The organism is Streptomyces sp. NPDC008121, from assembly GCF_042957155.1.
Taxonomy (GTDB): domain Bacteria; phylum Actinomycetota; class Actinomycetes; order Streptomycetales; family Streptomycetaceae; genus Streptomyces.
Genome location: NZ_JBIBHT010000003.1, coordinates 849,542 through 904,907, shown reverse-complemented (window position 1 = coordinate 904,907; position 55,366 = coordinate 849,542). Strand labels below are relative to the sequence as shown.

General features: G+C 72.8%; 53 protein-coding genes (2 of these 53 cut by a window edge). 34 read left to right on the top strand and 19 right to left on the bottom strand.

Going from position 1 to position 55,366, the window contains the following annotated elements; genetic code table 11:
• The 3 genes from ACFZBD_RS14160 to ACFZBD_RS14150 form a co-directional block, all read left to right on the top strand.
• Positions 1-271 carry the final stretch of a bifunctional methylenetetrahydrofolate dehydrogenase/methenyltetrahydrofolate cyclohydrolase gene (locus ACFZBD_RS14160; RefSeq protein WP_391139614.1) on the top strand. Its footprint begins 590 nt before the window's first position, so 271 of the gene's 861 nt are visible here — the last part of the coding sequence; its start codon lies off the left edge, out of view; it ends in the stop codon at positions 269-271.
• A 2-nt stretch (positions 272-273) separates the two neighbouring features.
• Positions 274-1,098 carry a DUF3017 domain-containing protein gene (locus tag ACFZBD_RS14155; RefSeq protein WP_391139613.1) on the top strand — a complete coding sequence of 275 codons (825 nt, stop codon included), beginning with the start codon at positions 274-276 and terminating at the stop codon, positions 1,096-1,098.
• Positions 1,099-1,508: 410 nt separating this feature from the next.
• Positions 1,509-2,498 carry a malate dehydrogenase gene (locus tag ACFZBD_RS14150; protein ID WP_391139612.1) on the top strand — a complete coding sequence of 330 codons (990 nt, stop codon included), beginning with the start codon at positions 1,509-1,511 and terminating at the stop codon, positions 2,496-2,498.
• Positions 2,499-2,631: 133 nt separating this feature from the next.
• On the opposite strand, the gene ACFZBD_RS14145 is transcribed toward ACFZBD_RS14150, so the two are convergent.
• Positions 2,632-3,147, bottom strand: coding sequence for a carboxymuconolactone decarboxylase family protein (locus ACFZBD_RS14145; protein ID WP_391139611.1), 516 nt, complete (start codon positions 3,145-3,147; stop codon positions 2,632-2,634).
• Between the two features lie 46 nt (positions 3,148-3,193).
• Between ACFZBD_RS14145 and ACFZBD_RS14140 the strand changes: the two genes are divergently transcribed.
• The 3 genes from ACFZBD_RS14140 (at position 3,194) to ACFZBD_RS14130 (ending at position 6,192) form a co-directional block, all read left to right on the top strand.
• Complete coding sequence (locus ACFZBD_RS14140) at positions 3,194-4,618, top strand: aminotransferase class I/II-fold pyridoxal phosphate-dependent enzyme (protein WP_391139610.1); 1,425 nt, start codon at positions 3,194-3,196, stop codon at positions 4,616-4,618.
• Between the two features lie 101 nt (positions 4,619-4,719).
• Positions 4,720-4,998: a hypothetical protein gene (locus ACFZBD_RS14135; RefSeq protein ID WP_391139609.1), complete on the top strand. Its 279-nt coding sequence runs from the start codon at positions 4,720-4,722 to the stop codon at positions 4,996-4,998.
• A gap of 9 nt (positions 4,999-5,007) precedes the next feature.
• Complete coding sequence (locus ACFZBD_RS14130) at positions 5,008-6,192, top strand: glutathionylspermidine synthase family protein (protein WP_391139608.1); 1,185 nt, start codon at positions 5,008-5,010, stop codon at positions 6,190-6,192.
• A 160-nt stretch (positions 6,193-6,352) separates the two neighbouring features.
• On the opposite strand, the gene rocD is transcribed toward ACFZBD_RS14130, so the two are convergent.
• Positions 6,353-7,558, bottom strand: coding sequence for an ornithine--oxo-acid transaminase (rocD, locus tag ACFZBD_RS14125; RefSeq protein ID WP_391139607.1), 1,206 nt, complete (start codon positions 7,556-7,558; stop codon positions 6,353-6,355).
• Positions 7,559-7,828: 270 nt separating this feature from the next.
• On the opposite strand from rocD, the gene glyA reads away from it, so the two are divergent.
• The 3 genes from glyA (at position 7,829) to ACFZBD_RS14110 (ending at position 10,988) form a co-directional block, all read left to right on the top strand.
• Positions 7,829-9,097 carry a serine hydroxymethyltransferase gene (gene glyA, locus ACFZBD_RS14120; RefSeq protein WP_391139606.1) on the top strand — a complete coding sequence of 423 codons (1,269 nt, stop codon included), beginning with the start codon at positions 7,829-7,831 and terminating at the stop codon, positions 9,095-9,097.
• Positions 9,098-9,289: 192 nt separating this feature from the next.
• On the top strand, positions 9,290-10,303 hold the full coding sequence (gene trpS / locus ACFZBD_RS14115) for a tryptophan--tRNA ligase (RefSeq protein WP_391139605.1): 1,014 nt from the start codon (positions 9,290-9,292) through the stop codon (positions 10,301-10,303).
• A gap of 94 nt (positions 10,304-10,397) precedes the next feature.
• Complete coding sequence (locus tag ACFZBD_RS14110; protein ID WP_391139604.1) at positions 10,398-10,988, top strand: 2'-5' RNA ligase family protein; 591 nt, start codon at positions 10,398-10,400, stop codon at positions 10,986-10,988.
• Positions 10,989-11,033: 45 nt separating this feature from the next.
• On the opposite strand, the gene ACFZBD_RS14105 is transcribed toward ACFZBD_RS14110, so the two are convergent.
• Together ACFZBD_RS14105 and ACFZBD_RS14100 are read right to left on the bottom strand one after the other, a co-directional pair.
• Positions 11,034-11,789, bottom strand: a complete 756-nt coding sequence (locus tag ACFZBD_RS14105) for a decaprenylphospho-beta-D-erythro-pentofuranosid-2-ulose 2-reductase (RefSeq protein ID WP_391139603.1) — start codon at positions 11,787-11,789, stop codon at positions 11,034-11,036.
• 14 nt (positions 11,790-11,803) lie between these two features.
• A complete protein-coding gene (locus tag ACFZBD_RS14100) occupies positions 11,804-13,273 on the bottom strand; it encodes an FAD-binding protein (protein WP_391139602.1) in 1,470 nt (489 codons plus the stop codon).
• A 162-nt stretch (positions 13,274-13,435) separates the two neighbouring features.
• On the opposite strand from ACFZBD_RS14100, the gene ACFZBD_RS14095 reads away from it, so the two are divergent.
• From ACFZBD_RS14095 to ACFZBD_RS14085, 3 genes are all read left to right on the top strand, one after another.
• Positions 13,436-13,972 (top strand): phosphatase PAP2 family protein, encoded by a 537-nt coding sequence (locus ACFZBD_RS14095; protein WP_391139601.1) that lies wholly within the window; start codon positions 13,436-13,438, stop codon positions 13,970-13,972.
• Entirely contained in the window at positions 13,969-14,940 is a 972-nt protein-coding gene (locus ACFZBD_RS14090; protein ID WP_391139600.1) for a decaprenyl-phosphate phosphoribosyltransferase, read from the top strand. The genes ACFZBD_RS14095 and ACFZBD_RS14090 overlap by 4 nt, the downstream gene beginning before the upstream one ends.
• Before the next feature lie 98 nt (positions 14,941-15,038).
• Entirely contained in the window at positions 15,039-15,953 is a 915-nt protein-coding gene (locus ACFZBD_RS14085; protein WP_391139599.1) for a YhjD/YihY/BrkB family envelope integrity protein, read from the top strand.
• Here the strand turns inward: ACFZBD_RS14085 and ACFZBD_RS14080 are convergent.
• Positions 15,874-17,172: a D-alanyl-D-alanine carboxypeptidase family protein gene (locus ACFZBD_RS14080; protein WP_391139598.1), complete on the bottom strand. Its 1,299-nt coding sequence runs from the start codon at positions 17,170-17,172 to the stop codon at positions 15,874-15,876. The genes ACFZBD_RS14085 and ACFZBD_RS14080 overlap by 80 nt on opposite strands.
• 109 nt (positions 17,173-17,281) lie before the next feature.
• On the opposite strand from ACFZBD_RS14080, the gene ACFZBD_RS14075 reads away from it, so the two are divergent.
• The 4 genes from ACFZBD_RS14075 (at position 17,282) to ACFZBD_RS14060 (ending at position 21,345) form a co-directional block, all read left to right on the top strand.
• Positions 17,282-17,527 (top strand): SCO4848 family membrane protein, encoded by a 246-nt coding sequence (locus tag ACFZBD_RS14075; RefSeq protein WP_391139597.1) that lies wholly within the window; start codon positions 17,282-17,284, stop codon positions 17,525-17,527.
• Positions 17,528-17,539: 12 nt separating this feature from the next.
• Entirely contained in the window at positions 17,540-18,949 is a 1,410-nt protein-coding gene (locus ACFZBD_RS14070; RefSeq protein WP_391139596.1) for a metallophosphoesterase, read from the top strand.
• Positions 18,950-19,140: 191 nt separating this feature from the next.
• Positions 19,141-20,700, top strand: coding sequence for an ABC transporter substrate-binding protein (locus tag ACFZBD_RS14065; RefSeq protein ID WP_391139595.1), 1,560 nt, complete (start codon positions 19,141-19,143; stop codon positions 20,698-20,700).
• A 9-nt stretch (positions 20,701-20,709) separates the two neighbouring features.
• On the top strand, positions 20,710-21,345 hold the full coding sequence (locus tag ACFZBD_RS14060; RefSeq protein ID WP_391139594.1) for an ATP-binding protein: 636 nt from the start codon (positions 20,710-20,712) through the stop codon (positions 21,343-21,345).
• Between the two features lie 61 nt (positions 21,346-21,406).
• On the opposite strand, the gene ACFZBD_RS14055 is transcribed toward ACFZBD_RS14060, so the two are convergent.
• The 3 genes from ACFZBD_RS14055 to ACFZBD_RS14045 all read right to left on the bottom strand — a co-directional run bounded on the left by ACFZBD_RS14055 (position 21,407) and on the right by ACFZBD_RS14045 (position 23,275).
• Complete coding sequence (locus tag ACFZBD_RS14055; RefSeq protein ID WP_391139697.1) at positions 21,407-22,144, bottom strand: TetR family transcriptional regulator; 738 nt, start codon at positions 22,142-22,144, stop codon at positions 21,407-21,409.
• Between the two features lie 140 nt (positions 22,145-22,284).
• A complete protein-coding gene (locus tag ACFZBD_RS14050) occupies positions 22,285-22,731 on the bottom strand; it encodes a DCC1-like thiol-disulfide oxidoreductase family protein (RefSeq protein WP_391139696.1) in 447 nt (148 codons plus the stop codon).
• Positions 22,732-22,843: 112 nt separating this feature from the next.
• On the bottom strand, positions 22,844-23,275 hold the full coding sequence (locus tag ACFZBD_RS14045) for a hypothetical protein (protein ID WP_391139593.1): 432 nt from the start codon (positions 23,273-23,275) through the stop codon (positions 22,844-22,846).
• A 156-nt stretch (positions 23,276-23,431) separates the two neighbouring features.
• On the opposite strand from ACFZBD_RS14045, the gene ACFZBD_RS14040 reads away from it, so the two are divergent.
• The gene (locus ACFZBD_RS14040; RefSeq protein ID WP_391139592.1) at positions 23,432-24,202 is read left to right on the top strand and encodes an alpha/beta fold hydrolase; all 771 of its coding nucleotides are present in this window, start codon (positions 23,432-23,434) and stop codon (positions 24,200-24,202) included.
• A gap of 181 nt (positions 24,203-24,383) precedes the next feature.
• Here the strand turns inward: ACFZBD_RS14040 and ACFZBD_RS14035 are convergent, their stop codons facing one another.
• Positions 24,384-25,637, bottom strand: coding sequence for an MFS transporter (locus tag ACFZBD_RS14035; RefSeq protein WP_391139591.1), 1,254 nt, complete (start codon positions 25,635-25,637; stop codon positions 24,384-24,386).
• 134 nt (positions 25,638-25,771) lie between these two features.
• Between ACFZBD_RS14035 and ACFZBD_RS14030 the strand changes: the two genes are divergently transcribed.
• The gene (locus ACFZBD_RS14030; RefSeq protein WP_391139590.1) at positions 25,772-26,356 is read left to right on the top strand and encodes a MarR family transcriptional regulator; all 585 of its coding nucleotides are present in this window, start codon (positions 25,772-25,774) and stop codon (positions 26,354-26,356) included.
• 108 nt (positions 26,357-26,464) lie between these two features.
• Here the strand turns inward: ACFZBD_RS14030 and ACFZBD_RS14025 are convergent, their stop codons facing one another.
• The 6 genes from ACFZBD_RS14025 to ACFZBD_RS14000 all read right to left on the bottom strand — a co-directional run bounded on the left by ACFZBD_RS14025 (position 26,465) and on the right by ACFZBD_RS14000 (position 31,097).
• On the bottom strand, positions 26,465-27,001 hold the full coding sequence (locus ACFZBD_RS14025) for a hypothetical protein (RefSeq protein ID WP_391139589.1): 537 nt from the start codon (positions 26,999-27,001) through the stop codon (positions 26,465-26,467).
• Between the two features lie 82 nt (positions 27,002-27,083).
• Entirely contained in the window at positions 27,084-27,842 is a 759-nt protein-coding gene (locus ACFZBD_RS14020) for a succinate dehydrogenase iron-sulfur subunit (protein WP_391139588.1), read from the bottom strand.
• Positions 27,842-29,596 carry a succinate dehydrogenase flavoprotein subunit gene (gene sdhA / locus ACFZBD_RS14015; RefSeq protein ID WP_391139587.1) on the bottom strand — a complete coding sequence of 585 codons (1,755 nt, stop codon included), beginning with the start codon at positions 29,594-29,596 and terminating at the stop codon, positions 27,842-27,844. The genes ACFZBD_RS14020 and sdhA overlap by 1 nt, the downstream gene beginning before the upstream one ends.
• 25 nt (positions 29,597-29,621) lie before the next feature.
• On the bottom strand, positions 29,622-30,098 hold the full coding sequence (locus tag ACFZBD_RS14010; protein ID WP_391139586.1) for a succinate dehydrogenase hydrophobic membrane anchor subunit: 477 nt from the start codon (positions 30,096-30,098) through the stop codon (positions 29,622-29,624).
• A gap of 8 nt (positions 30,099-30,106) precedes the next feature.
• Complete coding sequence (gene sdhC, locus ACFZBD_RS14005) at positions 30,107-30,487, bottom strand: succinate dehydrogenase, cytochrome b556 subunit (RefSeq protein ID WP_391139585.1); 381 nt, start codon at positions 30,485-30,487, stop codon at positions 30,107-30,109.
• A 172-nt stretch (positions 30,488-30,659) separates the two neighbouring features.
• Positions 30,660-31,097 carry a 2-oxo-4-hydroxy-4-carboxy-5-ureidoimidazoline decarboxylase gene (locus tag ACFZBD_RS14000; protein ID WP_391139695.1) on the bottom strand — a complete coding sequence of 146 codons (438 nt, stop codon included), beginning with the start codon at positions 31,095-31,097 and terminating at the stop codon, positions 30,660-30,662.
• A gap of 324 nt (positions 31,098-31,421) precedes the next feature.
• Between ACFZBD_RS14000 and ACFZBD_RS13995 the strand changes: the two genes are divergently transcribed.
• Both ACFZBD_RS13995 and ACFZBD_RS13990 read left to right on the top strand, forming a co-directional pair.
• Entirely contained in the window at positions 31,422-33,053 is a 1,632-nt protein-coding gene (locus tag ACFZBD_RS13995) for a family 20 glycosylhydrolase (RefSeq protein ID WP_391139584.1), read from the top strand.
• Between the two features lie 183 nt (positions 33,054-33,236).
• Complete coding sequence (locus ACFZBD_RS13990; RefSeq protein WP_391139583.1) at positions 33,237-33,785, top strand: hypothetical protein; 549 nt, start codon at positions 33,237-33,239, stop codon at positions 33,783-33,785.
• A gap of 166 nt (positions 33,786-33,951) precedes the next feature.
• Here the strand turns inward: ACFZBD_RS13990 and ACFZBD_RS13985 are convergent, their stop codons facing one another.
• Complete coding sequence (locus ACFZBD_RS13985) at positions 33,952-34,695, bottom strand: Clp protease N-terminal domain-containing protein (protein ID WP_391139582.1); 744 nt, start codon at positions 34,693-34,695, stop codon at positions 33,952-33,954.
• A gap of 455 nt (positions 34,696-35,150) precedes the next feature.
• Here ACFZBD_RS13985 and ACFZBD_RS13980 point away from each other — a divergent pair, with 455 nt between their 5' ends.
• Together ACFZBD_RS13980 and ACFZBD_RS13975 are read left to right on the top strand one after the other, a co-directional pair.
• The gene (locus ACFZBD_RS13980; protein WP_391139694.1) at positions 35,151-35,828 is read left to right on the top strand and encodes a sigma-70 family RNA polymerase sigma factor; all 678 of its coding nucleotides are present in this window, start codon (positions 35,151-35,153) and stop codon (positions 35,826-35,828) included.
• A complete protein-coding gene (locus ACFZBD_RS13975) occupies positions 35,828-37,042 on the top strand; it encodes a hypothetical protein (protein ID WP_391139581.1) in 1,215 nt (404 codons plus the stop codon). The genes ACFZBD_RS13980 and ACFZBD_RS13975 overlap by 1 nt, the downstream gene beginning before the upstream one ends.
• A 176-nt stretch (positions 37,043-37,218) precedes the next feature.
• Here the strand turns inward: ACFZBD_RS13975 and ACFZBD_RS13970 are convergent, their stop codons facing one another.
• Positions 37,219-38,100, bottom strand: a complete 882-nt coding sequence (locus ACFZBD_RS13970; protein ID WP_391139580.1) for a L,D-transpeptidase family protein — start codon at positions 38,098-38,100, stop codon at positions 37,219-37,221.
• 121 nt (positions 38,101-38,221) lie between these two features.
• Between ACFZBD_RS13970 and ACFZBD_RS13965 the strand changes: the two genes are divergently transcribed.
• From ACFZBD_RS13965 to ACFZBD_RS13955, 3 genes are read left to right on the top strand one after another with little or no spacing between them, the layout of a single operon-like run.
• Positions 38,222-39,802: a methylmalonyl-CoA mutase family protein gene (locus ACFZBD_RS13965; protein WP_391139579.1), complete on the top strand. Its 1,581-nt coding sequence runs from the start codon at positions 38,222-38,224 to the stop codon at positions 39,800-39,802.
• A 59-nt stretch (positions 39,803-39,861) separates the two neighbouring features.
• Positions 39,862-40,518, top strand: coding sequence for a leucine efflux protein LeuE (gene leuE, locus ACFZBD_RS13960; RefSeq protein ID WP_391139578.1), 657 nt, complete (start codon positions 39,862-39,864; stop codon positions 40,516-40,518).
• A 37-nt stretch (positions 40,519-40,555) separates the two neighbouring features.
• Positions 40,556-41,380, top strand: coding sequence for a MerR family transcriptional regulator (locus ACFZBD_RS13955; RefSeq protein ID WP_391139577.1), 825 nt, complete (start codon positions 40,556-40,558; stop codon positions 41,378-41,380).
• A gap of 44 nt (positions 41,381-41,424) precedes the next feature.
• Here ACFZBD_RS13955 and ACFZBD_RS13950 read toward each other — a convergent pair whose 3' ends face one another.
• Both ACFZBD_RS13950 and ACFZBD_RS13945 read right to left on the bottom strand, forming a co-directional pair.
• Complete coding sequence (locus ACFZBD_RS13950; protein ID WP_391139576.1) at positions 41,425-42,765, bottom strand: polysialyltransferase family glycosyltransferase; 1,341 nt, start codon at positions 42,763-42,765, stop codon at positions 41,425-41,427.
• Complete coding sequence (locus ACFZBD_RS13945; protein WP_391139575.1) at positions 42,762-43,769, bottom strand: glycosyltransferase; 1,008 nt, start codon at positions 43,767-43,769, stop codon at positions 42,762-42,764. The genes ACFZBD_RS13950 and ACFZBD_RS13945 overlap by 4 nt, the downstream gene beginning before the upstream one ends.
• Before the next feature lie 219 nt (positions 43,770-43,988).
• On the opposite strand from ACFZBD_RS13945, the gene ACFZBD_RS13940 reads away from it, so the two are divergent.
• From ACFZBD_RS13940 to ACFZBD_RS13900, 9 genes are all read left to right on the top strand, one after another.
• Positions 43,989-45,311 (top strand): DUF6716 putative glycosyltransferase, encoded by a 1,323-nt coding sequence (locus ACFZBD_RS13940; RefSeq protein ID WP_391139574.1) that lies wholly within the window; start codon positions 43,989-43,991, stop codon positions 45,309-45,311.
• The gene (locus ACFZBD_RS13935; RefSeq protein ID WP_391139573.1) at positions 45,311-46,840 is read left to right on the top strand and encodes a cytidylyltransferase domain-containing protein; all 1,530 of its coding nucleotides are present in this window, start codon (positions 45,311-45,313) and stop codon (positions 46,838-46,840) included. The genes ACFZBD_RS13940 and ACFZBD_RS13935 overlap by 1 nt, the downstream gene beginning before the upstream one ends.
• A 14-nt stretch (positions 46,841-46,854) precedes the next feature.
• Positions 46,855-47,754 (top strand): N-acetylneuraminate synthase family protein, encoded by a 900-nt coding sequence (locus ACFZBD_RS13930; protein ID WP_391139572.1) that lies wholly within the window; start codon positions 46,855-46,857, stop codon positions 47,752-47,754.
• The gene (locus ACFZBD_RS13925) at positions 47,751-48,929 is read left to right on the top strand and encodes a hypothetical protein (RefSeq protein WP_391139571.1); all 1,179 of its coding nucleotides are present in this window, start codon (positions 47,751-47,753) and stop codon (positions 48,927-48,929) included. The genes ACFZBD_RS13930 and ACFZBD_RS13925 overlap by 4 nt, the downstream gene beginning before the upstream one ends.
• Positions 48,930-49,057: 128 nt before the next feature.
• The gene (locus tag ACFZBD_RS13920) at positions 49,058-50,266 is read left to right on the top strand and encodes an amidohydrolase (protein WP_391139693.1); all 1,209 of its coding nucleotides are present in this window, start codon (positions 49,058-49,060) and stop codon (positions 50,264-50,266) included.
• A gap of 368 nt (positions 50,267-50,634) precedes the next feature.
• A complete protein-coding gene (locus ACFZBD_RS13915; protein ID WP_391139570.1) occupies positions 50,635-51,675 on the top strand; it encodes a BMP family ABC transporter substrate-binding protein in 1,041 nt (346 codons plus the stop codon).
• A 195-nt stretch (positions 51,676-51,870) separates the two neighbouring features.
• Positions 51,871-53,475, top strand: coding sequence for an ATP-binding cassette domain-containing protein (locus ACFZBD_RS13910; protein WP_391139692.1), 1,605 nt, complete (start codon positions 51,871-51,873; stop codon positions 53,473-53,475).
• Positions 53,472-54,584 (top strand): ABC transporter permease, encoded by a 1,113-nt coding sequence (locus ACFZBD_RS13905; protein WP_391139569.1) that lies wholly within the window; start codon positions 53,472-53,474, stop codon positions 54,582-54,584. Before ACFZBD_RS13910 ends, ACFZBD_RS13905 begins: the two co-directional genes overlap by 4 nt.
• A protein-coding gene (locus tag ACFZBD_RS13900; protein ID WP_391139568.1) for an ABC transporter permease crosses the window boundary here: on the top strand, positions 54,581-55,366 show its 5' portion. The gene runs 504 nt beyond the window's last position; the window shows 786 of its 1,290 coding nt (coding positions 1-786); its start codon is at positions 54,581-54,583; its stop codon lies beyond the right edge, outside the window. Before ACFZBD_RS13905 ends, ACFZBD_RS13900 begins: the two co-directional genes overlap by 4 nt.

Genomic DNA, 55,366 nt, shown 5'->3' with positions numbered 1-55,366 from the left:
GGCCGCGCACCTGCGGCGGGCCGACGTCATCGTCGCGGCGGCCGGCGTGGGGCACCTCATCAAGCCGGAGGACGTGAAGCCGGGCGCGGCCGTGCTCGACGTCGGCGTCTCGCGCGACGGCGAGGGCAAGATCGTCGGCGACGTGGACCCGGGCGTGGCCGAGGTCGCCGGCTGGATCTCCCCGAACCCGGGCGGCGTGGGCCCGATGACCCGGGCGCAGCTCCTGGTCAACGTCGTCGAGGCCGCCGAGCGCGCGGCCGCGGCCCTCTGACGATGACCGCCGCCCGCACACCCGCCCCGGACGGGCCCCCGGCCTCGGCCCGGGACGAGGCCCCGGACAGGCCCGAGGCCCCGCCCGCGGGCCGGGCCCCCGCAGCCGACGGCCCGGCCCCGGCTGCCGCCGGCGGCGAGAAGCCGGCCGCCCCCGAGGCGGCGGAGCCGGCCGGACCCGCCGGGGGTACGGAGACGCCCGGACCCGAGGCGCAGGAGACGGCCGGACCCGCCAAGGGCACGAAGCCGTCCACCCCCGAGGCGCAGAAGCCGGCCGGACCCGCCGGGGGTACGGAGAAAGCCGCCCCCGAGGCGACGGAGCCGGCCGGGCCCGCAGGCCCCGAAGCGGCCGAGACCGAGGGCACCGCCGGCGCCACGGCCGGGGGCGGCGACCAGACCACCGCCGGCGCCGAGGGGACCGCCGCCGGAGGCAGGACGCGGCGGCCGCCCGCCATGACCACCGACACCGCCCGGCCCGAGGGCGGCGGGCGGGCCGCGCCCGGGGACGCCCCCGCGCCGGCCCGTCAGTGGCCGCTGCTCACGGTCCTCGGTCTCGCCGCGCTCGGCCTGCTCGTCGTCGGGACCGAGCTGTTCCCGCAGTCGTCCCGCATCGGCACCATCCTCGTCGGCGCCGCCCTGCTCACGGGCGCCGCCCTCCGCCGCGCGCTGCCCTCCGTCGGCATGCTGGCCGTCCGCTCCCGGTTCACCGACATGGTCACGTACGGCCTGATGGGCACCCTCATCGTGCTGCTGGCGCTCATGGTGCAGCCGGGCCCCTGGCTGAAGATCCCGTTCCTGGAGGACATCCTCCATCTGACGATCACCTAGGCCCCAGGCCCCACGGCCCGGACCACCGGTACGACAGACGACGGCGCCCGTCCTCTCCCCCGAGGGAGGACGGGCGCCGTCTGTGATCAAGGGTCATGTACGTGCCAAGGGTGCTTCAAGAGCAGCCCGGGCCCTGTGGCACGGAGGTGACCATTCCGGTACGTCCGGCACGCGAACCGGATCGGCTCGTGAACCGGAGCGCCCGTGGGCCGGGTGTCCGCGCGGCCCGGGCGGGCGGACACGACCGGGTGGCAGTGAGCCGGACCACAAGGGGTCGGGGATTGACCGGGGTCCGGGTCGGATAGCCTGACCGCTGGATATCTCTTCACGTCGAGACACCGATCGATCAAGAGAGGTATCCGACACCAGGGGCAGGGACCCCCACCGCCAGCTGTCTTACGGAGATCGCCATGACCCGCACTCCCGTGAATGTCACCGTGACCGGCGCGGCCGGCCAGATCGGCTACGCGCTGCTCTTCCGCATCGCCTCCGGCCACCTGCTCGGCGCGGACGTGCCGGTCAAGCTGCGCCTCCTCGAGATCCCGCAGGGCGTCAAGGCCGCCGAGGGCACCGCCATGGAGCTCGACGACTGCGCCTTCCCGCTGCTCAAGGGCATCGACATCTTCGACGAGCCCAACCAGGGCTTCGAGGGCGCCAACGTGGCCCTCCTCGTCGGCGCCCGCCCCCGCACCAAGGGCATGGAGCGCGGCGACCTGCTCGCGGCCAACGGCGGCATCTTCAAGCCGCAGGGCAAGGCCATCAACGACCACGCCGCGGACGACATCAAGGTCCTCGTCGTCGGCAACCCGGCCAACACCAACGCCCTGATCGCCCAGGCGGCGGCCCCGGACGTCCCGGCCGAGCGCTTCACCGCGATGACCCGCCTGGACCACAACCGCGCGCTCTCGCAGCTGGCCGCGAAGACCGGCGCCTCCGTCGAGGACATCAAGCGCCTCACCATCTGGGGCAACCACTCGGCGACCCAGTACCCGGACATCTTCCACGCGGAGATCGCCGGCAAGAACGCCGCCGAGGTCGTCGCCGACGAGCAGTGGCTGGCCGACACCTTCATCCCGACCGTCGCCAAGCGCGGCGCCGCGATCATCGAGGCCCGTGGCGCCTCCTCGGCCGCCTCGGCCGCCAACGCCGCCATCGACCACGTCCACACCTGGGTCAACGGCACCGCCGCGGGCGACTGGACCTCCATGGGCATCCCGTCGGACGGCTCGTACGGCGTCCCGGAGGGCCTCATCTCCTCCTTCCCCGTCACCTGCAAGGACGGGAAGTACGAGATCGTCCAGGGCCTGGACATCAACGAGTTCTCCCGCACCCGCATCGACGCCTCGGTCCAGGAGCTGGCCGAGGAGCGCGACGCGGTGCGCGAGCTCGGCCTCATCTGAGTCCACGCACCTCGCACCACCACGGCGCCCCCGGCCCTCACGGCCGGGGGCGCCGTGCCGTTCCCGCTCACGCCCCGGCCCGCGGGCGCCCGTCCCTCAGGGCCGCGGGGGCACGTCCCGTACGGCGCGCGGCTCACTTCCCGTACTGGCCGGGCGTGTAGTGGCCCGGCGTCATCCGGGTGGCGACGCCGATGCGGTTCCAGGCGTTGATGACGGCGATCGCGGCGATGACCCGGGCGAGTTCGGTCTCGTCGAACCGCTCCGCCGCCCGCGCGTACACCTCGTCGGAGACGAAGCCGTCGGTGAGGACCGTGACGGCCTCGGTCAGCGCCAGCGCGGCGAGTTCGCGCTCGGTGTAGAAGTGGCGCGACTCCTCCCAGGCGGACAGCTGGACGATCCGCTCGACCGACTCGCCCGCCGCGAGCGCGTCCTTGGCGTGCATGTCGACGCAGAACGCGCAGTGGTTGATCTGCGAGGCGCGGATCTTGATCAGATGGAAGAGGGTGGGGTCCAGCCCCTGCGCGGCGGCCGCGTCGAGCCGGACCATCGCCCGGTGGAACTCCGGGACCCGCTCGGCGAGCGAGAGCCGGGGCGCGTGCTCGTGGGCGTACTCGGTCTGCGCGGAGTCGTGTGTCATCGAGGTCGTCATACCGTCACCGTACGAGCGGGGTGGCCGGGGAGTATGGTCCATTTCCATGGCGGAAGACCGGGCCACTTTCGGTGCCGACCTGCATCTGGAACTCCGTGGCGGCACGCTGCGCACGGGGCTGATGGACGCCCTGCGGGAGGCGATCCGCAGCGGCAGACTGGAGGCGGGCGTACGGCTCCCCTCGTCGCGTGCGCTCGCCGTCGACCTCGGGGTGGCCCGCAACACCGTCGCCGACGCCTACGCCGAACTGGTCGCCGAGGGCTGGCTCACGGCCCGGCAGGGCTCCGGGACGAGGGTGGCCCGGCGGTCCGTCCCCCGCCGCCCGCCCGCCCCCGGCGCTCGCCCCGGCGCCGCCCGGACGCCCGCCGTCCGGCCGCCCACCGCCCGGCCGACGTACAGCCTGAAGCCCGGCGTGCCCGACCTCGCCTCCTTCCCCCGCGCCGAGTGGCTCAAGGCCTCCCGGCGGGCCCTGACGGCCGCGCCGAACGAGGCGTTCGGCTACGGCGACCCGCGCGGGCGGATCGAGCTGCGGACGGTGCTCGCCGAGTACCTCGCCCGGGCCCGCGGGGTGTACGCCCGGCCCGAGCGGATCGTCGTCTGCTCCGGGTTCGTGCACGGCCTGATGCTCATGGGGCAGGTGCTGCGCGCCCGGCAGGTGCGGGCCGTCGCGGTCGAGTCGTACGGACTCGACGTGCACGGGGACCTGCTGACCGGCGCGGGACTGCGGCTCCCGGCGCTCCCGTTCGACGAACGGGGCACCAGGACCGAGGAGCTGGCGGCGATGAAGGACGTCGGCGCGGTCCTGCTGACCGCCGCCCACCAGTTCCCGCTCGGCGGGGCGCTCACGCCCGACCGGCGGGCCGCCGTCGTCGACTGGGCGCGGGCCTCGGGCGGGCTCGTCCTGGAGGACGACTACGACGGCGAGTTCCGCTACGACCGCCAGCCCGTCGGCGCGCTCCAGGGCCTCGACCCCGAGCGGGTGGTCTACCTGGGCACGTCGAGCAAGTCCCTCGCCCCCGGCCTGCGCCTGGCGTGGATGGTGCTGCCGGAGGGCCTGGTCGACGAGGTGGTGGCCGCCAAGGGGGCCGTCGACTGGGTGTCCAGCTCGCTGGAGCAGCTGACCTTCGCGGAGTTCCTGGCCTCCGGGGCGTACGACCGGCACGTCAGGGCCATGCGGCTGCGCTACCGCCGGCGCCGCGACCAGCTGGTGGAGGCGGTGGCCGCGCACTCCCCGGCCACGCGGGTGAGCGGCATCGCGGCCGGCCTCCACGCGGTCCTCGAACTCCCCCCGGGCTCCGAGCCCGACGTCCTGCGCTCGGCCGCCTGGCAGGGCCTCGCCCTGCTGGGCGTCGACCGCTTCCGCCACCCCGAGGTCACCCCGACCCTGGACGGCCTGGTCGTCGGCTACGCGACCCCGCCGGACAGCGCCTGGGCGGGCGCGCTGGCCGCGCTCTGCCGGGTGCTTCCCTAGGGGCCTAGGGGGATGCCGTAAGGGGTGGGCGGAGCCGGTGTGGAGGGTTTCGGACGCGGGCCTAGACTGTGCGGTCGCGACAGGCGACGGGGAGGACGGACATGCGCAGGCTGAGGTCGAGCACGGTGGTGCTCGGCGGTATGGGGGTGCTCGCGGCGACGATCACCTCCTGTGGATCGGAACCGGACAAGCGGTGCGTGGACCCGCTGACCCGGGAGAAGCTGCCCAGCTACGAGTGCGACGGAGGCAGCGGCGGCACCACCCGCGGCTCGTACTACTACGGCGGCAGCGTCAGCAGCGGCAAGGTCAGCGGCGGCAGCTTCGACAAGACCGCCGTCGACTCCGGCGGCTTCGGCTGCTCCGGCTCGGGCGGCGGCTGACCCGGCCCCATGGAACGGCACACCATCGAACCCCGGCCGGACTGGCAGCGGACCGTGGAGGAGCAGGGGCTCGTCTACCCCCTGACCCGCTACCCCGACGGCTCCCTGCGCCCCTACTGGGACGAGAGCGCGTACTACTCCTTCACCCTGCCCGAGGTCGAGGCCCTGGAGGAGGTCGTCGAGGAGCTGCACGCCATGTGCCTGGCGGCGGCGGCCCACATCGTCGAGAAGAACCGTTTCGCCGATCTGGGGATGACCGACCCGCGCCTGATCGCCCTCGTCGCGGAGTCCTGGCGCCGCCGCGCCGAACTCCCCTCCCTCTACGGCCGCTTCGACCTGCGCTACGACGGCACCGGCCCGGCCAAGATGCTGGAGTACAACGCCGACACCCCCACCTCCCTCGTGGAGGCGGCGAGCCCGCAGTGGTTCTGGATGGAGGAGCGCTTCCCCGGCGCCGACCAGTGGAACTCCCTCCACGAGCGGCTCGTCGACGCCTGGAAGCGGCAGGCGTCCCTGCTCCCGCCCGGCAGCCCGGTGCACTTCGTCCACTCCGACGGGGACGAACTGGGCGAGGACCTGATGACGGTCGCGTACCTGCGCGAGACCGCCCAGCAGGCGGGGCTCGACACCGAGGCCCTGTCCGTCGAACGCATCGGCTGGGACCGGCTGTCGGGCCGCTTCGTCGACGACCGGCTCCGCTTCATCCGCAGCTGCTTCAAGCTCTACCCGTGGGAGTGGCTGACCACCGACCGCTTCGGCCCCTACGTCCTCGACACCCTCGACAACGGCGGCGGCACGGGCAGCACCTGCTGGATCGAGCCCGCCTGGAAGATGCTGCTGTCCAACAAGGCGCTGCTCGCGGTCCTGTGGGAGCTGTACCCGGGGCACCCGAACCTGCTGCCGGCGTATCTCGACGGACCCCGCGAACTGGCCGCGGACGGCGGCTACGTCGCCAAGCCGCTCCTCGGCCGGGAGGGCGCGGGCGTCACGATCCACGAGCCCGGCGCCCCGCCCGCCGTCCGCGAGGACCCCTGCTGCTACCAGGGGCTCGCCGCGCTGCCCGACTTCGACGGCAACCGGGTCGTGCTCGGCGCGTGGGTCGTCGAGGACGAGGCGGCGGGGCTCGGCATCCGCGAGTCGGCGGGCCTGGTGACGGACGAGTACGCCCGCTTCCTGCCGCACGTCATTTTCTGACCCGTCCGACGCACCCGCCACCGGAGCCGTCCGAGGCACGCACCCGCTCACCAGAGCCGTACGACCGGAGCCGTCCGGCCCTGCCGCTCACCGGAGCCGTACGGCACCCGCTCCCGGCGGATGCCGTACGACGCCCCGGCTCCGGGCCGCTCGGCTGTGCTCAGCCCGACAGGACCGCCCGCAGCTGCTCCAGACCCCAGTCCAGGTCCTCCTTGCCGATCACCAGCGGCGGAGCGATCCGGATCGTCGATCCGTGCGTGTCCTTCACCAGCACCCCCCGCTCCAGCAGCTTCTCCGAGATCTCCCGGCCCGTGCCCAGGGACGGATGGACGTCCACCCCCGCCCACAGCCCGCGCCCGCGCACCGCGTCCACCGCGCCGCCGCCCACCAGCAGCCCCAGCTCGGCGTGGAGGTGCTCGCCCAGCTCGGCCGCGCGCTGCTGGTACTCGCCCGTCCGCAGCATCGCCACCACCTCCAGGGCCACCGCGCACGCCAGCGGATTGCCGCCGAACGTCGAGCCGTGCTCACCCGGCCGGAACACCCCGAGCACCGAACGGTCCGCCACCACCGCCGAGACCGGGACGACACCGCCGCCGAGCGCCTTGCCCAGGAGGTACACGTCCGGCACCACGTCCTCGTGCTCGCAGGCGAACGTCCGCCCCGTCCTGCCGAGCCCCGACTGGATCTCGTCCGCGATGAACAGCACGTTCCGCGAGCGGGTCAACTCCCGCACCCCGCGCAGATATCCGGCCGGCGGGACCAGCACCCCCGCCTCGCCCTGGATCGGCTCCAGGAGCACCGCGACGGTGTGGGCGGTGACCGCCGCCTCCATCGCCGTCAGATCGCCGTACGGCACGATCTCGAACCCGGGGGTGTACGGGCCGTAGTGGTCCCGCGCCTCGTGGTCCGTGGAGAAGCTGACGATCGTCGTCGTACGGCCGTGGAAGTTGTTCGCCGCGACCACGATCTTCGCGTGCCCGTCCGGCACGCCCTTCACCTCGTACCCCCACTTCCGCGCGGTCTTGACGGCCGTCTCGACCGCCTCCGCGCCCGTGTTCATCGGCAGGACCATCTCCTTGCCGCACAGCTCCGCGAGGCCCGCGCAGAACTCCGCGAACCGGTCGTGGTGGAACGCCCGTGACGTGAGCGTCACCCGCTCCAGCTGGGCCCGCGCGGCGTCGATCAGCCGGCGGTTGCCGTGCCCGAAGTTGAGCGCCGAGTATCCGGCGAGCATGTCGAGATAGCGGCGTCCCTCCACATCGGTCATCCACGCGCCGTCCGCCGAGGCGACGACGACGGGCAGGGGGTGGTAGTTGTGTGCGCTGTGCGCCTCCGCGGAAGCGATCGCGTCTTGCGTCCTCGACACGGGGTCTCCGTTCGTCCTGCGGCCCGGGGGTGGGTGTGCCCCTTTCTTATCGTCGCTCGGATGCCGGACGAGGAAACCTGCCCGACGGCGCGCCCGCTACGCTCGGGGCACGCGCGGCGACTGGCGTACGGGGAAGCGACCCCGGTGGATCCGCGCGCGGCAGACACACGAGGTGCCGCCCGCCTGGGCACCACGGGAACCGACCCTTCCCGTGTGGCGCCGCGCGTCGCCGCGGCGCCCCGGGACCGCCGAACGCCCCGGAGGAACGCCGTGAACGCACACTCCCCGCACCCCGCCCTCGCCGCCGCCGACCCCGAACTCGCCGCGCTCGTCGGCGCCGAGGAGCGCCTGCAGGCCGAGACCCTGCGGCTCATCCCCAGCGAGAACTACGTCTCCCCGGCCGTGCTCGAGGCCTCGGGCACCGTCCTGCAGAACAAGTACAGCGAGGGCTACCCCGGCCGCCGCTACTACGAGGGCCAGCAGAACATCGACCCCGTCGAGACCCTGGCCGTCGAGCGCGCCAAGGCCCTCTTCGGCGCCGACCACGCCAACGTCCAGCCCTACTCCGGCTCCCCGGCCAACCTCGCCGTCCACCTCGCCTTCGCCGCGCCCGGCGACACCGTCATGGGCATGGCCCTGCCGATGGGCGGCCACCTCACCCACGGGTGGGGCGTCTCCGCGACCGGGAAGTGGTTCCGGGGCGTGCAGTACGGCGTACGCCGGGACACCGGGCTCGTCGACTTCGACGAGGTCCGGGAGCTCGCCCTCAAGGAGCGCCCCAAGCTGATCTTCTGCGGCGGCACGGCGCTGCCCCGCACCATCGACTTCGCCGCCTTCGGCGAGATCGCCCGCGAGGCCGGCGCGGTGCTCGTCGCCGACGTCGCCCACATCGCGGGGCTCATCGCGGGCGGCGCGCACCCCTCTCCGGTACCGCACGTCGACGTGGTCTCCACGACCACCCACAAGACGCTGCGCGGCCCGCGCGGCGCCATGCTGCTGTCCCGCGAGGAGCACGCCAAGGCCCTCGACAAGGCGGTCTTCCCCGGCCTCCAGGGCGGCCCGCACAACCAGACCACCGCCGCCATCGCCGTCGCCCTGCGCGAGGCCGCCCGGCCGTCCTTCCGCGACTACGCGCACGCGGTCGTCGCGAACGCCGGGGCCCTCGCCGACGCGCTGCTCGCCCGCGGCTTCGACCTGGTCTCCGGGGGCACCGACAACCACCTGATCCTGATGGACCTGACCTCCCGGGACGTCCCCGGCAAGATCGCCGCCAAGGCCCTCGACCGGGCCGGGATCGTCGTCAACCACAACACCGTTCCCTACGACCCCAGGAAGCCCTTCGACCCCTCCGGCATCCGGATCGGCACCCCCTCGCTCACCTCCCGGGGCCTCGGCACGGAGCACATGGCGCGGGTCGCCGCCTGGATCGACCGCGGGGTCGCGGCGGCCGGCTCCGGTGACGAGGACGCCCTGCGCGCGATCCGCGCCGAGGTCGCCGAGCTGATGGCCGCCCACCCGGCCCCCGGCCTCCCGGTCTGACCCACGGACGCCGGGACCGGCGGGGGACTCGGCGCGAGCCCCTCCTCGGCCCCGGCGCCCGCCCGTGCCGCCCCTCCGACGGCCCGGGACCGGCGCCTGTGGCCAACGTCTCATCGGCCGCGGTCGGCCTCCTCCCGCCTTCCGCGCTCCGGTAGTCCGGGATCGCCTCCGACACCTGAGAGAATGTGGGACATGGCCTCTGTTCCTCCCCGTGTGCTCTCCGGAATCCAGCCCACCGCAGGCTCGTTCCACCTCGGCAACTACCTCGGTGCGGTTCGTCAGTGGGTCGCGCTGCAGGAGACCCACGACGCCTTCTACATGGTGGTGGACCTGCACGCGATCACGGTCCCGCAGGACCCCGCCGAGCTCCGCGCGAACACCCGGCTCGCCGCCGCCCAGCTGCTGGCCGCCGGGCTCGACCCCGAGCGCTGCACGCTCTTCGTCCAGAGCCACGTCCCCGAGCACGCCCAGCTCGGCTGGGTCATGAACTGCCTCACCGGCTTCGGCGAGGCCTCCCGCATGACCCAGTTCAAGGACAAGTCCGCCAAGCAGGGCGCCGACCGGGCCACCGTCGGCCTCTTCACGTACCCGATCCTCCAGGTCGCCGACATCCTGCTCTACCAGGCCCACCAGGTCCCGGTCGGCGAGGACCAGCGCCAGCACATCGAGCTGACCCGCGACCTCGCGGAGCGCTTCAACGGCCGGTTCGGCGAGACGTTCACGATCCCGGCGCCGTACATCCTCAAGGAGACGGCGAAGATCTACGACCTGCAGGACCCGGCGATCAAGATGAGCAAGTCGGCGTCGACGCCGAAGGGGCTGATCAACCTCCTCGACGACCCGAAGACCACGGCGAAGAAGGTCAAGAGCGCGGTCACCGACACCGACACGGTGATCCGCTTCGACCCTGAGAACAAGCCCGGCGTCTCCAACCTCCTCACCATCCTCTCCACCCTGACCGGTACGCCGGTGCCGGAGCTGGAACAGGGGTACGAGGGCAAGATGTACGGCGCGCTGAAGACCGACCTCGCCGAGGTCATGGTGGACTTCGTCACGCCGTTCAGGACCCGGACGCAGGAATACCTGGACGACCCGGAGACGCTGGACTCCATCCTGGCCAAGGGCGCGGAGAAGGCCCGCGCGGTCGCCGCCGAGACCCTGGCCCGCACCTATGAGCGGATGGGCTTCCTGCCCGCGAAGCACTGACCGAGGACCCGGTCCGAGGACCCTGGCCACAGAGGTGGTGCAGGCCGCACACTGGCGGCTGCACCATCGTCACGGACGATTGAGGAGAGACGACGTGGGGACCGTAACGCTCGGCGTTTCGATCGCGGTCCCGGAGCCCTTCGGCAGCCTGCTCCAGGAGCTGCGCGCGGGCTTCGGGGATTCCGCCGCGCACGGCATCCCGACGCACGTCACCCTCCTCCCGCCGACCGAGGTGGACCCCGCCCGGCTCCCCGCCATCGAGGCCCACCTCACCGAGGTCGCCGCCGGGGTCCGCCCCTTCCCGATGCGGCTCGGCGGGACGGGCACGTTCCGCCCGCTGTCGCCGGTGGTCTACGTCCAGCTCGCCGAGGGCGTCTCGGCCTGCACCTGGCTCCAGCAGCGCGTCCGGGACGCCTCCGGACCGCTCGTACGCGAGCTGCAGTTCCCGTACCACCCTCATGTCACCGTCGCGCACGGCATCTCCGAAGAGGCGATGGACCGGGCCTACGCCGAGCTGGCCGACTTCGAGGCGGCGTGGACCTGCTCCTCCTTCGCGCTGTACGAACAGGGCGCGGACGGCGTGTGGCGCAAGCTGTACGAGTACGGCTTCGGCGGCGGACGCCCCGCCTCCGCCGTCCCGGCCCAGGGCTCCCCGGTCGACACCCCGACCCCGGCCGCCGGCTGACGCCACCCGCCCCGGGCCCACGGGCCCGGCCCGTCCGGTCCTCCTTCAGACCGGCAGCCGCCGGAAGAGCGCCCTCGGCGCGTGCCGCAGGGCCGACATCACCACCCGCAGCGCCCCCGGCACCCAGACCGTCTCCGAGCGGCGCCGCAGCCCCAGCTCGATCGCCGTGGCGACCGCCTCCGGGGTCGTCGCCAGCGGCGCCTCCTCGCGTCCCGCCGTCATCTTCGAGCGGACGAACCCGGGACGTACGACCATCACGTGCACCCCGGTCCCGTACAGCGCGTCCCCGAGTCCCTGCGCGAACGCGTCGAGACCGGCCTTGGACGAGCCGTAGATGAAGTTGGCGCGCCGGGCGCGCTCGCCCGCCACCGAGGAGAGCACCACCAGCGAGCCGTGCCCCTGCGACTGCAGGGCCCGGGCGCAGACCAGACCCGCCGAGACCGCCCCCGTGTAGTTGGTCTGGGCGACCCGGACGGCCGCGAGCGGGTCGGACTCGTCGCGGGCCTGGTCCCCGAGGACCCCGAAGGCGAGCAGCACCATGTCGATGTCGCCCTCCGTGAAGACCTTCCCGAGCCGCTCCTCGTGCGACTCGGGGTCCAGCGCGTCGAAGGGCACGACGTGGACGTCCGCGCCCAGCGCCCGCAGCGCGTCGGCGGCGGCCGCCAGGTCGGGGGAGGGCCGCCCGGCCAGCCAGACCGTCCGGGTGCGGCGGGCGATCAGCCGCCGGGCGGTGGCGAGGCCGATCTCGGACGTACCGCCGAGTACGAGCAGGGACTGCGGGGTGCCGAAGGCGTCCTTCATGGCGATCAGGCTCCTCAGAGGGCGAGACGACGGGACAGGTCCGAGGTGAAGACCGAACGGGGGTCGAGTTCGGCGCGCAGCGCCTGGAAGTCGGCGAGCCGGGGGTACATCGTGTGCAGCACGTCGGGCCGCAGCCGGGAGTCCTTGGCGAGGTAGACCCGGCCGCCGGCGGCCGCGACCTCCTCGTCCAGCTCGTCGAGGAAGGCGCCGAGCCCGGTGAGCCCGGCGGGGATGTCCAGGGCGAGGGTCCAGCCGGGCATCGGGAAGGACAGCCAGCCCGGGTCGCCCTCGCCGAAGCGCTTCAGGACGGCGAGGAACGACGGGCAGCCGCGGCGGGCGATCCGCCGCACCACCCGGCGCAGCGTCTCCTCCCGCCCGTACCCGACCACGAACTGGTACTGGACGAAGCCGCCGCGGCCGTAGACCCGGTTCCAGTGCGGGACGCCGTCCAGCGGGTGGAAGAAGGTGGCGAGCCGCTGGAGCTCGCCGGTCCGCCGGAGCGGGGCCCTGCGGTACCAGAGTTCGTTGAAGACGCCGACGGTGGTGCGGCCGAGGAGCCCCTCGGGGAGGAGCGCGGGCGGGGCCGGGAGCCGCCCGGGCCGGAAGGCCAGGGGCGCGCGGCGGGCGCGGCGGGGGAGCGCGGCGTACGGCGCGTGGTCGCCGCGGGTGAGGACGGAGCGGCCGGTCGCCGCGCCGCGCGCCAGCAGGTCGATCCAGGCGACGGAGTAGCGGTAGCGGTGGTCGTCGGCGGTGAGCCGGGCCATCAGGTCGTCGAGGTCGGTGGCCCGTTCGGTGTCGACCGTCATGAGCGAGGTCTCGACCGGGAGGAGCCGGAGGGTCGCGGAGAGGATCACCCCGGTCAGGCCCATGCCGCCGGCCGTGGCGTCGAAGAGGTCGGTGCCGGGGACGACGGTACGGACGCGGCCGTCGGCGGTGAGGAGCTCCAGCGAGGCGACATGGCGGCTGAAGGAGCCGGAGACGTGGTGGTTCTTGCCGTGGATGTCGGCGCCGATCGCGCCGCCGACGGTGACGTACCGGGTCCCGGGGGTGACGGGGACGAACCAGCCCAGCGGCAGCAGCACCTCCATCAGGCGGTGCAGGCTGACCCCGGCGTCGCAGACGACCAGGCCGGCGACGGCGTCGACGGTACGCACGCGGTCGAGCCCGGTCATGTCCAGGACGGAGCCGCCGGCGTTCTGGGCGGCGTCGCCGTAGGCCCGGCCGAGCCCCCGGGCGATGGAGCCGCGGGCGCCGCCCGCGCGGACGGCGGCGGCCGCCTCCCGCGGAGTGCGGGGCCGGTACACCCGGGCGAGCGTCGGCGCGGTGCGCCCCCATCCGGTGAGGGGCTCGGCATCGTCCAGCACCTCGACGCCGTCCAGGACCCCGGCATCGTCCAGCACCTCGGCGCCGGGCGGGGGTTCGGCGCCGGGGGGCGGCTCCGCGGCGGCGGCGGGTGGGGGCTCGGTGACGGTCTCGGCAGCCATGAAGGCGACCGTATCGCCCCGAGTATCGCTTATGCCTGGTTTGCCCTTCGGTTCGCCGAATGGGTGATTAAAGGAGTGTCAGGAAAGATTGCCGTGCGGTCGGCCACCCCTCGGGCCAGAGTCGCCCCTGGCGGACCGAGCGACCGGGGAGGCGGCGTTTCGATGCGATACGCGGACTGGGCCGGGGCCGAGAGGCGACTCCTGGCCCTCCTGCGCGGCTGCGGCCACCGCCCACCGGTGGCGACGGCCGCCCGCGCCCTCTCGTACGCCGGCGAGCACGGCGCCCTCTGGCTCGCCGCCGGGCTCACGGGCGCCGCCGCGGACCGGGAGCGCCGGACCGCCTGGCTGCGCGGCACCGCCCTGATCGGCGCCGCCCACCTCACGAGCATGGCCGTCAAACGGCTGGTACGCCGGCCCCGGCCGGGCCCGGAGCCGTACGCGCCGCTGGTCCGCACGGCCGGCCGGCACTCCTTCCCCAGCTCCCACGCCACCTCCGCCGCGGCCGCCGCCGTCGCCCTCGGCACCCTGCGCCCACCGGGCCGCCGCCTGCTCGTCCCGGCCGCCGCCGCGATGTGCCTCTCCCGCCTCGTCGTCGGCGTCCACTACCCCACGGACGTGGCCGCGGGCGCCCTCCTCGGCGCCGCGACGGCCACCGCGGGCCGCCGCTGGCTGGCCCCGGACCCGCGGTGGACACCGTGACCGAGCACCCCGGCGGCGCCGGGACCGCACTGCTCGACAAGCCCGCCGTCGTACGGGAACGGCGGTACGCCGAGGGCCCGCGGGCGCTCGCCCTCCCCGTCGGGCTCCTGCGCACCGCACGCCCCCGGCAGTGGGTCAAGAACCTCCTCGTCGTCGCCGCCCCCGCCGCCGCCGGCCAGCTCGGCTCCTGGCACACCGCCGCCCGACTCGCCCTCGTCTTCGCCCTCTTCACGGCCGCCGCCTCCGCCGTCTACCTCGTCAACGACGCCCGCGACGCCGACGCCGACCGCGCCCACCCCGTCAAATGCCGCCGCCCCGTGGCCGTCGGGCTCGTCCCCGTCCCGCTCGCCTACACCGCCGGCGCCGCCCTCGGCCTCGGCGCCGCCGTCGCGAGCGCGGTCCTGTGCACCCCCATGACCGCCGCGCTGCTCGTCGCGTACCTCGTCATGCAGGGCGCGTACTGCCTCCGCCTGAAACACGTCCTCGTCGTCGACCTGGCCGTCGTCACCACCGGCTTCCTGATGCGCGCCATGATCGGCGGGGTCGCGCTCTCCATCCCGCTCTCCCGCTGGTTCCTCATCACCACCGGCTTCGGCGCCCTCTTCATGGTCGCCGCCAAGCGGTACTCCGAGGCCGTCCAGATGGAGAGCGCGCAGGGGGCGACCCGGGCGCTGCTCACCCAGTACACGACCGGCTACCTCCGCTTCGTCTGGCAACTGGCCGCCGGGGTCGCCGTCCTCGGCTACTGCCTGTGGGCGCTGGAGAGCGGCGGGGTCGCCAACGGCTCCCTGCTCCCCTGGCGCCAGCTCTCCATGATCGCCTTCATCCTGGCGGTGCTGCGCTACGCCGTCTTCGCCGACCGCGGCACGGCGGGCGCCCCCGAGGACGTGGTGCTGCACGACCGCCCGCTCGCGGTCATCGGTCTGGCGTGGGCGGCGATGTACGGCATGGCGGTCACGGACCTGTGACCGCTCACGGACCGGCGACCGGCCCCGGCGCCGCCGACGGACCTTCGACCGCGCACGGACCCGTGACCGGATTCCGGCCCCCGGGGTAGGCGTACGACATGGACTGGCTGACCAAACTCCCCGTCATCGGCCCCTGGGCCGCCCGGCTCATGCGGACGCACGCCTGGCGCTCCTACGAGACCCTCGACGCGGCCCACTGGACGCGGCTCGCCGCCGCGATCACCTTCATCAGCTTCCTCGCCCTCTTCCCGCTGATCACCGTCGGCGCGGCGATCGGCGCCGCGCTCCTCACCGACAAGCAGCTCGACACGATCGAGGGGAAGATCTCCGAGCAGGTCCCGGGCATCTCCGAGCAGATCGACATCAACGCGCTGGTCGACAACGCCGGCACGATCGGGCTCGTCGCCGGCGCGCTGCTGCTCTTCACCGGCATCGGCTGGGTCGGCTCGATGCGGGACTGCCTGCGCGCGGTGTGGGACAAGGACGACGAGGACGAGGGCAACCCGGTCGCCCGCAAGGCCAAGGACGCCGTCGTGCTCCTCGGCCTCGGCGGGGTGGGGCTCAGCTCGCTCGCCGCCTCCTCGCTCGGCTCCACCGCCGTCGGCTGGAGCGCCGAACAGCTCGGGATCTCCGGCGGCGGCGTGGGCGGGGTGCTGCTCCAGACCGCCGCGGTCGCCGTCGCCGCCGTCGCCGACTTCCTCATCCTGCTGTACGTCCTGACGCTGCTGCCCGGCGTCGAGCCGCCGCGCCGCCGCCTGATCGTGGCGGCGGTGATCGGCGCGATCGGCTTCGAGCTGCTGAAGCTGCTGCTCGGCGGCTATATGAGCGGGGTCGCGGCGAAGTCGATGTACGGCGCGTTCGGCGTGCCGGTCGCCCTGCTGCTGTGGATCAACTTCACCGCGAAGCTCCTGCTGTTCTGCGCGGCCTGGACGGCTACGGGGTCTCTTTCCCGTCCTCGTCCTGAGGAGCCGAACGACGAACGATCAGCTCCGGCACCGGCCAGCGACGGTTGACGAGGAACACCGCGCCCACGAGCAGCGCCAGGGCGCAGCCGGCGACCGCGAGGGCCGTGCCCACCCCACCGGCCCGCTCGGCGACGGCGGCCTTGTCGACGCCGCCCGGAGGGGTCTTCCCCGGGGCCGCGTCCGTACCGGCGTCGATGTCCTCCACCGTTCCGTCGTCCGTGAGGGCGGACGTCGGCGGGACCAGCTCGCCGACCGGCTTCACCTTGCCCGAGGCCGCGAAGCCCCAGTCCAGCAGGCGGGCGGTCTCCTTGTAGACCGCGTGCTGCTCCTTCGAGGACGGGTTCATCACCGTCACCAGCAGCACCTTGCCGTTGCGTTCCGCGACCCCGGTGAAGGTGGCTCCGGCGTGCGTGGTGTTGCCGTTCTTCACCCCGGCGATGCCCTGGTACGGCGGGATGCCGAAGTCGCCGGTGAGCAGCCGGTTGGTGTTCTGGATCTCGAAGGTCTCGCGCTTCTTGCCCGGCTTCAGCTCGCCCGGGAACTTCGCGCGGGCCGTCGCCGCGTACTCCCGGAAGTCCGGTTTCTGCATACCGCTGCGAGCGATCAGGGTGAGGTCGTACGCGGAGGAGAGCTGGCTCGGCGCGTCGTAGCCGTCCGGGGAGACGACGAAGGTGTCGAGCGCCTGGAGCTCGGTGGCCCGGGCGTTCATATCCCGCACGGTCTGCGGGATGCCGCCGTTCATGGCGCTCAGGACCCGGACGGCGTCGTTGCCGGAGCGCAGGAAGACCCCCAGCCAGAGGTCGTGGACCGAGTAGGTCTGCTTCTCCTTGACGCCCACCAGGCTGGAGCCGGCGCCGATGCCCGCGAGGTCGGCGGGCAGGACGGTGTGGCTCGTCGTCCTCGGGAACTTCGGCAGGAGCGTGTCCGCGAAGAGCATCTTGAGCGTGGAGGCGGGGGCGAGGCGCCAGTGGGAGTTGTGCGCGGCGAGGACGTCCCCGGTCTCCGCGTCCGCGACGATCCACGACCGCCCGCTCAGCTCCTTGGGCAGTACCGGAGCGCCGGGCCCGAGCTGGACCTGGGTCCCGGGCCTGCCGAGCAGCGCACCGCCGACGTGCGACATCAGGGCGGGCGGCTGGGGCTGGACCTCCTCCTTCTTCTTGTCCGGCGTGGGCTCCGCGACGGCGGGCGCGGCGGTGAGGAGGGGCAGCAGCGCGGCGGCGGCGACGGCGGCGGTGACCGTCCATACGGACTTTTTCGAAGCAGGCACGATCGAGAACGTACATGCCGCCCGGAGTCTTCCGAACCCCGCCGGGCGGTCCACCCCCTCCCGTCCACCCGGACGCGGGGCCCGCGGGGCGGGTGAGGATACTGGGGACATGAAGCTCAGCCGGCCCGTCTCCTGGTTCCTGCTCGCTTTCGGGGTGTGGAGCTGGTTCATCTGGATCACTTTCATCAGGAACCTATGGAACGACGGGAGCGGGCTCGCGTTCGACGACGCGGGCGATCCGACGGCCTACTTCTGGGTTCATCTGCTGCTCGCTGTGACGTCCTTTGTCTTGGGGACGGTGATCGGCGTGATCGGGTTGCGTGGCGTGCGCGCATGGCGTCGCGCACGCGGATAGGGGTTACGAAGCGTGGTCGTCCTGCTGCTGGTTCTCGTCGCGGTACTCGCCCTGCTGGGCGGCGTCCACTGGTACGTGTGGCGGCGCCTGGTCCGTGATGTGACCGCCCGTGGCGGGGTGGCCCGGCGCCTGGGGACGGCGGCCGCGTTCGTGCTTCCCGTCCTGTCGGTCTCCGCCCTCGCCTCCTCCCGGGCCGGCGCCCCCTTCTGGCTGCAGCAGGTCGTGGCCTGGCCGGGCTTCCTCTGGCTGGCCGTCCTGCTTTACGTGACGCTGGCCCTGGTGGTCGGCGAGGCGGTCCGCCCCCTCCTGCGCCGGTGGCTGGAGCGGCGTGCGGTCGCGGCCGGGGAGAGCGGGCCGAGCGCGGCTGAGCAGGCCGCCGCGGAGGCCGGGTCGCGGGTGCCGGTCGCGAGCGGTGCCGGCGCTCCCGCGACGACCACCGTCGCCCCCGAGGCCCCGGCCGCCCCGGCCGCCTCGACCCCGGCAGCCCCTGAGGCCCCGGCAGCCCCGGCCGCCTCGACCCCGGCCGCCCCCGAGGCCCCGGCCGCCCCCGAGGCCCCGGCCGCCCCCGAGGCGCCGGACGAGACCCCCGCCGCCGTCTCCCGACGGCTGTTCGTCTCGCGGGCCGTCGGCGGAGCCGCCGCCGCGGCCGCCCTCGGGACCGTCGGCTACGGCACCTACGGCGTGCTGTGCGGGCCGCGCGTCAAGCGGGTCACCGTGCCGCTCGCCAAGCTGCCCCGCTCCGCCCACGGCTACCGCATCGCCGTCGTCTCCGACATCCACATCGGGCCCATCCTCGGCCGCGCCCACACCCAGCGCATCGTCGACACCATCAACGCCGCCCAGCCCGACCTCGTCGCCGTCGTCGGCGACCTCGTCGACGGCACCGTGGAGAACCTCGGTTCCGCCGCCGAGCCGCTCGCGCGGCTCCGGGCCCGGCACGGCTCCTTCTTCGTCACCGGCAACCACGAGTACTTCTCGGGCGCCGACGCCTGGGTCGACCACGTCCGCGACCTCGGCCTGCGCCCGCTGCGCAACGCCCGGACCGAGATCGCCGCGGGCTTCGACCTGGCGGGCGTCGACGACATCGCCGGCGAGAGCGAGGGGCAGGGCCCCGACTTCGCCACCGCGCTGGGCGACCGCGACCGCGCCCGGGCCGCCGTGCTCCTCGCCCACCAGCCGGTCGTCATCCACGACGCCGTCCGCCACGGCGTCGACCTCCAGCTCTCCGGCCACACCCACGGCGGCCAGCTCTGGCCGGGCAACTTCCTCGCCGAACTCGCCAATCCGACCGTCGCGGGCCTGGAGCGGTACGGCGACACCCAGCTCTACGTCTCCCGGGGAGCGGGCGCGTGGGGACCGCCGGTCCGGGTCGGCGCGCCCTCCGACATCACCCTCGTCCAGCTGGCGTCCCCGCAGGCCTGACCCCGCCGCCGTACGGGGGGACGTAGACCGAAACGTACTGGTCAGTCACCTGAAGTCTGATTTCCCGGACATATGCATGCATTGTGAAGGTTTACTCTTCCACCAGTGAAGACCTTGTGATTGGGTGTCGCCATCGCGGCAGGCCGGGTGCCGTCGCGGCAGGGGTGGGCTCGACAAAAGGAAACACGGCAATGCGGTCGACGGTCCGTCTGCGGATCCTCATCACATGTGGAGTTCTGGTGGCGGCCGGGGTGGGCGGCTGGCAGCTGCTGCCGTCCGACGACACCCGGACCGATCCCGTCAGCGTGGGCACCACCGACGAGGTGACCTCCCTGGACCCGGCCGGTGCCTACGACGCCGGCTCCTGGGCCATGTACAGCAACGTCTACCAGTCGCTGCTCACCTTCAAGACCGGGTTCACCACGCCGGTCCCCGACGCCGCCGAGCGCTGCGCGTTCGTCGGCGCGAAGCTCACGACGTACCGCTGCGACCTCCGCGACGACCTCACCTTCTCCAACGGCCGCAAGGTGACCGGCGAGGACGTGAAGTACTCGTTCGAGCGGATGATGCAGATCAAGGCGGACGTCGGTCCGAAGCCGCTCTTCCCGACCCTGAAGAGCGTCGTGGCCGACGGCCGGACGGTGACCTTCCAGCTCAGCGCCCGGGACGCCACCTTCCCGCTCAAGCTCGCCACGGGCGCCGGCTCGATCGTCGACCGCAGCCAGTACCCGGCGGGCAAGCTGCGCGGGGACCTCGCGGTCGACGGGTCGGGGCCGTACGTCCTCAAGGAGTACAAGCCCGGCGAGAGCGCGCGTCTGGAGCCCAACCCGCGCTACCGGGGCGCGGTCACCAGGACCGGTGGCCCGGTCGTCGTCAAGTACTTCGCCACCTCCGACGAGCTGGCTACGGCCTGGCAGGCCGGCCGGGTCGACGTGACGCACCGGCAGATGCCGCCGAAGTTCCTCTCGGACCTCGGCGAAACCAGGAAGAACAGCGGCCGGATCACGGAGGCGGACAGCCCCGAGATCCGCAACCTGAACTTCAACGTGCGCTCCGGCTCGCCGATGGCGGAGAAGGCGGTGCGGCAGGCCGTCGCGGCCGTGATCGACCGTCCGGAGATCGTCACCGGCGCCTACCAGGGCACGGTCGAGCCGCTGTACTCGCTGATCCCGCAGGGCTTCATCGGCCACAGCACCGCGTTCTACGACGCCTATCCCGAGCCGTCCGCGAAGAAGGCCAAGAGCCTGCTCGGGAAGGCGGACGTCGAGACGCCGGTGTCCTTCACGCTCGCGCACCGCAAGGACGCCGCCTACGCCGCCGAGGCCGCCGAGCTGAAGCGCCAGCTGGAGGAGACCGGCCTGTTCGAGGTCGAGGTCGTCGAGGCGGAGTGGCAGGACTTCCAGAAGGCGTACGCGAAGGGCGACTACGACGCCTACACCGTCGGCTGGCTCCCGGACTTCCCCGACTCCGACAACTTCACCGCCCCGCTGGTCGGCACCGGCAACAGCCTCCACAGCGGATTCGCCAACGGTCGGATCGACTCCCTGATCGCCGCGACCCAGCAGTACAGCGACCGCGCCGCCGCCGCCAACGACTTCGAGGCCATCCAGCTGGAGGTCGCGAAGGAGGTCCCGCTGGTGCCGCTGTGGCAGAAGAAGGACTACGTCCTGGCGACGGAGGACGTCGCCGGCTCGCAGTACCTGACCGACGGCACGGGCATCTGGCGGCTCTGGGAACTGACCTGGATCTAGGGTCCGGCCATGAACGAATCAAGAGCTTCCTGGACCAACACCACCCATGACTGGGCCGGCGCCGTGGACCCGGACCATCTCGGCCGGATACGCGTGGAGCCGGGGGAGTACGCGCCCGGCGGCCCGGGGCACCTCGTCCTGGAGGCCGTCGCCTACGCCGCCGACGAGGCGGCCTGCCGAGGGGGCGGGCGGTGCGTGATCACCCTGCACGGCGACGGCTCCGTCTCCGTGGCGGACGACGGGCGTGGTACCGACACGCGGGTCGACGAGCACGGCCGGATCGTGAAGAAGCCGGTGATGGCGACGAAGGACCTGAGGTTCTTCGACTCCCCGGACGCGGAACGGCTCCCGGACGGACACCCGCGGCGCGGCATGTCCGTCGTGGCGGCGCTCAGCACCTGGCTGATCCACACCAACCGCCGTCACCACGGCGCCTGGACCCAGCGCTACGAACACGGCGTCCCCGTGACCGACCTGGAACCGCTTCCCGCCGACGGGACCACCGGAACGCTCGTCCGGTTCCTGCCGGTCGCGACGCTCGGAGCGGACCGGCCGTGGAGCGCGGAGGACCTGACGCGATGGGCCGCGCACTGGCCCGGCCTGGAGGTCCGGCTCGACGACCGGCGCGACGGGGGCGCCGGCTGACAGGGCCGGGACGGACGCCCGAGGAGCGCGCCCGTGGCGCCCCCAGGTACCCGCGCCCGTCCTACTTCTCGGGCTTGGTGACGTCCTTGCCCGACGCCTTCTTGGACGGGACGCGCTTCGCGGTCTTCGTCAGGACCGCCTGCGGCTTGCCCGAGGCGGCCATGCCCGCGGCCGTCGGCATGAAGTCGGCCAGCAGGTCGTGGGTCTCCCGGACGAGCGGGCGCAGCAGACGGAAGCGGGAGAGGCTGATCGCCCGGGCGGTGACGGGGGAGAGCCGTTCGACCAGGCGCCGGCTGTTGGCGGCCCCCTCGGACCGGTCGTACACCCAGAACAGCACCAGGCCCATCTGCTGGAGCCACAGCAACTGCGGCAGGGGCTCGGCCAGTTCGGGGTCGATCTTCACCGACGCCCCGGAGATGACCCGGCGGTGGACGTCGATCGCGGCTTCGCGCGGGCCCTCCGACTCGGGGGAGAAGGGGCTGAGCGGGCTGTCCGGGTCGGCGGCGTTCTTGAAGAACTGGGCCGCGAACTCGTGGTACGGCTCGGCGATGTCGAGCCAGCCGAGGAGGACCCCGCGGATGCGGGCCGTGAGGTCCTTCTCGTCGCCGTCGAGGATTCCCTGGACCGCCGCCTGGTGTTCCTCGGCGATCCGGTCGTAGAAGCCCTGGACGAGGTGTTCCTTGGAGGAGAAGTAGTAGTACGCGTTGCCGACGGAGACCCCGGCCTCCTGGGCGATGGCCCGCATCGTCGTCTTGTCGTAGCCGCGCTCCCTGAAGAGCCGGAGGGCGGTCTCGAGGATGAGGGTGCGGGTCTGCTCGCTCTTGGGGGCCTTCGCCGGGGCCGTGGCCGGGGCTCCGGCCGGGGCCGTGGCGTCGGCCGTGGTCGGGTCCGGGGTCCCGTCGGGCTTCTCTTCCTTCGCGTCCTTCACAGTGCCCGAGCCTAACCGGGGACGCCGGGCGCCTCGCACCGCCCGTCCTCGCAGGGCGGTCCCTCGCCGTCCTTGAGCGCCTCGCGCCATTTCGCGGCGGCGAGGACGGTCGCCCGGGCGAAGGGCCGGCCGGCCGGTGTGGCCAGCCAGTGGGCCTTGGGCCGGTGTTCGGCCAGGGCCCACAGGCAGACGATCCAGGCGGAGACGGAGCGGTAGACCTGCCCCCGGTCCCCGATCACGGTGATCTCCCGCAGGGTGGACGCGTGGTCGAGGCCGGGGAAGCGCCGCCGGGCCTCGCGCGAGGCGGCCGGGACGAGGTCCAGCGGGACGAGGTGGCGCTGCCGCAGGAGCCAGTGCCGCAGGTGGACGCAGAGAGGGCAGTCGGCGTCGTACAGCACGGTCAGGCGGTGGACGGGCGTGGTCGGCCGTACGGCCCCCGCGCGGGCGGGGTGGCCGATGGGCCCGTGCGGCGGCGGTGCCGGTGCCCATCCCCATGCCTGTGCCGGTGCCTGGGCCGGTGTCGATGCCCGGGTCTGTCCCTGGTCCGGTGCCGGGGTCGTCATGGGTGCCTCACGCTCCGGGGGCGGGCGGCGCCCAGGCACCCGCGGCGGTCCCGGTCCAGCCCTGCGGCGGCACCGGCGGCACCTGCTCGCGCTCCATCACCCCGCGGCGGCGGATCTTGTTGAGGACGTAGACGTTGCCGAGGTGCATCACGCCGAGGACGAGCAGGACCACCCCGAGCTTGACGGAGAGGGCCTCGAAGAGCGCCCGGGCGTCGAGGACGGCGTCCTCCTGGCTCAGATAGAGCGCCACGAAGCCGAAGTTGACGAGGTAGAAGCCGACCACCAGGAGGTGGTTCACGGCGTCGGCGAGCTTTTCGTTGCCGTGCAGGACGTCGGCGAGGAAGACCTTGCCGTTGCGGCTGAGCGTACGGGCGACCCAGATGGTGAGGGCCACGCTGATCAGCAGGTAGACGATGTACGCGATGACAGTGAGGTCCATGCCCCACGCTCCCTTGAACGCGTTCAAATGCTGGCGTCTCCGACTGTAGGGCCTTCCTTGAACATGTTCAAGTGCGTTGAGGGGTTCGGTACGGGCCCGGGACCGAGGCCCGAAAAGCGGAGGCGGCGGGCGCGGTGGGCGCCTAGGGTCGCGCGGATGACGCTCTTTCACGACGTGGCCGGTGAAGGCCCCTCCGCCGTCGTCCTCCTGCATTCCGGTGTCTGCGACCGGCGCATGTGGGACGCGCAGTTCACGGCCCTGGCCGACGCCGGGCACCGGGTGGTGCGCTGCGACCTGCGCGGCTTCGGCGAGACCCCCGTCGACCGGCCGCACACGCACAGCGAGGACCTGCGCGACCTGCTGGACGCCCTCGGTGTCGAGCGGGCCGCCCTGGTCGCCTCCTCCTTCGGCGCCGTCGTCGCCCTGGAGTTCGCGGCCCGCCACTCCGGACGGGTCTCCGCGCTGGCGCTGCTCTGCCCCAACGCGCCCGACCACGAGCCGAGCGCGGAGCTGCGGGCCTGGGGTGCGCGGGAGGACGCGCTGATCGACGCCGGGGACCTGGACGCCGCCGTGGCGCTCAACGTCGACACTTGGCTCGGGCCGGAGGCGGGGGACGGGGCCCGCGCGCTGGTGGGCGCGATGCAGCGGCGCGCCTTCGAGGTCCAGCTGGCCGCGCCCGAGGAGTTCGATCCCGTCGATCCCGGGGTCGGCACGGCGGAACTGGCCGCGATCGACGTGCCCTGCCTCGTCGTCTCCGGCGCCCACGACATCCCCGACTTCCGCGCCGTGGCGGCCCGCCTCGCCGGCCTCCTCCCGGCGGCCCGCCTCCTCGAACTGGACTGGGCGGGCCATCTCCCCTCCCTGGAACGCCCGGAGGAGACGACGGGGCTGCTCGTGGAGTTCCTGGCCCCCGCCCGGGCGTCCTGACCGGCCGGTCGCATCGGAGCCCACCCGAAGCCGCCGACGGGCCTCCCACGGCCGCCGACGGGCCTCCCACGGCCGCCGAGGGGGCTTCCCCCGCCGCCGAGGACGCTCCCGCCGGCCGCACCGCGCGGTAGCGCCCCCCTCGGCCGGCGCGCCCGCCCCACACCCCCGGCTGGGCGCCCGGTCAGCGGGTGGTGCCGAAGCGCCGTACCCCCGGAACCAGTGCCGTGCCCAGGCAGCAGCCGCCCACCACCACCGCGGCCGTGATCAGCGGCACGCGCGGCCCCCAGGCGGAGGCGGCGAGCGGGGCGAGGGCGTAGCCCAGGGGCATCGCGGCCAGGGAGAGCAGCCAGTCGTAGGAGGTGACCCGGGCCAGCGCGTGTGCCGGGACCGCCTCCTGGACGGCGGTCTCCCAGACCGGCGAGAGGAAGCCGAGTCCGGCCTGCGCGATCCCGTACGCGGCGATGGTCACCGGCGCCGGGGCGGGGAGGGCGAGGAGCGCCAGCGGCAGGGCGTACGTCGCGAGGCCGAGGTTGGCCGCCAGGATCGGGCGCCGGGGCCGCATCCGGTCGGCCGTGAGGGCCCCGAGGAGGTAGCCCACGGCGCCGACCTGGAGGAAGACCACCCAGGCCGTGCGGCCGCCGAGTTGGGTGAGGGCGATGGCCGGGCCGAGGGTCATCAGGACGGCGGCGGCGCCGTTCCAGGCGCTGTGGCCGATGAGGCTGGTCCAGTACCAGTCGCGGGAGCGGACCTCCCGCCAGCCCTCGGCGAGGTCCGCGCGGAGGGAGCGGCGGGGGATCCGCACCCGTGTGACCCGTACGGCGCCGAGCAGGGCCGCGCTGAGCGCGAAGGTCGCCGCGTCCAGGACGAAGGCCCAGCCGGGCCCTACGGTCACGATCAGCGCGCCGGCGAGCGCGGGGCCGCCGATCCGGGTCGCGCTGTGGGCCACGCCGAGTGCGGCGTTGGCGCGTTGGAGCGCCTCGGGGGCGACCGTTCCCTTGACCAGCGGGGAGCCGGTGGGCATGGCGAAGGCCCCGGCGGCGCCGCCGGCCACCTCGGCGGCGGCGATGACCCAGAGGGTCGGCTCACCGCTCAGCAGCTGGACGCCGACGAGGAGTTGGGTGGCGCAGCGCACGAGGTCGCCGGCCAGGGCCACCGTACGGGCGTCGAAGCGGTCCGCGACGACACCGCCCACGGGCAGCAGGAGCAGCTTGGGGACCATCGCGCAGGCCAGGACGAGCGCGAGCGCCGAGGTCGAACCGGTCGCCTCCCAGACGGCGATGGCGAGTGCGGCGGGGATGGCCGCGTCCCCGAGGAGGGAGAGGGAGCGGGCGGTCAGGAGCAGCCGGAAGGGCCGGTCCCGCAGGGGGTGGGGTACGGCCTTCGGGGGTGCCGGGGCGGCTGCCGGGGGCGACGCGGACGCGGAGGGGTCGGGCATGGACACCAAGGTATTTCGATTCCGAATAATTCGGCAACGAAATATCACCGACGACGTAGTGCCGGGGGCCGACAGGCGCGGCGACGGCGCCTTCGAGAGCGGAGCGCCGGGGAGCCCCGACGTACCATCGGTCCATGGAGCCCACCCGGCCGTCCGGCCGCGACGAGCCCGCCGACTCCGCGCCGCGCCCTCAGTCGGCGGGACCGGCGCGGCGAGACTGGACCGACGAGCACGTGGAGCGCTGGCAGCCGGTGCTGCCGGGCCTCGATCCGGTCGTCGAGGGCGCGGTCACCCGGATGAAGAAGCTCTCCGTCCATCTGCGCCGGGTGCGCGAGCAGTCCCTGGTCGACTTCGACCTGGAGCGGCACGAGTTCGACACCCTGCACAAGCTGGCGGGCCGTGGCGGCAGCGCCGCGCCCTCCGAGCTGGCCAAGGACCTGGACCTCGCCCCGGCGTCGGTCAGCGGCCGTCTGGACGCCCTGGAGCGGCGCGGCTTCGTCCGCCGTACGCAGTCCACGACCGACCGCCGTCGCGTGGTCGTCGAACTCACCGCCTCCGGCCGCGAGACCTGGCTCGGCGCGATGGACGTCCTCGGCCACGAGGAGGAGCGTCTCCTTGGCGTCCTGGACGCCGAGGAGCGCGACCGGCTCAACGACATGCTCCGCCGGATCATGGTCGTCGCGGAGGAGCGCGGCGGCACGGAGGCCTGGCACGGCTGACCGCCGCTCGGCCCCACCGCTCACCCCACCCGGCCCGCGCCCCAGCCGACGCCCGCGCCCGGCCCGCGCCCGCTGCACGGCGGGCCCGACCCGCGGGACGTCGGCGCGTCAGACGCTTAGCGAGCGCGCGTAGTTGAGCTGTCCCATCACCCAGGCGAAGGTGTTCGGACCGGTCGCCGGGATCATCGTGGAGTGGTGGCGGCCGGCGCTGGTCACGGTGACCTGGATGAAGCCCGTCGTCTGCTTCTCCTTCATCAGCAGGAACAGCAGTCCCAGCAGGCAGAAGATGAAGAAGACGATGGCCAGCACGATGGCGGCGGCCGGGATCTTCTCCTCGGTCCGCGACATGTCCATCGCGTTCCACACCGCGCCCTTGAGCGGCAACGCCCCCGCGGGCGTGATGATCTGGTCCCCGACGACGGTGATGTCACCCAGGCTGAGCAGCGGCGCCCCGCCCTGGACGGCCGGCGGGTGCTGCGGCGGCACCGGCACGCCCGGCAGCGTCGGCTGGTACCCGGCGCCCGGCGCCGCGTGCGGGTAGCCGTAGGCCGGCGTGCCCTGGGGGTAGCCGTAACCGGGCGCCCCCGCCTGCCGATCGGGTCCCCACGTGTAATCCCCGTCCGCGTAAGGGTTCGGCTCGGTCATGACTCCCCGCTTTCCACAACGACAAAGGCCCGCTCCTGCACGCCGCAGCGTACAGAAGCGGGCCCCGGTCCCGAACCAGGTCTCAGAAGCGGCGCGTGATCAGCGCACGCTTGACTTCCTGGATCGCCTTCGTGACCTCGATGCCTCGCGGGCACGCGTCCGTGCAGTTGAACGTCGTACGGCAACGCCACACGCCGTCCTTGTCGTTCAGGATCTCCAGGCGCTGCTCGCCCGCCTCGTCACGCGAGTCGAAGATGAAGCGGTGCGCGTTGACGATCGCGGCCGGACCGAAGTACTGGCCGTCGTTCCAGAAGACCGGGCAGGACGACGTGCACGCGGCGCACAGGATGCACTTGGTGGTGTCGTCGAAGCGCTCGCGGTCCTCGGCGGACTGCAGACGCTCGCGCGTCGGCTCGTTGCCCTTGGTGACCAGGAACGGCATGACGTCGCGGTACGCCTGGAAGAACGGCTCCATGTCGACCACGAGGTCCTTGAGGACCGTCAGGCCCTTTATGGCCTCGACCGTGATCGGCTTCTCCGGGTTGACGTCCTTGATCAGCGTCTTGCAGGCGAGCCTGTTCTTGCCGTTGATCCGCATCGCGTCGGAGCCGCAGATGCCGTGCGCGCAGGAGCGCCGGAAGGTCAGCGTGCCGTCGACGTCCCACTTGATCTTGTGGAGGGCGTCGAGCACGCGCTCCTTGGGGTCGATCTCGATCGGGAAGTCCTCCCAGACCGCCGCGTCCGAGATCTCGGGGTTGAAGCGGCGGATCCGGAGGGTGACCGTGATGTACGGCGAGGCGGCGGAGTCCTTCTCCACCTTGTCCAGTACGGGGGTAGCCATCAGTACTTACGCTCCATCGGCTGGTAGCGGGTCTGGACGACGGGCTTGTAGTCGAGACGCACGGTCTCGGAGCCGTCGGCGCCGACCTCGCGGTACGCCATGGTGTGGCGCATGAAGTTGACGTCGTCGCGGTTGGGGTAGTCCTCGCGGTAGTGACCGCCGCGGGACTCCTTGCGCGCCAGGGCCGAGACGGCCATGACCTCGGCCAGGTCGAGCAGGTTGCCCAGCTCGATCGCCTCGAGCAGATCCGTGTTGAAGCGCTTGCCCTTGTCCTGGATGGACACGTTCAGGTAGCGCTCGCGCAGCTCGGCGATCTTGTCGACCGCCGTCTTGATGGTCTGCTCGGTACGGAACACCATCACGTTGGCGTCCATCGTCTCCTGCAGCTCCTTGCGGAGGACGGCGACCCGCTCCGAACCCGTGGAGGCGCGCAGCCGCTCGACCTGCTCGGCGACGAAGGAGGCCGGGTTCTCGGGCAGCTCGACGAAGTCGGCCTTGGCCGAGTACGCGGCGGCGGCGAGGCCGGCGCGCTTGCCGAACACGTTGATGTCGAGGAGCGAGTTGGTGCCCAGGCGGTTGGCGCCGTGCACCGAGACGCAGGCGACCTCGCCCGCCGCGTACAGGCCCGGGACGACGGTGGTGTTGTCGCGCAGGACCTCACCCTCGACGTTGGTCGGGATGCCGCCCATGGCGTAGTGCGCGGTCGGCTGGATCGGGATCGGGTCCGTGTACGGCTCGATGCCGAGGTACGTCCGCGCGAACTCGGTGATGTCCGGGAGCTTGGCGTCGAGCTGCTCCGGCGGGAGGTGCGTCAGGTCGAGGTAGACGTGGTCGCCCTCGGGGCCGCAGCCGCGGCCTTCGCGGATCTCCGTGTAGATGGAGCGCGAGACGACGTCACGGGACGCGAGGTCCTTCATGACCGGCGCGTACTTCTCCATGAAGCGCTCGCCGTCCTTGTTGCGGAGGATGCCGCCCTCACCGCGGGCGCCCTCCGTCAGCAGGATGCCCATGCGCCAGATGCCCGTCGGGTGGAACTGGAAGAACTCCATGTCCTCCAGCGGCAGGCCGCGGCGGTAGCAGGCCGCCTGGCCGTCACCGGTCAGGGTGTGCGCGTTCGACGTCACCTTGAAGAACTTGCCGGTGCCGCCCGAGGCGTAGATGACGGCCTTGGCCTGGAAGATGTGGATCTCGCCGGTGGCCAGCTCGTAGGCGACCACACCGGCCGACTTCTTGACGCCGTCGACCTCGGTGATCAGCTGGTCCAGGACGTAGAACTCGTTGAAGAACTCCACGCCCTCCTTGACGCAGTTCTGGTACAGCGTCTGGAGGATCATGTGGCCGGTGCGGTCCGCGGCGTAGCAGGACCGGCGGACCGGGGCCTCGCCGTGGTTGCGGGAGTGACCGCCGAAGCGGCGCTGGTCGATGGTGCCGTTCGGGGTCCGGTTGAACGGCAGGCCCATCTTCTCCAGGTCGAGGACGGCGTCGATGGCCTCCTTCGCCAGGATCTCGGCGGCGTCCTGGTCGACCAGGTAGTCACCGCCCTTGACCGTGTCGAAGGTGTGCCACTCCCAGTTGTCCTCCTCCACGTTGGCGAGCGCGGCGGCCATGCCGCCCTGCGCCGCACCGGTGTGGGAGCGGGTGGGGTAGAGCTTCGTGAGCACGGCGGTGCGGCTGCGCTTCGTCGCCTCGATGGCGGCGCGCATGCCGGCGCCGCCGGCGCCGACGATGACGGTGTCGTACTTGTGGATCTTCATGACGTGGATTACCTCAGCCCCGTGCCTAGCGGATGTTCGGGTCGAAGGTGAAGATCACCAGCGTGCCCAGAAGGATGGTGAACACCGTGGCGGTGTACAGCAGGCCCTTGAGCCACAGGCGCGTGTTGGCGCGCTCCGCGTAGTCGTTGATGACCGTGCGGAGGCCGTTGGCGCCGTGGAGCATGGCCAGCCACAGCATCAGCAGGTCCCAGACCTGCCAGAACGGGGACGCCCAGCGGCCCGCCACGAAGGCGAAGCCGATCTTGGAGACGCCGCCGTCCAGGAAGAGCTGGATCAGCAGGTGGCCGAGGACGAGGACGACGAGGACGACGCCGGACAGCCGCATGAAGAGCCAGGCGGCCATCTCGAAGTTGCCGCGGGTCGCCCGCGGGGTGCGGCCCGTGCGCTTGCGCGGGGCCTCGATGTACGGCGCGGGGTTGTCCACGTCGTAGTGGGCGCCGCCCTCGACGGGGCCGATCGCGGTAGAGGTGTCAGCAGACATGTCTGGCGTCAGCTCCCGAACAGTTCACGTGCGGCGTGGCCGAGGACGGGATACACAGAGCCCGCCATCAGCACGACCCAGATGCCCACGACGGTCCAGAGCATCTGCTTCTGGTAGCGCGGGCCCTTGGACCAGAAGTCCACGGCGATGACCCTGAGGCCGTTCAGCGCGTGGAAGAGAATGGCGGCGACGAGGCCGTACTCAAGGATGGCGACGATCGGCGTCTTGTACGTGGCCACGACCTCGTCGTAGGCCTCGGGGGAGACGCGGACGAGAGCGGTGTCCAGCACGTGTACGAACAGGAAGAAGAAGATGAGGACGCCGGTGACTCGATGAGCCACCCAGGACCACATTCCTTCCCGGCCGCGGTACAGCGTTCCAGCCGGCACGGAAAAACCCTCCGGGAGCGGGGATCAGGGTCGGCCGGCTTCAGTGTCGGTCTGACCCGGCCGGGTACGGTCCACCGGCCCTGGTCATCGTAGCGACGACTTGTCGGTTCGCTCGCGCGGGGTCCATAGGTGTGATCAAACAGGCACGGACGGGCTATCGCACAAGCCCGGATCACCGCATAACGGACAGATTTCGGTGGGAGACGAGCTGGACGAGGCGGGCCCGGGCGAGTCGGCGCAGTTCGTCCGCGGTGATCGCGCGCTCCTCGTCCCGTTCGTTGCCGAGCCGTGACCGGAGGGCGGCGAGGACCTGGTCGAGGCGTTCCCCGGGCCGCACTCCGTCGAGGCTGATCACGAAGGCGTGCCCGAAGCGGCTCTCGTAGGCGCCGCGGGCGGCCAGCAGGGCGGTGTGGGCCGCGGGCGGCGCGTCGGGGTGCAGCGCGGCGCTGGCGGCCGAGGACTCGCCGGCCAGCGCTTCGTCGAGATCGGCGAAGGACAGGTCGTATCCGGCCTCGTCGGAGGCGGCGAGCAGGGCGTCCAGCGTCGGGTACGGGCGGTGCGCGGCCACCCGTTCGGCCCAACGGCGGCTGCCGCAGCAGCCGAGGAGCAGCTCCTCGACGACGCTGGGCGGGGCGACGTTGAAACGCAGGAGGCCGGTGGGGTGCCGGTGGCCGCCCTGGCGGGCAGGTATGGCGGGGGAGCCCAGGGTCCGGGAGAGGGCGTGGGTGTCGCTGGTCAGCGTGGGCTCCGGGAAGGGTGGGGTGGGTGTGGCGCAACGTTATCGACGGGGAGAGGGAAGCGTCCGACGGATGCGCGAATTTCACCCGGAAGGGAGAGTTTCGGATACGGCGGTGGACGTTTCGGACCGAGTCGGGTGGTGAGTCCGGTTCCGCCGAATGGCCCCGTTCCGTTTCCTGAGGGAGGATTCCGAGTGATGCGGTACTCCATATGGGGGTCCCACACGGGCCCCGCTCTCCTGGCGGCCGTGGTGGCATCGGTCACCGTGGCGGCCTGCTCCGGCGGGTCGTCGCAGGGCGCGTCCGGGACGGTCTCCGCGCCGTCCTCCACCGTCGGCGCGCCGCCGACGCCGACGCCACCGCCGGAGACCGGCCCCAGCCCCACGCCGACGCCCACCCGGACGTATCCCCTCTCGTCCGCCCCCCTCACCGTCCCCGCCGTCGCCTCGCACGAGCCGGCCCGGGGCCCCGGCTGGCGGCCGGCCCCGAGCGCGGGTGTCGTCGTCGCCAAGGGCAGCGAGCGCCTCGCCGACGAGGGCAGGCTCCTCGCGGGCGAGCTGAGGATCCCGTACCGAGGGGTGGCGGCCGTCCGTTCCGGCGATGTCGAGCTGGCGCTGGGCGGGAAGGGCGCGGCCGAGTCGTACACCCTCACCACCCGCGACAACCGCGTCCGGATCACCGGCCCCGACGAAGCGGGCGTCTTCTACGGCACCCGCACGCTCAAGCAGTCCGTCAAGGGCTCGGGGGCCATGCCCGAGGGGGTCGTGAACGACCGGCCCGCCAAGCCGCAGCGCGGACTCAGCCTCGACACCGCCCGCAAGAACTTCGACGCGGGCTGGATCGAGGACCGCATACGCGAGATGGGGGACCTCAAGCTCAACCAGCTCGGCCTCCACTTCTCCGACGACCAGGGGTTCCGGATCGCCTCCGACACCCACCCCGAGATCGTCTCCGCCGAGCACCTCACCAAGGCCGAGGTGCGCCGCATCATCGCCCTCGCGGCGAGCCGGCACATCACCGTCGTGCCCGAGATCGACTCGCCCGGACACCTCGGGGCCGTGCTCCGCGCCCACCCGGACCTCCAGCTGCGCAACGTCCAGGGCACCCCGCGCGAGGGGGCCATCGACATCTCCAAGCCGGGAGCGGCGGCGATCGTCGACGACCTGCTGCGCGAGTACTCCGCGCTCTTCCCAGGCCGCTGGTTCCACGTCGGCGCGGACGAGTACCAGGCGCTGACCGTGAGCGACCCGGCCGCCTCCTACCCGCAGCTCGCCACGGCGGCCCGCGAGAAGTACGGAGCGCGGGCCGGGGTGCAGGACCTCGCCGAGGGCTGGCTCAACGACCGGGCGGCGGTCGTCCGCGCCGCGGGCAAGACGGCCAAGGCCTGGAACGACGGCTTCTTCCGGGGCGGGATCGTGCACGCCGACAAGAACATCGAGGTCGAGTACTGGACCGGCAAGGAGATCGGGGCCCGGCCGCCGGCCGAGTACCTGAGCGAGGGCCGCCCGGTGGTCAACCTCAACGACGAGTTCCTCTACTACGTCCTCGGCGAGCCGAACGACTTCACGTACCCCACCGGCGAGCGGATCTACGAGCAGTGGACTCCGCGCGTCCTGCGGGGCACGACCGCGGTCCCGGAGCGGTACGACTCCCAGATCCTGGGCGGCCTGTTCGCGGTCTGGTGCGACCTGGCGGGCGCCCAGACCCAGGCGCAGGTGGCGGACGGGATCCGGATGCCGCTGACGGCGACCGCGCAGAAGCTGTGGGACGAGCGCGCGCCCACGATGAGCTGGGAGCGGTTCCGGGCGCTGGCGGCGGAGGTGCGCTGAGCCTCCTCGGAAGCGCGGCCGTGGCGGACGGCGGCGTCGTCGTCCGCCACTTCGCTGCGTCGGCCGACGTCGGACCCCTATGCAGCACGCCCGGGCCACTGGCATGATTCCGGCCTCGCAGTGACGTCATCGCGCCAAGCGGCGCAGTAAGAGGAGAACTGCGTCCGCAATCGGGAGGCCTCCATGAGCCTGCTGGAACTGATCGACCGGGCCGACGAACGGGCCCTGGCCGCGGCCGGGCTCGCCTGCCTGGACCGGTGCCTGCCGCTGCTCGCGCCCGACGGCGGCGAGTCGCTCCGCCCCGTCTGGGCGGCGGTGGCCCGGGGCGACGGCGGGGCGTGGGGCGAGGCGCTCGCCAAGGCCGGCGTCGAGCTGGACGAGGCGCCCGCGGACGACGAGGGGGCCCGGCTCGTCCGGGAGATGCTGGGCGCCGCCCCCGCCGCCTGGACCGCACCGGACCTGCGCGCCTGGGCCTCGGGCTGCTCCGCCACCTCCCTCACCCTGCACGGGCGGTACGACGGGGCCGGCGGCGCGCCCGAACTGGTCGAGGCCTGCCGCTCCGGCGACCCGTCGGGCGCCGGGCCGCTGCTCGCCGGTGAGCTGCGCCGCCAGCACGCCGTCCTCGAATCCGTCGCCCACGGCCCGACCGGCCTGCGCCGGGCCCGCGAACTCTCCAAGGAAGGCGGCCGGGTCCTGCGCGCGGTGGTCTCCCGCCGGGCCCGCACGGCCTGACCGACGGGTGACCCGTACGGGCGGGGCGGCGGGGTGACCCGTACGGGCGGGGCGGCGGGGTGACCCGTACGGGCCGAGCCCGGGCCCTGCGGTCTGATCCTTACGCCTGGCCCTAGGGGTCCGGCCCCTACGGCCTGGTCCGTACGGGTGGAGCCGGGGAGCCTGGTCACGCCTCCTGGACCGGCATGGCCGAGGCGATCGTCTCGGCGATCTCGCTTTCCGCGCGGGCCTTCTCCAGGCCGAGGCCCGTCAGGACGCCCTTGCCGTCCTCGAACTCCAGCAGCGCCAGCAGGATGTGCTCGGTGCCGATGAAGTTGTGGCCGAGGCGCAGGGCCTCGCGGAACGTCAGCTCCAGGACCTTCTTCGCGCCCGCGTCGTACGGGATGAGCCCGGGCACCTCCTCCACGGCCGGCGGCAGCGTCGCCGTGACGGCCTCGCGCACCTGCTCCGGGGTCACGCCCCGCGAGGTGATCCAGTGGACGGCGAGGCCCTGCGGCTCGGAGAGGAGGCCGAGGGCCAGGTGGGCGGGGAGCGTCTCGGCGTTGCGCGCGGCCGAGGCCTCGTTGTGCGCGGCCATCACGACGTTCCTGGCCCGGGGGGTGAAGCGGTTGAAGCCCTCGCTCGGGTCGAGGGCCGCGGACTCGGCGCCCTTGGGATCCTTGGGTACGAAGCGCTTCTGGGCCGCCTGCCTGGTGACGCCCATGCTCTTGCCGATGTCGGTCCAGGAGGCGCCCGAGCGCCGGGCCTGGTCCACGAAGTGGCCGATGAGGTGGTCCGCGACGTCGCCGAGGTGGTCCGCCGCGATGACCGCGTCCGAGAGCTGGTCGAGCGCGTCGGTGTGGACCTTCTTGATCGCTTCGATGAGGTCGTCGAGCCGGACGGGATGGGTCGTGCCGACTGGTTTCGTCATGGGTGCAACCCTAGGTTGACACTGCGCGGGTGTCAACCATCAGTTGACACTGCACGGGTCTCGTCATGGCCTCTTTGGCGACGCGCGAGCACGCCCTCGTCGGGGCGGGGGGCAAGGGAGTTCCGGGGCGCGGACATCCGACGTCATGGCGCCGGTGCGCGGGGGTATCCGGGGACATTCGCGGGGATACCCGGGGACAAGGGAAGACGACCGGGGCCGCCACCCCCCACAGGAGAGGCCCCGGTCGTCGTCCGACGGGGCCGCAGCACGGCCCCGTATACCTCTCAGCGCCAGGCGTGCGTTTTCTGTCACACCGCCGCCGGACGGAGAAGGTTGCAGTTTGTACAAAGAGCGGACGAACATGGACGCGACGACGGAGAAGGACGTAGCGTGCTGCTGCGCGCCGGGCGGCGCGGCGGTGGTGACCAGCCGCGATGACGAACAGGTTGTGGGGAGTGCTGGGGGACGACGCGGAGCTGACGGCCGCCGTGCTCGCCGCGCGGAACGGGGACGAGGACGCCTTCCGTACGGTGTACCGCGCCGTGCATCCCCGGCTGCTCGGCTACATACGTACGCTCGTCGGTGACGCCGACGCCGAGGACGTCGCCTCCGAGTCGTGGCTCCAGATAGCCCGCGATCTCGACCGCTTCGACGGCGACGCCGACCGGTTCCGGGGCTGGGCGGCCCGGATCGCCCGCAACCGGGCGCTCGACCACATCCGGATGCGGGGCAGGCGCCCCGCCGTGGGCGGCGACGAGACCGAACTCACCGACAAGCCGGCCGACTCCGACACCGCGGACCAGGCCATGGAAGCACTCGCCACCGGCCGTACCATGCATCTGATCGCGCAGCTCCCGCAGGACCAGGCCGAGGCCGTGGTCCTCCGGGTCGTCGTCGGCCTGGACGCCAAGAGCGCCGCCGACACCCTCGGCAAACGCCCCGGCGCCGTGCGGACGGCGGCGCACCGCGGCCTCAAGCGGCTCGCCGAACTCCTCGGAGTCGACGACGCCGAGGGCGCCGACGCGGGCGCCGCCCCGCTCGGGGGCGTACCGCCGCAGCGCGGCCGCGAACCGGCGGCCCCCGCCCCGGGTGGTGTGACGCAATCGCGCGCGTGTACGCAGAAGGACATGTGATGGCGGACGAGCGGTACCCATGGCTCGACCAGGAGGCCGCGGAGCGGTTGTTGCGCGGCGAACCGGTCGACGCCGTCGACGATCACGCCCGTGAACAGGCCGGACGTCTCGCCCACGCCCTCGAATCGGCCCGCCCCGTCCCCTTCGCCCGCGCGGCGGAGGCCGAGCTTCCGGGCGAGGCGGCCGCCCTGGCCGCCTTCCGGGAGGCGATGGCCGAACGGGCCGGCTCCCCGTCCGTGCTCTCCGCGTCCGCCGCCGACGCGCCCGGCTCCGCCGGGGCCGTCCCCGCCGCCGAGCTGGACGGCGTGCGGATCGCACCCGTGCCCTCCGCCCGCCGGTGGGGCCGCTCCCTGCGGTACGGACTGGCGGCCGCGGTCGCCGCGGTGGCCGTCGGCGGGGTCGCCGTCGCCGCCGGTACGGGTCTGCTGCCGCGGCCGTTCGACGAGACCCCGGCGCCGCCCGCCTCGTCCGTCACGGTGGCCGACACCCCCGAGCCGCTCCGTTCCCACACCCCCGAGGACGGCTCGGTCACACAGACGCCGCCTCCGGTGCCCCCCGGCACCGAGAGCCCGTCCGCCGGCTCCTCCCCGTCCCCGTCCTCGCCGGGCGAGCCCCCGGCGACCGCCGGACCGGGCGGTGGCGGCACCGAGGGCGGCCGCGGCGGCGACGCCACACCGCCCCCGAAGACCGGCGAGGGCTCCGGCAGGGACCTCACCACCCTGCGGGCCAGGACGCTCAAGGCCTGCCAGGACTTCAAGGCCGGGCGTCTGGACGACAGCGACCAGCGGCGGCTCGCCGGCTCGGCGCGGAGCGGCGAGACCGTCCGGCGCTTCTGCGACCGGGTCCTGGCCGGCGACTGGGCCGGAACGGGCGGCGCCCCCGGCGGTTCCACCGGACCCGCCGGCGGGGGTTCCGCCGGCGGCAAGGACGACGGCAGGGGCGACGGCTCCGGCGACGAGGACGACCGAGGCGACAGCGCCGCCGGTCCCGTCGGAGCACCCGGCTCCGGGGGCTGGACCGGCGGCGGCAAGGGCGCCCCGGGGAGCGGCGACCAGGGCCGGGGCGGCCACGGGAACGCGGGCCGGGACGGGTCCGGGACGACGGGCCACGGCACGGGCGGCATCCGCTCCGGCCACGCCCTCACGGTCCCCGCGGGACTCGCCCACCCGACCGCTGGACCGGCCTTCGCCGGGACCCCCGCCTACCAGGTGTGACACTTTTCGACCCGCCGACGCAGTACTGAGTGAGCCGACTGGTCATCGGCGGCGCATAGAGCCAAGGTTCCCCCCGTACCTTCGGCTCTGCGCACCCGGCGCGGGTGGGACACGTTCCCCCGGTCCCACCCGCGCCCCTTACTTCTCCCGTCCCGACCGTGGACGGCCTCCCCGTCCTACCAGTGGACGACGACCTTGTCGCCGACCTTCACCTGGTCGAAGAGCGCCGCGAGCTTCCCCCGGTCCCGTACGTTCACGCAGCCGTGCGAACCGCCGTTGTACCCCCGGGCCGCGAAGTCCGCCGAGTAGTGCACGGCCTGGCCGCGGCTGAAGTACATCGAGTACGGCATCGGCGTGTGGTACAGCTTCGACCAGTCGTCACGGACCTTGCGGTCGACGTTGAAGATGCCCTCGCGGGTCGGGGTGTTCTCCGAACCGAAGCGGACGTCCATCGAGGAGACGACCTTGCCGTCGATCATCCAGGCCAGCGTCCGGCTCTCCTTGCTGATGCACAGCACCCGGCCGGTCATGCAGCGGTCGTCCGGCTTGTCCAGCTTGTTGGTGGTGGCCGGCTTCAGCTCGTCCGCCGTGGGCTCGCGGGTCATCGCCAGCAGACGCTGCCAGGTGGTCTCGTCCACCGCCCCGGTCTGCGGCAGCTCCCGCTTCTTCTGGAAGGCCGAGACGGCCTTGCCGGTGAGGGTGCCGTAGAAACCGGTGGGCGCCCGGTCGAAGTAGCCGATCTGGCGCAGTCGCGCCTGGACTTCCCGGACGCGCGCGTTCTCGTCGCCGTCCTTCGCGAGGACCTTGCCCGTGGGCGTGGCCGAGGCCGACGGGGACGCCGAGTCGCCCTCCGTGGGGGTCGCCGTCGGCTCCGAGGGCGACGCGTACGCCGTGTCGCTCGGCTCGGGCGCCGAGGGGGACGGCGAGACGGACGACGAAGCGGACGGCGACGGCGCCGCGGTCCCGTCCGTCCCCGCCGCCTGGGCCGTACAGCCGGTGGCCAGGGCCACCGCCGCGGCGGCCAGGAGTGCTCTGCGTATGACGGACGAACGGCGCATCTTTTCCCCCCGAATGAGTCTGTGCTCTAAGGGATGCTTTCCGGCCGTTCCTGGTTGCGCACCGGCCGGAAGTCCGGAGCATGCTGTGAGGGAGAGAGCGGTCGATCGGGAGGCACAGCGGATGGCGCGCGAGTCGGAGTCGGGGCTGCCCGTCGAGCCGGTCTACGGACCGGCCGCCCTGGACGGGTGGGACCCCGCCGAGAAGCTGGGCGAGCCCGGCTCGTACCCCTTCACGCGCGGCGTGTACCCGTCGATGTACACCGGCCGGCCGTGGACCATGCGGCAGTACGCCGGCTTCGGCACGGCGGCGGAGTCCAACGCCCGCTACCGGCAGCTGATCCACAACGGCACCACGGGCCTGTCCGTCGCCTTCGACCTGCCCACCCAGATGGGCCACGACTCCGACGCCCCGATCGCGCACGGCGAGGTCGGCAAGGTGGGCGTGGCCGTCGACTCGATCGACGACATGCGCGTGCTCTTCGACGGGATCCCGCTGGACGAGGTCTCCACCTCGATGACCATCAACGCCCCCGCCGCCCTGCTGCTCCTGCTCTACCAGCTGGTGGGCGAGGAGCAGGGCGTCCCTGCGGAGAAGCTGACCGGCACGATCCAGAACGACGTGCTCAAGGAGTACATCGCCCGCGGCACGTACATCTTCCCGCCCAAGCCGTCGCTGCGGCTGATCGCGGACATCTTCCGGTACTGCAAGGCCGAGATCCCGAAGTGGAACACGATCTCGATCTCCGGCTACCACATGGCCGAGGCCGGTGCCACGCCCGCGCAGGAGATCGCGTTCACCCTCGCGGACGGCATCGAGTACGTCCGTACCGCCGTCGCCGCCGGCATGGAGGTGGACGACTTCGCGCCCCGGCTCTCCTTCTTCTTCGTGGCCCGCACGACCCTCCTGGAGGAGGTCGCCAAGTTCCGGGCCGCCCGCCGGATCTGGGCGCGGGTGATGAGGGAGGAGTTCGGCGCGCGGGACCCCAAGTCGCTGATGCTCCGCTTCCACACCCAGACCGCCGGGGTGCAACTCACCGCCCAGCAGCCCGAGGTCAACCTGGTGCGCGTGGCCGTCCAGGGCCTCGCCGCCGTCCTCGGCGGCACCCAGTCGCTGCACACCAACTCCTTCGACGAGGCCATCGCCCTGCCGACGGACAAGTCCGCCCGCCTCGCCCTGCGCACCCAGCAGGTCCTCGCCTACGAGACGGACGTCACCGCCACCGTCGACCCGTTCGCCGGCTCGTACGTCGTCGAGAAGCTGACCGACGACGTCGAGGCGGCCGCCGTCGCCCTGATGGAGAGGGTGGAGGAGCTCGGCGGCGCGGTCGGCGCGATCGAGCGCGGCTTCCAGAAGGGCGAGATCGAGCGCTCCGCCTACCGCGTCGCGCAGGAGACCGACAGCGGCGAGCGGGTCGTCGTCGGCGTCAACCGCTTCACCCTGGACGTCGAGGAACCCTACGAGCCGTTGCGCGTCGACCCGGCGATCGAGGCTCAACAGGCCGAGCGGCTGGCCGCCCTGCGCGCCGGTCGGGACCAGGGAGCCGTGGACACGGCGCTCGCCGCGCTGAGGGAGGCCGCCGCCGGGACGGACAACGTGCTCTACCCCATGAAGGAAGCGCTCCGGGCACGGGCCACGGTCGGCGAGGTCTGCACCGCACTGCGCGAGGTCTGGGGCACCTACATCCCCACCGACGCGTTCTGATCTTCCGCGATACGAAACGGACGCGCGCGGTGTCGTACCCCCGTGCGAGACTCCCCGTCATGCTGGGTGTCACCGATCTTCCGACGTATCTCGTGGGCCTCGTCCTCATCATCCTGCTGCCGGGGCCGAACTCGCTGTACGTCCTGTCCGTCGCCGCCCGCAAGGGCACGCGGACCGGGTACAAGGCCGCCGCCGGAGTCTTCACCGGCGACGCGGTCCTGATGACGCTGGCCGCGCTCGGCGCGGCCTCGCTGCTCCAGACCACCCCCCTGCTCTTCATGATCGTGAAGTACGCGGGCGCGGGCTATCTGGCCTGGATGGCGTACGGAATGCTCCGGTCGGCCTGGTCGATGTGGCGCGGGCGGGGCGAGGCCTCCGGCGAGGAGACCGGGCACGAGCCGACGACGCCGGGGGAGCACCCGTACCGCCGGGCGCTGATCATCAGCCTCTTCAACCCGAAGGCGATCCTCTTCCTGATCTCGTTCTTCGTGCAGTTCGTGGACCCCGGCTACGCCTATCCGGCGCTGTCCTTCCTGGTCCTCGGCACGCTGCTGCAGATCAGCAGCTTCCTCTACCTCACGACGCTGATCTTCGGCGGTACCCGGCTCGCCGCCGCGTTCCGGAGCCGCAGGCGGCTCTCGGCGGGAGCGACCTCCGCCGCGGGCGCGCTCTTCCTCGGCTTCGCCGCGAAGCTCTCCCTCAGCAGCGCCGCTTGACCCTCACACCGTGTGAGGCCGTCTCGTAGGGGTCGTCATGTTCACCATCGGAGACTTCGCCCGGCACGGGCGGGTGTCGGTCCGCATGCTGCGCCACTACGACGCCATCGGACTGCTGCGCCCGGCCCAGGTCGACCCGCACAGCGGCTACCGCTTCTACGAGGCGGACCAGCTCGCCCGCCTCAACCGCGTCATCGCGCTCAAGGAGCTCGGCTTCACCCTCGAACAGGTGGGGTCGATCCTCGACGAGCAGGTCGGCGCGGAGGAGCTGCGCGGCATGCTGCGCCTGCGCCAGGCCGAGCTGGAGACGGCCCTGGCGGAGGCGGCGGGACGCCTGGCCCAGGTCGGCGCGCGGCTCCGAGCCATCGAGAGCGAGGGGCACATGCCCACCCAGGACGTCGTGATCAAGAGGATTCCGCCCGTACGGCTCGCCGAGCTGAGCGGGGTGGCGGCGGGCTTCGGCCCCGGCGAGATCGGCCCGGTGATCCAGCCGCTGTACGACCGGCTGTGCGCGCGCCTGACGGCGGCGGGCGTCACCGGGTTCGGCCCGGGGATCGCGTACTACGAGGACGCGGGGCGGGGCGACGGCTCGGTCGTCGTGCACGCCGGGATGACCCTCCCGGACGGTACGCGGGAGGTCGCCGGCGTCGACGTCGTCGTGCTGCCCGGCCTGGACGAGGCGGCGACCGTCGTGCACCGGGGACCCATGGAGGACCTCCTGCCGACCGTGCAGACCCTGGCCACCTGGATCGACGCCCACGGCTACCGCTCCACGGGATACTCCCGCGAGCTGTACCTGGAATGCCCGGACGACCGTACGAAGTGGGTGACGGAACTCCAGGAGCCCGTCACCCGGGCGTAGCGCGGGGAGCGGGCCCGCCCGGAGAGGAGTCCGGGCGGGCCCGGCTACTTCGCGAGCGCCCGCTTCAGCTTCAGGGCGCGGCGGGCGAGGCGGCGGACCCGGGGGTGGCGGGGGACCGGGAGCCCGCCGGGGAGGCCGAGGACGGTGAGACGGCGGCGGGTGAAGTGGTGCCGGGTGCGTTCGGCGAGCGGCCCGGAGAGATGGCGGACGGCGGCTTCCCGCAGGTCCGCCCGGATCTTCGGCTGCATCGCGAAGCCGACCGCCGCGACCAGCCCGGCCAGCTCCTCCGCCGCCGGGGGCCGGCCCGGCCCGTCGTCCTCCAGGTCCGGGACGAGCGCGTCGACGAGGGTGACCGGGACCCGGTTGCTGTTCTGGTACGGGGCGAGCCGGCCGAGGAGCGCGCGGGTGCCGACCCGGGCGACCGGGATGCCGTAGAACGCGCGGGCGGTGAAGAGACCGGTGGAGAAGCAGCCGACCACCAGCGCCGGCCGCAGCTCCCGGTACAGCACCTCGGCGAGCACCGGCCGGTCCAGGACCGCCAGCTCCGCGCCGAGCCGCTCCGCCTCCCGCGCCAGACTCCGCGTCCAGGCGTCCGGCGCCGTGGGGTGCGGCTTGAAGACCAGTCGGCGGTGGCCGCGCGCGATCGCGCCGCGGACCATCCGGAGGTGCAGCTCCTCCTCCTCGGCGGGGGTGAGGAGGGACAGCGCCGCCAGGTACTGACCGAGCAACAGAGCCGGACCGGCCCCTTCCACGGGGCCGGAGCCTTCCTCGGCAAGGCCCGGCGCGTCGGCGGCCGGGTCCGACAGTTCGGCGACCACCTTGGTGAACGCCTCCGTCGGCACCACCGTCGCCGTCACCCCGAACTCCGCGAGCAGCAGCGGCGCGAGCCCCGGCACCAGATCGAGGTGGAGCAGCCGCCTGACCCGCTCGCTGACCAGCGGCTCGATCTTGTTACGGGTCGGGCCGTAGCTCATCAGCCCGTCGGCGTACACATCGAGCGCCGCGTCCGGGAACAGCCGGGCGATCGTCAGCGCGGGCGTCACCTGCACGGATTCCAGGACCAGTTCGATCCGGTCGTCGCCGAGCCCCCACAGCAGCCGCAGATGGCGCTCCAGGAGGGGCAGGTCATCCGCCCGGGGGGTCCAGCCGGCGGGGTGGAGCGGCGAGATCGCCTCGTTCCAGGACAGGACGCCGTCGAAACGGCCCCGCAGTGTCCCGAAGCCGGGCATCTCGTCCAGCGCGGGGGTCGTCTCCGGCACCGCCGCGTTGTTGGCGACCACCAGCAACCGCCGGTCGGCGGGGCCGAAGCAGCCGCTGTCCAGGGCGGCGGCCAGCGTCGTCGCCCCGTACAGCGTGGAGGCGTAGAAGAGCTGGGTGGTCCTCACGCGGCCACCTCCGCGCCCCGGGCCCGGGGGAGGGAGACGGCGCCCGCGCGACGGCGGCGGAGCAGCTTGCGCAGGACCGCCGCCCGCTGCGCGTCCATCGACCCGAGCGCCTCCCGCAGGACCTCCTGCGGCATGCGCCGCAGCGCCGCCGCGCTCATCGCCCGCAATTGCCCGGTCACCGCCGGCTCGTATCTTCCGGTGTTGCCGAGATGATGCGAAATGAGGGCGCAATAGGTGCGGACCGCTTTCGGAAGGAGAAGATCGGCTTCGCGATCGGCCATGGTTTCGTCGATCACCTGGTCGAATGCGCGAATGAAATCCAGCTGTCGAATATCGCCGACTTGTGTGAGGGATGTGGAGACGCCGCGACGGTAGAAGATTCCCAGCGTGCTCACCGCGGCGAAGGAATCCGCCTCGCGGTGGAGCCGCCAGATCCACGGCCGGTCCTCGGCGGTCCGCAGGCCGGGGGTGAAGCGCAGCAGGCCGTTGTCGAGGAGCCGCCGGTCGTAGAGCCCCGCCCAGGCGTAGGGGTAGTCCACCGACGTGGTCCGGTCGGCGGGCAGGATCGCGGCCCTGGGGCGCAGCACCTCACCGCGCCGCCCGACCGGCGACCGGCGCACCGAGCGGGCCCGCCCGGTCACCCGGACATGGTCGGTGCGCAGGAAGTCGCAGCCCAACTCCTCGATGTGCGCGATGAGTTCGGCGTAGAAGCCGGGCGCGAGCCAGTCGTCCCCGTCGAGGAAGGCGAGGTAGCGGCCACGGGCCGCGTCCAGGCCCGTGTTGCGCGCGGTGGCGAGACCCTCGTTGCGTGCGTGTCGGAGCAGGACGGCGCCGGGGAGTTCGCGCGCGGCCCGTTCGAGCAGCTCCGTGGTCCCGTCCGTCGAACAGTCGTCGACGAGCAGGAACTCGAAGTCCTCGCGGGCGTTGGCGCGCAGGCTCCTGAGGGTGTCGGGGGCATATGCGTGCACGTTGTAGAACGGCACGACGACGGAGAGCTTGACCACGCCACCGACGCTATGCGCCGCCCCGGCATTCGTCCTGACCGGCAGAGAGATGCTCGGTGAACACAAAGCGGCGGGGCCCTTAACCGCCCTGGGTGAAAGGCCGCCCACCAGTCGGCGACAGCTTTTCCCGGCCGTTTTCAGAAGGCGTAACGGTGCTGTTCACCGTTTGTTGTGTCCCAGTTGGGCCGACAAGCGGAATGCCTCTCTAACGTCCTCGGCGTGCCAGCAAGTACCAGAGAAGCGGTGCGCGTCGCCGTACTCGCCGACTCCGACACCCGGTGGAAATGGGGCGCCCTCACCGCGCGCCGCATCACGGCCGACGCCGTGGAACCCACCGGCTTCCTCCTGCGCGGCCGGGCCACCCCCACCGCGCGCCAGCTCGCCGAGACCGGGGCGTCCCGCACGCCGCCGCGCGAGGTGACGGGAGCGGAGTTCCTGCGCGCGGTACGGGACGCGGCGGCCCGCGGCGAGGGGTACGACGTCGTCGTCCTCGCCCTCGTCGGCGGCACCGTGCGCGCCGTCCTGCAGGGCCTGGCGGACCTCGCCCTCGACCGGCGGCCGGTCATCGTCACCGGCTACGTCGGCGTCGTGTACGAGAAGCTCGCCGACGGGCTGCTGCTGCGCCACGGCGCCGATGTCGTCCTCGCCAACTCCCGCCACGACGCGGAGCGTTTCCGCGCGGTGTACGAAGGGGTGGGCGCCGACTCCTCCTCGGTCGTCGAGGCCGCCCTGCCGTTCCTCGGCGGCGCCCCCTACGCCCCCGAACCCGGCCGCGACACACTGGTCTTCGCCGCCCAGCCGTCCGTGCCCGCCGGCCGCGCCGAGCGCACGTACCTGCTGCGCAGGCTCGTCGGTTACGCCCGCGAGCACCCGGAGCGCGAGGTCCTCCTCAAGCTGCGCTCCAAGCCCGGCGAGCACACGACGCACCTGGAGGAGCTCCCGTACCAGCGGCTGGTGCGCGCACTCGCGGTGCCGCCCAACTTCCGGCTCGTGTACGGGCACATGGGCGAGGTGCTCGACCGCACCGATCTGCTGGTCACCGTCTCCTCGACGGCCGCGCTCGAAGCGCTGCACCGGCGCATCCCCACGGCGATCCTGAGCGACCTGGGCGTCCGCGAGGTGCTCGGCAACCACCACTTCATCGGCTCGGGGCTGCTGACCTCGTTCGACCGCCTCGACGCGGACGTCCGGCCGGTGCCCGACGAGGAGTGGCTGGCCCGGCAGGGCGTCGCCGCCGGGGGCTCCGCCACGGCGCCGGGCGCGGCGGGAGGCGCGTACGCGAACGCCTTCGACGCGGCGCGGGACCGCGTCGGCGAACTGCTGGCCCGCCCGTCCGGACTGCCCCCGATCGCCCCCTACTACACGGCGGAGACGGCCCCCGGCTACCTCCCCGGCATCCTCGCCCGCCACCGCCTCGACGTGACCGTCCCCGAGCAGCGCGACAGCGGACTGCGCCGGGTGGTCCGGGAGGCGGCGCGGGGCGCGTACCGCCACGGCGTCCAGCGCGTGGCGCCCGTCATCCGCAGGCTGGGAGAACTCTGATGACCGCGACGAGCACGAACGGCCCGGTGGGCACGGGGACCGGCGACCAGGCGCGTACGGACGTGAGTAGCCCGGTGGGCGCGGGGACCGGCGACCAGGCGCGTACGGACGTGAGCGGCCCGGCGCGTACGGGTACGGGCGCGGCCGCCCCGGCGATCGTGGGCCCGCGCACGGGATCCACGGCAGCCACCAAGGCGGCCACCGCGGCGGCCAGCACGGCGGGAGGCGCGTCCCTGAGCGACAGGACCGTCCTCGCCGTGATCCCCGCCCGCGGCGGCTCGAAGGGTGTTCCGGCCAAGAACCTCGCGCCGGTGGCCGGCGTCCCGCTGGTCGCCCGCGCGGTCCGCGCCTGCCTCGGCGCTCGCCTGGTCACCCATGTCGTCGTCTCCACCGACGACCCGGCGATCGCGGCCGAGGCCCGCGCGGCCGGCGCGGAGGCGGTCCACCGCCCGCCGTCGCTCTCCGGCGACACCGCCACCAGCGAGTCGGCGGTCCTGCACGCGATGGACGCCTTCGAGGCCACCACCGGCCGGCGCGTCGACACGGTCCTGCTCGTCCAGTGCACCAGCCCCTTCCTCACCCCGGCGGACGTCAACGGCACCGTCGAGGAGATCGCCACCGGCGGCGCCGACACGGCCCTCACCGTCGCCCCCAGCCACGGCTTCCTCTGGCGCCGGGCAGCGGCGACCGCGAGCCCCGTCGGCGCCTCCGCCACGGGCACCGCCTCCACCGCGAGCACCAACGGCACCCCGGGCGCCGCCTCCACCGGCACCACCGGCACGGTGGAATCCGTAGGCGGCGGGACCGGCGTCAACCACGACAAGGCCCACCGCCCCCGGCGCCAGGACCGCGAGCCCGAGTACCTGGAGACCGGCGCCGTCTACGCCATGGACGCCGAGGGCTTCCGTACCCACCGGCACCGCTTCTTCGGCCACACCGCTCTCGTCGTCACCGACCCCTCCCGGGTCCTGGAGATCGACGATCCGCACGACCTGGCCCGCGCCCGCGCCCTCGCGCCGCTCCTCGACATCCCCACCGCGCCCCGGATCGACGATGTCGACGCGATCGTCCTCGACTTCGACGGCACCCAGACCGACGACCGCGTCCACATCGACGCCGACGGACGGGAGTTCGTCTCCGTGCACCGCGGCGACGGCCTCGGCATCGCCGCCCTGCGCCGCACCGGCGTCCCGATCCTGATCCTCTCCTCCGAGGTGAACCCCGTCGTCGCCGCCCGCGCCCGCAAGCTCCGGATCCCCGTCCTGCACGGCATCGAGCGCAAGGACCTCGCCCTCAAGCAATGGTGCGAGGAACAGGGCATCGACCCCCGACGCGTCCTCTACGCGGGCAACGACGTCAACGACCTGCCCTGCTTCCACCTCGTCGGCTGGCCCGTCGCGGTGAGCAGCGCCCACGACTCCGTACGGGCCGCCGCCCGTGCGGTCACCGTCACCCCCGGTGGCTCCGGAGCCGTCCGCGAGATCGCGGGCTGGCTCCTCGGACCCGAGCTCCACACCCCCGACCTGTAAGGAACACACGAACCATGAGCACCGACACCCGCATCCGCACCTTCGGCAGCAAGACCGCCGGCCCCGGCCACCCCGTCTACGTCACGGGCGAGATCGGCATCAACCACAACGGCGACCTGAACAACGCCTTCGCGCTCATCGACGCCGCCGCCGACGCGGGCTGCGACGCCGTGAAGTTCCAGAAGCGCACCCCGGAGATCTGCACCCCGCGCGACCAGTGGGACATCGAGCGCGACACCCCCTGGGGCCGCATGACGTACATCGACTACCGCCACCGCGTGGAGTTCGGCGAGGACGAGTACCGCGCCATCGACGAGCACTGCAGGAAGCGCGGCATCGACTGGTTCGCCTCCCCGTGGGACACCGAGGCCGTCGCCTTCCTGGAGAAGTTCGACGTCCCGGCCCACAAGGTCGCCTCCGCCTCCCTCACGGACGACGAGCTGCTCCGCGCCCTGCGTGCCACCGGCCGTACGGTCATCCTCTCGACCGGCATGTCCACCCCGAAGCAGATCCGGCACGCGGTCGAGGTCCTCGGCAGCGACAACATCCTGCTCTGCCACGCCACGTCGACGTACCCGGCCAAGGCCGAGGAGCTGAACCTGCGGGTGATCAACACCCTCAAGGAGGAGTACCCGAACGTCCCGATCGGCTACTCCGGCCACGAGACCGGCCTGCAGACCACGCTGGCCGCCGTCGCGCTCGGCGCCGCGTTCGTCGAGCGGCACATCACCCTCGACCGCGCGATGTGGGGCTCCGACCAGGCCGCCTCCGTGGAGCCGCAGGGCCTCCAGCGGCTGGTCCGCGACATCCGCACCATCGAGACCGCGCTCGGCGACGGCGTCAAGAAGGTCTACGAGTCGGAGCTGGGCCCGATGAAGAAGCTCCGCCGGGTCCAGGGGCTCGTCGCCGCATGACCGGGCAGCTGGCGTTCGTCGAGAGCCCGGTCCAGCTCCTGAACGTCCTGGAATGGGCCCACGCGGCGGCGTCCGCCCCGGAGCCGGGCGCCGCCGCCCCCGGGGGCCGGTCCGCGGCCCTCCCCGCCCTCCCCTCCCAGCGAACCCGCCCCCGCGCGCAGGCTCCCGCCCCGCGGCCGGAGGCGGCCGCCCCGGGGCTCACCATCGTGGTGCTGTCCCCGACCGACCCCATGTCACGCGGCCAGCTGCGGCGGATGGCGCAGCTCGCCCGTGACGAGGGGTTCCACGTCCGCTGGCAGGAGGCCAGGGGCGGCCGCGGGGCCCTCGTCCGTACGCTGCGGGACCTGGCCCCGCTGCTGCGGACGGCGGACCGGGTGATCGTCGGGGACCCCTTCTCCCGCTACGTCCAGCTCCTGCTCACCCTGTTCGGCCCCCGCCGGCTCACCGTCGTCGACGACGGCACCGCCACGATGGAGTTCGCCGCCCAGCTCGCCCGCGGCGAACGCCTGGTCCGCTGGCACCGCAAGGGCAGCCGCGGCCCCCGCGAGCTGGTCCTCGCACCCGTCACCGCCCTCGCCCGGCGCCGGCTCGCCCCCACCCGCCGCCGCACGGTGGAGATCTTCACCTCGCTCCCGGTCGACCCGCCGCCGGGCACCACGGTCACCCCGCACACCTTCGCCTGGACCCGCGCCCGCTTCGGCCCGCCCCGCCTCACCCGGGGCGCCGACCTCGTCGGGACCTCGCTCGTCGAGACGGGCGTCGTCGACGCCGGCCGGTACACGCAGGCCGTCGCCGACCTCGCCCGCGCCCACGGCGCGACCCGCTACTTCGCCCACCGCCGCGAGAGCACCGAGAAACTGCACCGGATCGCCGTGGAGACCGGTCTGGAGATCGTCCGCCCCGACCTGCCCCTGGAGGTGATCGCCCGGCGCGGACCCATCGGCCGCACGGTGGTGAGCTTCCCGTCCACCGTCGTCCACACCCTGCCGCTGGCCCTGCACGGCACCGGGGTCAAGGTCGCCGTCTGCGAGATCGCGCCCGAGTGGCTGAGCGAGCACGTCTCCCCCCGCGCGCAGGGCTTCCTGGCGGGCGTCGCGGGCACCGCGGCCCACGAGGTCGACCGGCTCACCGCCGCCCGCGCCACCCCGGCCGTCGAACGGCTCGAATTCGGGTGAGCTTACCCACAAGGGGTGGCCGTCACGCCTCGTCAGCCGGTTTTCTTTCCCCTATCGGGTTGAAGTTTTCGTGATCATCGGGCAGTTGACCACTCGGGGGGCCTACCCTTCAAAAGGTGAACCAGTTGATGTCCCGTGAGCCCGGCTCCGTCGCCCTGCCCGGAACGCTGTCCGCGTCGCTGCGCGAAGAACTGATCGCCTTCCGCCGCGACCTGCACATGCACCCCGAGCTCGGCAACCAGGAGTTCCGTACGACCGCGGCCCTGAAGGGCCGCCTGGAGGCGGCCGGCCTCGCGCCGAGAGTCCTCCCGGCGGGCACCGGGCTCGTCTGCGACATCGGCACCTGGGACGGGGTACGCCCCATGCTGGCCATCCGCGCCGACCTCGACGCGCTGCCGATCCCGGACGTCAAGACCGTCGCGTACCGCTCCACCGTGCCCAACCGCGCGCACGCCTGCGGCCACGACGTCCACACCACCACCGTCCTCGGCGCCGGACTCGTCCTCGCCGAACTCGACCGCGAGGGGCTCCTGCCCAACGCGGTCCGGCTGATCTTCCAGCCCGCCGAGGAGGTGCTGCCCGGCGGCGCCGCCGACGCCATCGAGGCCGGAGTCCTGCGCGGAGTCGGCCGCATCATCGCCGTGCACTGCGACCCGAAGGTCGACGCCGGCCGGATCGGTCTGCGCCACGGCCCCATCACCTCCGCCTGCGACCGGCTGGAAATCACCCTCGACGGCCCCGGCGGTCACACCGCCCGCCCCCACATGACCACCGACCTGATCACCGCCGTCGCCCGCGTCGCCACCGACGTCCCGGCCGTCCTCGCCCGCCGCGTGGACGCCCGCTCCGGACTCTCGGTCACCTGGGGCCGCATCGAATCCGGCCACGCCTGCAACGTCATCCCGCAGAACGCCGCGCTCTCCGGCACCGTCCGCTGCCTCGACCTGCACACCTGGCGCGACGCCCCCGACCTCGTGCACGCCGCCGTCGACGAGGTCGCCACCCTCCACCGCGCCAAGTCGACCATCAGCTACGTCCGCGGCGTCCCGCCCGTCGTCAACGACCCGGACGTCGCCGACCTCATCGCCGACGCCATGACCGCCCGCCGCGGACCGCACGCCATCGAGGACACCGAGCAGAGCCTCGGCGGCGAGGACTTCTCCTGGTACCTCGAACAGGTCCCCGGCGCCATGGCCCGCCTCGGCGTCCGCGTCCCCGGCGACACCACCCGCCGCGACCTGCACGCCGGCGACTTCGACGTGGACGAGACCGCCATCGAGGTCGGCGTCGAACTCTTCACCGCCGCCGCCCTCCTGAACGACACCCCGCAGCCCTGACCCCGCCCGACCCCCCGCAGCCCTGACCCCGCCGCCGGCCCCTGGCGCGCCAGGGCCCCCGGGCCGAACCCGCCCTCGCGGCCCCCGGCCCCCCCGGCGGCGCGCCGCACGCCCTAGCGGTGGAGAGACCGCGGCTCCGGTGGGAGACTGCCCGGGTGAGGGTCTGTCGGTGGGGCGTACGGGCCCGCCGGGCGTCGTCCGACGGGCCCCGAGCGCTGCCGACGGGCCCCGACTGCCGCCGACAGGCCTGCGCTTCGATCTGGTAACGACTGATGAACAGGGGTTTACCAGACATCTACGCGCGTTACGATCGCCGCGAAACCAGCGCCGCAAGAGGCGCTTTCGGTCAGTCTTGAAGGGACCTCCTCGTGCGCCGGGTATCCAAGATCACCGCCGCGTGTGCTGTCACCGCGGCTCTCGCACTCACTGCCACCGCCTGCGGAGAGTCCTCCACCGAGGACACGGGCTCCGACTCGGGCACCATCAAGGTCGGTATGGCCTACGACGTCGGCGGCCGTGGCGACAACTCCTTCAACGACTCCGCCGCGCGCGGTCTCGACAAGGCCAAGGCCGACCTGGGCGTCGAGACCAAGGAGCTCACCGCCAAGAACGGTGAGACCCCGGCCGACCGTGAGCAGCGCCTCGCCTCGCTGGCCGAGGGCGGCTACAACCCGGTCATCGGTGTCGGCTTCGCCTACAAGGACGCGATCGACGCGGTCGCGGCCAAGTTCCCGAAGACCACCTTCGGCCTCATCGACTCCGTCTCGGACAAGAAGAACGTCGACTCGATCGTCTTCACCGAGGAGCAGGGCTCGTACCTCGCCGGTGTCGCCGCCGCGCTGAAGTCCAAGGACGGCAAGATCGGCTTCATCGGTGGCGTCGACCTCCCGCTGATCAAGAAGTTCGCCGCCGGCTTCCAGCAGGGCGTCAAGGACACCAAGCCGGGCGCCAGCGTCCAGATCCAGTACCTGTCCACCGGTACGGACCTCTCCGGCTTCGGCGCCCCGGACAAGGGCAAGGCCGCCGCCAAGGGCATGCTCGACAAGGGCATCGACGTCATCTTCGCCGCCGCGGGCGGCTCGGGCGCCGGCGCCATCGAGGCCGTCTCCGCCAAGCCGGGCACCTGGGCGATCGGCGTCGACTCGGACCAGGCCAAGGACCCGGCCCTGGCCAAGTACGCCGGCTCGATCATGACCTCGGTCGTCAAGAACGTCGACACCGGCGTCTTCGACCTGATCAAGTCCGTCAAGGACGGCAAGCCGCTGACCGGTGAGCACATGTACTCCCTGGCCGAGAACGGCGTCTCCCTGACCACCACGGGCGACCACCTCAAGGACGTCCAGGCCCAGCTCGACGCGGCCAAGAAGAAGATCGTCGACGGCCAGATCAAGGTCGCCACGACCCTCTGACGTTCGTCGGAGGGGGGCCCGGACTGCGGCGTCGGCCGACACTCCGGGCCCCCTTCACACGTATGCCCACCGGCAGTTGAACATTTTCGCGAACGCTACGCGCGTAGCTTCCGCCCCACGCGGTATTTTTCGCCACCGACAGCGCCTGCGTCCCTGCCTCGTCCTCCTCACGCTCCCTGCCTAGGAGAGTGCGCCATCAAAGCCTCCAGCTCCAGCAGTCCCCACGCCGTAGAACTCCGCGGCATCACCAAGCGTTTCCCCGGCGTCGTGGCCAACCACGACATCGACATCACCGTGCGCCGCGGCACCGTGCACGCCCTCGTGGGCGAGAACGGAGCGGGCAAGTCGACCCTGATGAAGATCCTCTACGGCATGCAGAAGCCGGACGAGGGGACCATCGCGATCGACGGCGAGCAGGTGACGTTCGGCAACCCCGGTGATGCCATCGCCCGCGGCGTCGGCATGGTCCACCAGCACTTCATGCTCGCGGACAACCTCACCGTCCTCGAGAACGTCGTCCTCGGCTCCGAGAAGCTGCACGGCATCGGCGACAAGGCGCGCGCGAAGATCAAGGAGATCTCCGACGCGTACGGCCTCGGCATCCGCCCCGACGTCCTCGTCGAGGACCTGGGCGTGGCCGACCGCCAGCGCGTGGAGATCCTCAAGGTGCTGTACCGCGGCGCCCGCACGCTGATCCTCGACGAGCCGACCGCCGTCCTGGTCCCGCAGGAGGTCGACGCGCTCTTCGACAACCTGCGCGAACTCAAGGCCGAGGGCCTCACCGTCATCTTCATCTCCCACAAGCTGGGCGAGGTCCTCTCCGTCGCGGACGACATCACCGTCATCCGCCGCGGCACCACGGTCGGCACCGCCGACCCGGCCTCCACCACGCCCAAGCAGCTCGCGGAGCTGATGGTCGGCACGGAGCTGCCCTCCCCGGAGACCCGTGAGTCGACGGTGACGGACATCCCGATGCTGACGGTCGAGGGCCTGTCGCTGAGCGCCGTCGACCCCGACGGCGTCGTCCGCGCGGTCCTGGACGGCATCACCTTCACCATCCACAAGGGCGAGGTGCTCGGCATCGCCGGTGTCGAGGGCAACGGCCAGTCCGAACTCGTCGACGCGATCATGGGCATGCGCCAGCTCGACCGCGGTGTGCTGACCCTGGACGGCGCCGACATCTCCACCGCGCCGACCCGCAAGCGGCGCGAGGACGGCATCGGCTGCATCCCCGAGGACCGCCACCGGCACGGTCTGCTCCTGGAGGCCCCCCTCTGGGAGAACCGCATCCTCGGTCACGTCACCGAGAAGCCCAACTCCAAGGGCGTCATCCTCGACCTGAAGGCCGCCCGCCGGGACACCGAGCGGATCGTCCGCGACTACGACGTCCGTACCCCCGGTATCGACGTCACCGCGGCCTCCCTCTCCGGCGGCAACCAGCAGAAGCTGATCGTCGGCCGCGAGATGAGCCACGACCCCAAGCTGCTGATCGCCGCGCACCCCACCCGGGGCGTGGACGTCGGCGCGCAGGCGCAGATCTGGGACCAGATCCGCGAGGCGCGGCGCGAGGGCCTTGCGGTGCTGCTGATCTCCGCCGACCTGGACGAGCTGATCGGCCTCTCCGACACCCTGCGCGTCATGTACCGCGGCCGTCTGGTCGCCGACGCGGACCCGGCCACCATCACGCCGGAGGAGCTGGGCTCGGCCATGACCGGTGCCGCCTCCGGTCACCTTGAGCACGAAGGCCCCGAGGGCGGCAGCCCCGAGGCCACCGACGGCCCGGAGGACGAGGCCCGATGAAGAAGATCGACAAGGAGCGGCTGCTCCTGGGCCTCGCGGCACCGCTCCTCGCGGTGGTCGCGGCCTTCCTGATCACCGCCCTGGTCCTGGCCGCGACCGGCAAGGAGCCGTTCAGCGCCTTCGGCATCATGTTCGAGTACGGCGTGAAGTCGGACAGCCAGGTCTACATCATCAACAAGGCGACGACGTACTACCTGGCGGGTCTCGCGGTGGCCATCGGCTTCCGCATGAACCTGTTCAACATCGGTGTCGACGGCCAGTACCGCCTCGCCGCGTTCTTCGCCGCCGCCGTCGGCGGCGCGCTGACGCTGCCCGGCATCGTGCAGATCCCGCTGATCATCATCACCGCGATGATCGTCGGCGCCATGTGGGCGGGCATCGCGGGTGTCCTGAAGACCACCCGGGGCGTCAGCGAGGTCGTCGCGACGATCATGCTGAACTTCATCGCGACCGCGATCATCGGCTACCTCCTCCAGCCCGGCCGCCTCGGCCACCTGGACGCGGCGGGCACCGAGGTCGCGACCTCGCCGCTCCCGGAGTCCTCGCGCTTCTTCGAGTTCCCGACCACGCCGGAGCCGATCTGGGGCTTCCTGGTGATCGCGGTCATCGCCGGCGTCGGGTACTGGTTCACGCTCTCCCGCACCCGCTTCGGCTTCGACCTGCGCACGGTCGGCCAGTCCGACACCGCGGCCGCGGCCAGCGGCGTGAACGTGAAGAAGATGGTCGTCACCTCCATGCTGATCTCCGGCGCCATGGCCGGCCTGATCGGCATGCCGACCCTGCTCAACGACTCGTACGAGTACGGCGGAGGCTTCCCGGTCGGCATCGGCTTCACCGGTATCGCCATCGCCCTCCTCGGCCGCAACCACCCCATCGGCATCGCGCTCGGCGCGATCCTCTGGGGCTTCCTGGAGCGCGGCAGCGGAAAGCTCGAGTTCGAGGGCTACGACAAGGAGATCGTCGGCGTCATGCAGGGCGTCATCGTCCTCTGCGTCGTCATCGCCTACGAGGTCGTGCGCCGCTACGGCCTCAAGCGCCAGCAGCGCCAGGTCGGCGAGAAGCTCGCGGCCCAGGCCCGATCCAACGACAAGACGGAGGTGTCGGCGTGAGCGCCACGGCGACTTCCACCCCGCCGCCCGCGGCCCCCAAGGTGGCCGGCGGCAAGGGCGGCCGCACCCGCCTCTCCCTCCCCGTGATCCTGCTGATCGTCGCGGGCGGGCTCCTCGCCCTCTCCGCCGTCCGCGCCATCACCGGGGCGCAGGACCTCACCTCGGCCGGCCAGATCAGCGCGGCCCTCTCCCTCGCCGTGCCGATCGGCCTCGCCGGCCTCGGCGGCCTGTGGTCCGAGCGCGCGGGCGTGGTCAACATCGGCCTCGAGGGCATGCTGATCCTCGGCACCTTCTTCGGTGCCTGGGCCGGCTGGCAGACCGACCCCTGGATCGGTGTCCTCGCCGGCATCGTCGGCGGCATGTTCGGCGGTCTGCTGCACGCGGTCGCCACCGTCACCTTCGGCGTCGACCACATCATCTCCGGCATCGCGATCAACATCCTGGCGCTCGGCATCACCACCTACTTCGCCAAGCTCTGGTTCAACACCGGCGAGGCCGCGGCCCGCGGCGGCAGCCCCAAGCAGTCCCCGCCCGCCGAGGACATCACCTCGGTCACCGTGCCGGGGCTCTCCGACTGGCTCGCCGACATCGAGAAGCACCACTGGTTCTTCGTCTCCGACCTCGCCGGCATCCTCGGCGGCCTGGTCACCAACCTCTCGCTGGTCACGATCCTCGCCGTGCTGCTGGTGATCGGCTCGTTCTTCGTCCTGTGGAAGACCCCGTTCGGTCTCCGGCTGCGCTCCTGCGGTGAGAACCCGATCGCCGCCGAGTCCCTCGGCGTC

Excerpts from the sequence above, each read along its gene's own strand:
- ACFZBD_RS14135 (WP_391139609.1), top strand. The coding sequence starts at position 4,720 with ATGCGCAGGCTGAGGTCGAGCACGGTGGTGCTCGGCGGTATGGGGGTG.
- ACFZBD_RS14030 (WP_391139590.1), top strand. The coding sequence starts at position 25,772 with ATGGAGCCCACCCGGCCGTCCGGCCGCGACGAGCCCGCCGACTCCGCG.
- ACFZBD_RS13935 (WP_391139573.1), top strand. The coding sequence starts at position 45,311 with ATGACCGCGACGAGCACGAACGGCCCGGTGGGCACGGGGACCGGCGAC.
- ACFZBD_RS13905 (WP_391139569.1), top strand. The coding sequence starts at position 53,472 with ATGAAGAAGATCGACAAGGAGCGGCTGCTCCTGGGCCTCGCGGCACCG.
- ACFZBD_RS14040 (WP_391139592.1), top strand. The coding sequence starts at position 23,432 with ATGACGCTCTTTCACGACGTGGCCGGTGAAGGCCCCTCCGCCGTCGTC.
- ACFZBD_RS13985 (WP_391139582.1), bottom strand. The coding sequence starts at position 34,695 with ATGACGAAACCAGTCGGCACGACCCATCCCGTCCGGCTCGACGACCTC.
- leuE (WP_391139578.1), top strand. The coding sequence starts at position 39,862 with ATGCTGGGTGTCACCGATCTTCCGACGTATCTCGTGGGCCTCGTCCTC.
- ACFZBD_RS14035 (WP_391139591.1), bottom strand. The coding sequence starts at position 25,637 with ATGCCCGACCCCTCCGCGTCCGCGTCGCCCCCGGCAGCCGCCCCGGCA.
- ACFZBD_RS14010 (WP_391139586.1), bottom strand. The coding sequence starts at position 30,098 with ATGTCTGCTGACACCTCTACCGCGATCGGCCCCGTCGAGGGCGGCGCC.
- ACFZBD_RS14065 (WP_391139595.1), top strand. The coding sequence starts at position 19,141 with ATGCGGTCGACGGTCCGTCTGCGGATCCTCATCACATGTGGAGTTCTG.
- ACFZBD_RS14100 (WP_391139602.1), bottom strand. The coding sequence starts at position 13,273 with ATGGCTGCCGAGACCGTCACCGAGCCCCCACCCGCCGCCGCCGCGGAG.
- ACFZBD_RS13990 (WP_391139583.1), top strand. The coding sequence starts at position 33,237 with ATGAGCCTGCTGGAACTGATCGACCGGGCCGACGAACGGGCCCTGGCC.
- ACFZBD_RS13965 (WP_391139579.1), top strand. The coding sequence starts at position 38,222 with ATGGCGCGCGAGTCGGAGTCGGGGCTGCCCGTCGAGCCGGTCTACGGA.
- trpS (WP_391139605.1), top strand. The coding sequence starts at position 9,290 with ATGGCCTCTGTTCCTCCCCGTGTGCTCTCCGGAATCCAGCCCACCGCA.
- ACFZBD_RS14060 (WP_391139594.1), top strand. The coding sequence starts at position 20,710 with ATGAACGAATCAAGAGCTTCCTGGACCAACACCACCCATGACTGGGCC.
- ACFZBD_RS13925 (WP_391139571.1), top strand. The coding sequence starts at position 47,751 with ATGACCGGGCAGCTGGCGTTCGTCGAGAGCCCGGTCCAGCTCCTGAAC.
- ACFZBD_RS14045 (WP_391139593.1), bottom strand. The coding sequence starts at position 23,275 with ATGGACCTCACTGTCATCGCGTACATCGTCTACCTGCTGATCAGCGTG.
- ACFZBD_RS13955 (WP_391139577.1), top strand. The coding sequence starts at position 40,556 with ATGTTCACCATCGGAGACTTCGCCCGGCACGGGCGGGTGTCGGTCCGC.
- ACFZBD_RS14085 (WP_391139599.1), top strand. The coding sequence starts at position 15,039 with ATGGACTGGCTGACCAAACTCCCCGTCATCGGCCCCTGGGCCGCCCGG.
- ACFZBD_RS14155 (WP_391139613.1), top strand. The coding sequence starts at position 274 with ATGACCGCCGCCCGCACACCCGCCCCGGACGGGCCCCCGGCCTCGGCC.
- ACFZBD_RS14130 (WP_391139608.1), top strand. The coding sequence starts at position 5,008 with ATGGAACGGCACACCATCGAACCCCGGCCGGACTGGCAGCGGACCGTG.
- ACFZBD_RS13970 (WP_391139580.1), bottom strand. The coding sequence starts at position 38,100 with ATGCGCCGTTCGTCCGTCATACGCAGAGCACTCCTGGCCGCCGCGGCG.
- ACFZBD_RS14105 (WP_391139603.1), bottom strand. The coding sequence starts at position 11,789 with ATGAAGGACGCCTTCGGCACCCCGCAGTCCCTGCTCGTACTCGGCGGT.
- ACFZBD_RS13995 (WP_391139584.1), top strand. The coding sequence starts at position 31,422 with ATGCGGTACTCCATATGGGGGTCCCACACGGGCCCCGCTCTCCTGGCG.
- ACFZBD_RS13920 (WP_391139693.1), top strand. The coding sequence starts at position 49,058 with ATGTCCCGTGAGCCCGGCTCCGTCGCCCTGCCCGGAACGCTGTCCGCG.
- ACFZBD_RS14150 (WP_391139612.1), top strand. The coding sequence starts at position 1,509 with ATGACCCGCACTCCCGTGAATGTCACCGTGACCGGCGCGGCCGGCCAG.
- ACFZBD_RS14095 (WP_391139601.1), top strand. The coding sequence starts at position 13,436 with ATGCGATACGCGGACTGGGCCGGGGCCGAGAGGCGACTCCTGGCCCTC.
- ACFZBD_RS14025 (WP_391139589.1), bottom strand. The coding sequence starts at position 27,001 with ATGACCGAGCCGAACCCTTACGCGGACGGGGATTACACGTGGGGACCC.
- ACFZBD_RS14140 (WP_391139610.1), top strand. The coding sequence starts at position 3,194 with ATGGCGGAAGACCGGGCCACTTTCGGTGCCGACCTGCATCTGGAACTC.
- ACFZBD_RS13975 (WP_391139581.1), top strand. The coding sequence starts at position 35,828 with ATGGCGGACGAGCGGTACCCATGGCTCGACCAGGAGGCCGCGGAGCGG.
- ACFZBD_RS13930 (WP_391139572.1), top strand. The coding sequence starts at position 46,855 with ATGAGCACCGACACCCGCATCCGCACCTTCGGCAGCAAGACCGCCGGC.
- ACFZBD_RS14145 (WP_391139611.1), bottom strand. The coding sequence starts at position 3,147 with ATGACGACCTCGATGACACACGACTCCGCGCAGACCGAGTACGCCCAC.
- ACFZBD_RS14075 (WP_391139597.1), top strand. The coding sequence starts at position 17,282 with ATGAAGCTCAGCCGGCCCGTCTCCTGGTTCCTGCTCGCTTTCGGGGTG.
- ACFZBD_RS14020 (WP_391139588.1), bottom strand. The coding sequence starts at position 27,842 with ATGGCTACCCCCGTACTGGACAAGGTGGAGAAGGACTCCGCCGCCTCG.
- sdhA (WP_391139587.1), bottom strand. The coding sequence starts at position 29,596 with ATGAAGATCCACAAGTACGACACCGTCATCGTCGGCGCCGGCGGCGCC.